General features: G+C 38.0%; 54 protein-coding genes, 3 tRNA genes and 1 pseudogene (1 of these 58 cut by a window edge). 8 read left to right on the forward strand and 50 right to left on the reverse strand.

Annotation, left to right across the window (positions count from 1 at the left end; all coding sequences use genetic code 11):
- The 10 genes from BBS29_RS02010 to BBS29_RS02055 all read right to left on the reverse strand — a co-directional run.
- Nucleotides 1-738 (reverse strand): IS256 family transposase (locus BBS29_RS02010; RefSeq protein ID WP_179853823.1); only part of this gene is annotated, 738 nt, incomplete at its 3' end.
- Nucleotides 739-1,296: 558 nt separating this feature from the next.
- Nucleotides 1,297-2,757: a glutamate--tRNA ligase gene (gltX, locus tag BBS29_RS02015; protein WP_068128580.1), complete on the reverse strand. Its 1,461-nt coding sequence runs from the start codon at nucleotides 2,755-2,757 to the stop codon at nucleotides 1,297-1,299.
- Nucleotides 2,750-3,238 (reverse strand): 2-C-methyl-D-erythritol 2,4-cyclodiphosphate synthase, encoded by a 489-nt coding sequence (gene ispF / locus BBS29_RS02020; RefSeq protein ID WP_068128583.1) that lies wholly within the window; start codon nucleotides 3,236-3,238, stop codon nucleotides 2,750-2,752. The genes gltX and ispF overlap by 8 nt, the downstream gene beginning before the upstream one ends.
- Entirely contained in the window at nucleotides 3,235-3,909 is a 675-nt protein-coding gene (gene ispD, locus BBS29_RS02025; RefSeq protein WP_068128586.1) for a 2-C-methyl-D-erythritol 4-phosphate cytidylyltransferase, read from the reverse strand. The genes ispF and ispD overlap by 4 nt, the downstream gene beginning before the upstream one ends.
- A complete protein-coding gene (locus tag BBS29_RS02030) occupies nucleotides 3,909-4,928 on the reverse strand; it encodes a PIN/TRAM domain-containing protein (RefSeq protein ID WP_068128589.1) in 1,020 nt (339 codons plus the stop codon). Before BBS29_RS02030 ends, ispD begins: the two co-directional genes overlap by 1 nt.
- Nucleotides 4,929-4,944: 16 nt before the next feature.
- Nucleotides 4,945-6,315, reverse strand: coding sequence for a DNA repair protein RadA (radA, locus tag BBS29_RS02035; protein WP_068128591.1), 1,371 nt, complete (start codon nucleotides 6,313-6,315; stop codon nucleotides 4,945-4,947).
- Nucleotides 6,316-6,445: 130 nt separating this feature from the next.
- A complete protein-coding gene (locus tag BBS29_RS02040) occupies nucleotides 6,446-8,890 on the reverse strand; it encodes an ATP-dependent Clp protease ATP-binding subunit (protein WP_068128592.1) in 2,445 nt (814 codons plus the stop codon).
- Nucleotides 8,891-8,893: 3 nt separating this feature from the next.
- On the reverse strand, nucleotides 8,894-9,910 hold the full coding sequence (locus tag BBS29_RS02045) for a hypothetical protein (RefSeq protein ID WP_068128595.1): 1,017 nt from the start codon (nucleotides 9,908-9,910) through the stop codon (nucleotides 8,894-8,896).
- Nucleotides 9,882-10,382 carry a UvrB/UvrC motif-containing protein gene (locus BBS29_RS02050; RefSeq protein ID WP_068128597.1) on the reverse strand — a complete coding sequence of 167 codons (501 nt, stop codon included), beginning with the start codon at nucleotides 10,380-10,382 and terminating at the stop codon, nucleotides 9,882-9,884. The genes BBS29_RS02045 and BBS29_RS02050 overlap by 29 nt, the downstream gene beginning before the upstream one ends.
- 4 nt (nucleotides 10,383-10,386) lie before the next feature.
- Nucleotides 10,387-10,851, reverse strand: coding sequence for a CtsR family transcriptional regulator (locus tag BBS29_RS02055; protein ID WP_068128600.1), 465 nt, complete (start codon nucleotides 10,849-10,851; stop codon nucleotides 10,387-10,389).
- 180 nt (nucleotides 10,852-11,031) lie between these two features.
- Between BBS29_RS02055 and BBS29_RS02060 the strand changes: the two genes are divergently transcribed.
- Together BBS29_RS02060 and BBS29_RS02065 are read left to right on the forward strand one after the other, a co-directional pair.
- Nucleotides 11,032-12,246 carry a NupC/NupG family nucleoside CNT transporter gene (locus BBS29_RS02060; RefSeq protein WP_068128602.1) on the forward strand — a complete coding sequence of 405 codons (1,215 nt, stop codon included), beginning with the start codon at nucleotides 11,032-11,034 and terminating at the stop codon, nucleotides 12,244-12,246.
- A 64-nt stretch (nucleotides 12,247-12,310) separates the two neighbouring features.
- Nucleotides 12,311-12,766 carry a hypothetical protein gene (locus BBS29_RS02065; RefSeq protein ID WP_084778783.1) on the forward strand — a complete coding sequence of 152 codons (456 nt, stop codon included), beginning with the start codon at nucleotides 12,311-12,313 and terminating at the stop codon, nucleotides 12,764-12,766.
- A 39-nt stretch (nucleotides 12,767-12,805) separates the two neighbouring features.
- Here BBS29_RS02065 and rpsN read toward each other — a convergent pair whose 3' ends face one another.
- Complete coding sequence (rpsN, locus tag BBS29_RS02070; protein ID WP_068128604.1) at nucleotides 12,806-13,075, reverse strand: 30S ribosomal protein S14; 270 nt, start codon at nucleotides 13,073-13,075, stop codon at nucleotides 12,806-12,808.
- 128 nt (nucleotides 13,076-13,203) lie between these two features.
- Here rpsN and BBS29_RS02075 point away from each other — a divergent pair, with 128 nt between their 5' ends.
- A complete protein-coding gene (locus tag BBS29_RS02075; RefSeq protein ID WP_068128606.1) occupies nucleotides 13,204-14,517 on the forward strand; it encodes a MurT ligase domain-containing protein in 1,314 nt (437 codons plus the stop codon).
- A gap of 67 nt (nucleotides 14,518-14,584) precedes the next feature.
- On the opposite strand, the gene BBS29_RS02080 is transcribed toward BBS29_RS02075, so the two are convergent.
- The 8 genes from BBS29_RS02080 to folP form a co-directional block, all read right to left on the reverse strand.
- Nucleotides 14,585-14,658, reverse strand: a tRNA-Ile gene (locus BBS29_RS02080).
- A gap of 12 nt (nucleotides 14,659-14,670) precedes the next feature.
- Nucleotides 14,671-14,742: transfer RNA gene (locus tag BBS29_RS02085), tRNA-Gly, on the reverse strand.
- 29 nt (nucleotides 14,743-14,771) lie between these two features.
- Nucleotides 14,772-14,844 (reverse strand) — tRNA-Val (locus BBS29_RS02090).
- Between the two features lie 109 nt (nucleotides 14,845-14,953).
- Nucleotides 14,954-16,447 carry a lysine--tRNA ligase gene (gene lysS, locus BBS29_RS08220; RefSeq protein ID WP_068128607.1) on the reverse strand — a complete coding sequence of 498 codons (1,494 nt, stop codon included), beginning with the start codon at nucleotides 16,445-16,447 and terminating at the stop codon, nucleotides 14,954-14,956.
- Nucleotides 16,448-16,459: 12 nt separating this feature from the next.
- Nucleotides 16,460-17,464 (reverse strand): tRNA dihydrouridine synthase DusB, encoded by a 1,005-nt coding sequence (dusB, locus tag BBS29_RS08225; protein ID WP_068128609.1) that lies wholly within the window; start codon nucleotides 17,462-17,464, stop codon nucleotides 16,460-16,462.
- Complete coding sequence (gene folK / locus BBS29_RS02105; RefSeq protein ID WP_068128611.1) at nucleotides 17,457-17,933, reverse strand: 2-amino-4-hydroxy-6-hydroxymethyldihydropteridine diphosphokinase; 477 nt, start codon at nucleotides 17,931-17,933, stop codon at nucleotides 17,457-17,459. Before folK ends, dusB begins: the two co-directional genes overlap by 8 nt.
- Nucleotides 17,933-18,295 (reverse strand): dihydroneopterin aldolase, encoded by a 363-nt coding sequence (gene folB / locus BBS29_RS02110; RefSeq protein ID WP_068128612.1) that lies wholly within the window; start codon nucleotides 18,293-18,295, stop codon nucleotides 17,933-17,935. Before folB ends, folK begins: the two co-directional genes overlap by 1 nt.
- Nucleotides 18,296-19,093, reverse strand: coding sequence for a dihydropteroate synthase (gene folP, locus BBS29_RS02115; protein WP_306452472.1), 798 nt, complete (start codon nucleotides 19,091-19,093; stop codon nucleotides 18,296-18,298).
- Between the two features lie 129 nt (nucleotides 19,094-19,222).
- On the opposite strand from folP, the gene BBS29_RS02120 reads away from it, so the two are divergent.
- Entirely contained in the window at nucleotides 19,223-20,236 is a 1,014-nt protein-coding gene (locus tag BBS29_RS02120; RefSeq protein ID WP_068128616.1) for a zinc-binding alcohol dehydrogenase family protein, read from the forward strand.
- Nucleotides 20,237-20,280: 44 nt separating this feature from the next.
- Nucleotides 20,281-20,973 carry a YsnF/AvaK domain-containing protein gene (locus BBS29_RS02125; RefSeq protein WP_068128618.1) on the forward strand — a complete coding sequence of 231 codons (693 nt, stop codon included), beginning with the start codon at nucleotides 20,281-20,283 and terminating at the stop codon, nucleotides 20,971-20,973.
- A gap of 61 nt (nucleotides 20,974-21,034) precedes the next feature.
- On the opposite strand, the gene BBS29_RS08325 is transcribed toward BBS29_RS02125, so the two are convergent.
- The 23 genes from BBS29_RS08325 to BBS29_RS02240 form a co-directional block, all read right to left on the reverse strand.
- Complete coding sequence (locus BBS29_RS08325; RefSeq protein ID WP_068128620.1) at nucleotides 21,035-24,799, reverse strand: SdrD B-like domain-containing protein; 3,765 nt, start codon at nucleotides 24,797-24,799, stop codon at nucleotides 21,035-21,037.
- A gap of 261 nt (nucleotides 24,800-25,060) precedes the next feature.
- Entirely contained in the window at nucleotides 25,061-25,996 is a 936-nt protein-coding gene (gene cysK, locus BBS29_RS02135; RefSeq protein ID WP_068128622.1) for a cysteine synthase A, read from the reverse strand.
- Nucleotides 25,997-26,725: 729 nt separating this feature from the next.
- Nucleotides 26,726-27,595 carry an Hsp33 family molecular chaperone HslO gene (gene hslO / locus BBS29_RS02140; RefSeq protein WP_068128624.1) on the reverse strand — a complete coding sequence of 290 codons (870 nt, stop codon included), beginning with the start codon at nucleotides 27,593-27,595 and terminating at the stop codon, nucleotides 26,726-26,728.
- Between the two features lie 48 nt (nucleotides 27,596-27,643).
- Nucleotides 27,644-29,713, reverse strand: coding sequence for an ATP-dependent zinc metalloprotease FtsH (ftsH, locus tag BBS29_RS02145; RefSeq protein ID WP_068128625.1), 2,070 nt, complete (start codon nucleotides 29,711-29,713; stop codon nucleotides 27,644-27,646).
- Nucleotides 29,714-29,785: 72 nt separating this feature from the next.
- Nucleotides 29,786-30,328, reverse strand: a complete 543-nt coding sequence (gene hpt, locus BBS29_RS02150; RefSeq protein WP_068128627.1) for a hypoxanthine phosphoribosyltransferase — start codon at nucleotides 30,326-30,328, stop codon at nucleotides 29,786-29,788.
- Nucleotides 30,318-31,514 (reverse strand): tRNA lysidine(34) synthetase TilS, encoded by a 1,197-nt coding sequence (tilS, locus tag BBS29_RS02155; RefSeq protein ID WP_084778784.1) that lies wholly within the window; start codon nucleotides 31,512-31,514, stop codon nucleotides 30,318-30,320. The genes hpt and tilS overlap by 11 nt, the downstream gene beginning before the upstream one ends.
- 60 nt (nucleotides 31,515-31,574) lie before the next feature.
- The gene (locus BBS29_RS02160; protein WP_040928192.1) at nucleotides 31,575-31,937 is read right to left on the reverse strand and encodes a S1 RNA-binding domain-containing protein; all 363 of its coding nucleotides are present in this window, start codon (nucleotides 31,935-31,937) and stop codon (nucleotides 31,575-31,577) included.
- A gap of 75 nt (nucleotides 31,938-32,012) precedes the next feature.
- The gene (locus tag BBS29_RS02165; protein ID WP_068128629.1) at nucleotides 32,013-32,435 is read right to left on the reverse strand and encodes an FtsB family cell division protein; all 423 of its coding nucleotides are present in this window, start codon (nucleotides 32,433-32,435) and stop codon (nucleotides 32,013-32,015) included.
- 46 nt (nucleotides 32,436-32,481) lie between these two features.
- Nucleotides 32,482-32,763 (reverse strand): RNA-binding S4 domain-containing protein, encoded by a 282-nt coding sequence (locus BBS29_RS02170; protein WP_068128631.1) that lies wholly within the window; start codon nucleotides 32,761-32,763, stop codon nucleotides 32,482-32,484.
- A complete protein-coding gene (locus BBS29_RS02175) occupies nucleotides 32,750-33,910 on the reverse strand; it encodes a MazG nucleotide pyrophosphohydrolase domain-containing protein (RefSeq protein WP_068128633.1) in 1,161 nt (386 codons plus the stop codon). The genes BBS29_RS02170 and BBS29_RS02175 overlap by 14 nt, the downstream gene beginning before the upstream one ends.
- Complete coding sequence (mfd, locus tag BBS29_RS02180) at nucleotides 33,907-37,383, reverse strand: transcription-repair coupling factor (RefSeq protein WP_068128635.1); 3,477 nt, start codon at nucleotides 37,381-37,383, stop codon at nucleotides 33,907-33,909. The genes BBS29_RS02175 and mfd overlap by 4 nt, the downstream gene beginning before the upstream one ends.
- The gene (pth, locus tag BBS29_RS02185) at nucleotides 37,376-37,948 is read right to left on the reverse strand and encodes an aminoacyl-tRNA hydrolase (protein WP_068128637.1); all 573 of its coding nucleotides are present in this window, start codon (nucleotides 37,946-37,948) and stop codon (nucleotides 37,376-37,378) included. Before pth ends, mfd begins: the two co-directional genes overlap by 8 nt.
- Nucleotides 37,949-38,006: 58 nt before the next feature.
- Nucleotides 38,007-38,633 carry a 50S ribosomal protein L25/general stress protein Ctc gene (locus BBS29_RS02190; RefSeq protein ID WP_068128639.1) on the reverse strand — a complete coding sequence of 209 codons (627 nt, stop codon included), beginning with the start codon at nucleotides 38,631-38,633 and terminating at the stop codon, nucleotides 38,007-38,009.
- Nucleotides 38,634-38,747: 114 nt separating this feature from the next.
- Nucleotides 38,748-39,719, reverse strand: a complete 972-nt coding sequence (locus BBS29_RS02195) for a ribose-phosphate diphosphokinase (protein WP_068128640.1) — start codon at nucleotides 39,717-39,719, stop codon at nucleotides 38,748-38,750.
- A 15-nt stretch (nucleotides 39,720-39,734) separates the two neighbouring features.
- Nucleotides 39,735-40,847: a DapH/DapD/GlmU-related protein gene (locus BBS29_RS08585; RefSeq protein WP_068128642.1), complete on the reverse strand. Its 1,113-nt coding sequence runs from the start codon at nucleotides 40,845-40,847 to the stop codon at nucleotides 39,735-39,737.
- A 111-nt stretch (nucleotides 40,848-40,958) separates the two neighbouring features.
- A complete protein-coding gene (gene spoVG, locus BBS29_RS02205) occupies nucleotides 40,959-41,279 on the reverse strand; it encodes a septation regulator SpoVG (protein ID WP_040928183.1) in 321 nt (106 codons plus the stop codon).
- A gap of 46 nt (nucleotides 41,280-41,325) precedes the next feature.
- A complete protein-coding gene (locus tag BBS29_RS02210; RefSeq protein ID WP_238316000.1) occupies nucleotides 41,326-41,694 on the reverse strand; it encodes a RidA family protein in 369 nt (122 codons plus the stop codon).
- Between the two features lie 43 nt (nucleotides 41,695-41,737).
- The gene (gene purR / locus BBS29_RS02215) at nucleotides 41,738-42,571 is read right to left on the reverse strand and encodes a pur operon repressor (RefSeq protein ID WP_068128644.1); all 834 of its coding nucleotides are present in this window, start codon (nucleotides 42,569-42,571) and stop codon (nucleotides 41,738-41,740) included.
- Between the two features lie 24 nt (nucleotides 42,572-42,595).
- On the reverse strand, nucleotides 42,596-43,435 hold the full coding sequence (gene ispE, locus BBS29_RS02220; RefSeq protein WP_068128646.1) for a 4-(cytidine 5'-diphospho)-2-C-methyl-D-erythritol kinase: 840 nt from the start codon (nucleotides 43,433-43,435) through the stop codon (nucleotides 42,596-42,598).
- A gap of 160 nt (nucleotides 43,436-43,595) precedes the next feature.
- Nucleotides 43,596-44,525, reverse strand: a complete 930-nt coding sequence (locus tag BBS29_RS02225) for a metal ABC transporter substrate-binding protein (protein ID WP_068128774.1) — start codon at nucleotides 44,523-44,525, stop codon at nucleotides 43,596-43,598.
- Nucleotides 44,516-45,352, reverse strand: a complete 837-nt coding sequence (locus BBS29_RS02230; RefSeq protein ID WP_040928179.1) for a metal ABC transporter permease — start codon at nucleotides 45,350-45,352, stop codon at nucleotides 44,516-44,518. Before BBS29_RS02230 ends, BBS29_RS02225 begins: the two co-directional genes overlap by 10 nt.
- Entirely contained in the window at nucleotides 45,349-46,074 is a 726-nt protein-coding gene (locus tag BBS29_RS02235) for a metal ABC transporter ATP-binding protein (RefSeq protein ID WP_040928178.1), read from the reverse strand. Before BBS29_RS02235 ends, BBS29_RS02230 begins: the two co-directional genes overlap by 4 nt.
- Before the next feature lie 470 nt (nucleotides 46,075-46,544).
- Nucleotides 46,545-47,621, reverse strand: coding sequence for an IS30 family transposase (locus tag BBS29_RS02240; RefSeq protein WP_068128648.1), 1,077 nt, complete (start codon nucleotides 47,619-47,621; stop codon nucleotides 46,545-46,547).
- 166 nt (nucleotides 47,622-47,787) lie between these two features.
- Between BBS29_RS02240 and BBS29_RS02245 the strand changes: the two genes are divergently transcribed.
- Entirely contained in the window at nucleotides 47,788-48,204 is a 417-nt protein-coding gene (locus tag BBS29_RS02245) for a hypothetical protein (RefSeq protein ID WP_143861244.1), read from the forward strand.
- Between the two features lie 277 nt (nucleotides 48,205-48,481).
- Entirely contained in the window at nucleotides 48,482-48,931 is a 450-nt protein-coding gene (locus BBS29_RS02250; RefSeq protein ID WP_068128652.1) for a FixH family protein, read from the forward strand.
- 69 nt (nucleotides 48,932-49,000) lie between these two features.
- On the opposite strand, the pseudogene BBS29_RS02255 reads toward BBS29_RS02250, so the two are convergent.
- From BBS29_RS02255 to erm, 4 genes and pseudogenes are all read right to left on the reverse strand, one after another.
- Nucleotides 49,001-49,885, reverse strand: a pseudogene (locus BBS29_RS02255) (IS3 family transposase); the annotation flags it as partial.
- 149 nt (nucleotides 49,886-50,034) lie between these two features.
- The gene (locus BBS29_RS02260) at nucleotides 50,035-50,364 is read right to left on the reverse strand and encodes a hypothetical protein (RefSeq protein ID WP_068128654.1); all 330 of its coding nucleotides are present in this window, start codon (nucleotides 50,362-50,364) and stop codon (nucleotides 50,035-50,037) included.
- A gap of 223 nt (nucleotides 50,365-50,587) precedes the next feature.
- On the reverse strand, nucleotides 50,588-51,235 hold the full coding sequence (locus BBS29_RS02265) for a DNA cytosine methyltransferase (protein ID WP_179853824.1): 648 nt from the start codon (nucleotides 51,233-51,235) through the stop codon (nucleotides 50,588-50,590).
- Nucleotides 51,236-51,448: 213 nt separating this feature from the next.
- A complete protein-coding gene (gene erm, locus BBS29_RS02270; protein WP_068128656.1) occupies nucleotides 51,449-52,192 on the reverse strand; it encodes a 23S ribosomal RNA methyltransferase Erm in 744 nt (247 codons plus the stop codon).
- Between the two features lie 1,641 nt (nucleotides 52,193-53,833).
- Between erm and BBS29_RS02280 the strand changes: the two genes are divergently transcribed.
- The gene (locus tag BBS29_RS02280) at nucleotides 53,834-54,604 is read left to right on the forward strand and encodes a putative hydro-lyase (RefSeq protein WP_068128660.1); all 771 of its coding nucleotides are present in this window, start codon (nucleotides 53,834-53,836) and stop codon (nucleotides 54,602-54,604) included.
- 92 nt (nucleotides 54,605-54,696) lie between these two features.
- Here BBS29_RS02280 and rbsK read toward each other — a convergent pair whose 3' ends face one another.
- The 4 genes from rbsK to rnmV form a co-directional block, all read right to left on the reverse strand.
- Nucleotides 54,697-55,593 (reverse strand): ribokinase, encoded by an 897-nt coding sequence (gene rbsK / locus BBS29_RS02285; RefSeq protein ID WP_306452473.1) that lies wholly within the window; start codon nucleotides 55,591-55,593, stop codon nucleotides 54,697-54,699.
- A gap of 429 nt (nucleotides 55,594-56,022) precedes the next feature.
- Nucleotides 56,023-56,310 carry a Veg family protein gene (locus BBS29_RS02290; protein ID WP_040928170.1) on the reverse strand — a complete coding sequence of 96 codons (288 nt, stop codon included), beginning with the start codon at nucleotides 56,308-56,310 and terminating at the stop codon, nucleotides 56,023-56,025.
- A 109-nt stretch (nucleotides 56,311-56,419) separates the two neighbouring features.
- The gene (gene rsmA, locus BBS29_RS02295; protein WP_068128778.1) at nucleotides 56,420-57,307 is read right to left on the reverse strand and encodes a 16S rRNA (adenine(1518)-N(6)/adenine(1519)-N(6))-dimethyltransferase RsmA; all 888 of its coding nucleotides are present in this window, start codon (nucleotides 57,305-57,307) and stop codon (nucleotides 56,420-56,422) included.
- Nucleotides 57,307-57,671, reverse strand: partial view of a ribonuclease M5 gene (rnmV, locus tag BBS29_RS02300; RefSeq protein WP_246828771.1) — the 3' portion only. It continues 184 nt past the right edge of the window; only the last 365 of its 549 coding nucleotides appear in the window; its start codon lies beyond the right edge, outside the window; it ends in the stop codon at nucleotides 57,307-57,309. The genes rsmA and rnmV overlap by 1 nt, the downstream gene beginning before the upstream one ends.

Below are 57,671 nucleotides of genomic sequence, written 5' to 3' on the forward strand. Positions count from 1 at the left end.
AACTCTTCTTGAATCGCCTGCTTTAAACCTTGATGTGAATCTGAAGTAATGAGTTCTGGTTGTGTTAATCCACGATTTTTTTAAGTCACGTAAAAAGTGTCCCCAGTGATTCTTACTCTCAGCATCATCCACTTTAAACCCAAGTACTTCACGATGACCATCTACACCAATACCGAGCGCAATATACACAGCTTTAGAGACGATTCTATGATTCTCACGTACTTTAATATACATCGCATCTACTGATACATATTTAAATATATTGTGTGTTAATGAACGCTCCGCGAAGTCTTGGATTTCTGGATCTAATCGTTTCATCACGTTAGATACGAATGATTTCGAGACACTTTCTCCGACTAGTTCTTCCACAATTTTAGTGACTTTACGCGTAGACACACCGCTGACTACCATTTCAATCAAAGAAAGCACGAGCGCCTGGTCCTTTCTTTGCCACTTCTCAAATACCTGTGGTGAAAACTCTCCGGAACGTGTTCGTGGGACTTCGAGTTCAATTTTTCCAACTAACGTTGTGAACCCTCGGCGATAACTGCCATTACGATAGTCTTTTCGACTACCGTTTCTTTCATATGAGCCAATACCCATGTATTCATCTCGTTCTTCTTGCATCACTTGATTTAACACTAAAGTTAGAAGACCCTTAGTCATTTCATTAAGGTTACTTCCAGAGATATCCTCTAGAATTTTTTTCATATCTACTGTAAAATTAAGTTGAGTCATTTGTATTCTCTCCCTGTTAATTTTTGTTGGTAACTGAATTATAACAGAGAATACGATGGCTCTTTTTTTCTATTTTACACAATTATATGGACGTAACTTAGATATCTGGATTTATTTAACAAATTTCATTCGCGTGACCCGATTTTTGTTAATTATAATTTTTTATCTAACATATTTCGGGTATCTCATCTTGTTTTTGTTAATTATCCGGAGATATCTAACAGATTCAGCAAAAATCTGTTAAATAAACGGCATTGCTACGCACCAGCGCCCCGCCAACAATCCAATTGCTGAACAAAAACCTGCGCTTTACCTCGCGATTGACAATCCCATTAAACTTTACCGCCTGTCGCAATTAAAAACACCTCTGCCCTAATACGGACAGAGGTGCGTTGCACGGTTCCACTCTGATTTTTATCTTTTATTCACTTTAAAATTTATGCATTTCTTTAAATAATAGTGTTGCCTTCGCACCGACCAGGCAATCTCTGTTTTCACGTTATTTAAATACTGATAACAACAAGTGAATTATATAACGATTTTTAGTTGTTTTCAATCTTAAAGACTTTGAATGACGTTTTCAATGCGTGCGAGTACTGTCTCTTTACCGAGGAGTTCTAATGCGTTTGGTAATTCTGGTCCTCTCGTTTCGCCTGTTGTCGCTACGCGAATTGGCATGAATAAGTTTTTACCTTTGATGCCTGTTTCTTTTTGCACTGATTTGATCGCTTTTTTAATGTTGTCTGCTGTGAAATCTTCTAAGTTTGCGAATGTTGCTTTTAACGCATCCATTAATTCAGGGACTTGTTCACCAGCTAACACTTCTTTTGCCGATTCATCATACGAAACGTCTTCTTTAAAGAATTGCTCAGATAATTCGACGATTTCAGCTGCGTAACTCATTTGCGGTTGGTATAACTGAACGAGTGATTTTGCCCAATCTAATTCTTCTTCTGAAGCGTCTTCTTTTACGCGACCTGCTTCAACTAAGAATGGTAATGCAAGCTCAAATACTTTGTCGATATCTTTTTGTTTCATGTACTGGTTGTTTACCCATTCTAATTTTACTTTGTCAAAGAATGCTGGTGATTTTGATAAACGTTCTTCTGTAAATAATTCAATGAACTCTTCTTTTGTGAATAGTTCTTCTTCTCCACCTGGTGTCCATCCGAGTAAAGCGATGAAGTTAAATAATGCTTCTGGTAAATAGCCAAGTGCTTCATAGTCTTCGATGAATTGTAAAATACCGCTGTCGCGTTTTGATAACTTTTTACGTTCTTCGTTTACGATTAACGTCATATGACCAAATTGTGGTGGCTCTAATCCAAGCGCTTCGTAAACCATTAATTGGCGTGGTGTGTTTGAAATGTGATCATCTCCACGTAATACGTGTGTGATTGCCATTTCATGGTCATCAATTGCGACGGCAAAGTTGTATGTTGGTGTACCGTCTTTTTTAACGATAACCCAGTCACCAATACCGTTTGAGTCAAATGATAGTTCACCTTTCACCATGTCGTTGAACGTGTATGTTTTATCTTTTGGCACACGAATACGAATCGACGGCTCTCTACCTTCAGCGATAAATGCTTCTTCTTCTTCTTTTGTTAAGTTCGCGTGTTTACCACTATACATCGGCTGCTTACCGTTTTTAAGTTGTATTTCGCGTTCTTCTTCTAACTCTTCTGCTGTCATATAGCAGCGGTATGCTTTGTCTTCAGCGAGTAGCTTTTCGATATATGGTTTATAAATATGATTACGTTCTGATTGACGGTATGGTCCAAACTCACCACCGACGTCGACTGACTCATCCCAGTCGAGCCCGAGCCATTTTAAATAATTTAACTGTGAAGATTCACCTTCGTCGACGTGACGTGCTTTATCTGTATCTTCAATACGGATGATGAACTCCCCACCGTAGTGACGTGCGAATAGATAGTTAAATAGTGCACTTCTTGCGTTACCGATATGTAGATAACCTGTTGGACTTGGGGCATATCTTACTCTTACTTTACTCATTGTTTGCCTTCTTTCTTTTTAATAAAATCACCGCTTCACTCGCGATACCTTCTTTTCGACCTAATGCGCCGAGTTTTTCATGTGTTGTTGCTTTTACGTTTACGTTGTCGATCGTTGTGTCGAGTAGTCGCGCGACGTTTTGTCGAATGTCATCGATATACGGACGAAACTTCGGTGCCTCAGCGATAATCACTGCGTCAACATTACCGACCTCGTAACCTTTTTCTGTCATTTTTGACACGACTTCACTTAATAATACTTGTGAATCCATGTCTTTATATTTTGGATCATTGTCCGGGAAAAATTTTCCAATATCACCAAGTGCGAGTGCACCTAAAATCGAGTCTGCAATCGTATGAAGAAGTACGTCTGCGTCACTATGACCGTCTAATCCTTCTTCATGCTCGATTTCAAGACCACCGATAATTAACGGTCGTCCCTTTTTTAACTGATGAACATCATAACCGTGACCGATTCTCATCTTTCTCGACTCCTTAATATCGATTCTCCGAGTACTAAATCTTCTACCGTCGTAATTTTAATGTTATTATACGACGAATCTACCATAAAAACATCATGTCCGTACGCCTCGACCATCATCGCGTCATCCGTAACTGCTAAGTCGTTTTCAATCGCGTACTCATGTGCATCCATTAATAAATTATAACAAAAAGCTTGTGGCGTGTGCACCTCGAACGTCGTCTCTCGGTTAATTGTTGCCTTAACCTTTCCGTCGATGACTGTCTTCATCGTGTTTTTTGCTTTGACACCACAAATGACTGCGTTCTTTCCCACGACCGCCGTCTTTAAGCGTGATAAAGTACCCATGTCTAAAAATGGGCGTGCAGCGTCATGTACAAATACGTAATCCGCATCGACGTGTAAAAGCGCGTTATATATCGAGTGTTGACGCTCTTTACCCCCGAGTACGATGCGTTTTACTTTTTTGACGTCTTTTAACTCTTCGTTCAATTCTTCGATGTCTTCTTTTCCAATTGCGATAATAATTTCTTTACAGTCTGGATCTTGATTGAATATGTCGACAGTTCTACGAATTATCGACTCTCCGTCAATTTCGTATTTTATCTTATTAAAGCCAAGTCCCATACGTTTTCCGATCCCTGCTGCTGGAATCACTGCTGAATACTGCATTATTTCTCTCCAAGTTTTGTAAATATTATTCTCCCAGAATGGGTTTGAAGTATCGATGTTACTTCAACGAGTACCGTTTCGTTAATAAAAGATTCTCCTGAATCTAAAACGACCATCGTGCCGTCGGTTAAGTATCCAACACCTTGGTTGTCTTCTTTACCTGATTTTGTAATTAAAATCTCGAACGTGTCACCTTGATGGATGTTTAACTGCACCGCCTCAGTTAATTCGTTCACGTTTAATACTGTCACTTTATGGACTTGTGCTACACGATTTAAATTATAGTCTGTCGTAATAATTGTGGCATTTTCTTCTTTAGCGAGTTCAATGAGCTGCTGGTCCACATCTAACTTATCGTATTTGACCGTTTTTACTTTAACGGCGTCCGATTGTTTTTGAAGCGCGTTTAAAATGTCGAGACCGTGTTGTCCTTTATCTCGCTTTAAATGATCGGTAGAATCTGCAATTAATTGTAGTTCGTCTAGCACGAATTGCGGAATAATAATTTCGCCTTCTAAAAATCCGCTTTTTAAAACGTCTAACACACGTCCATCGATAATTGCACTCGTATCGAGTAGTTTTTTTGTTAAATTTTTAGGTGCTCGGTTAAATAACTCGAGAATCTCTGTCGTCTTTTTTAAGCCGAGTTGATAGCCTAGATAACCGAGGACGACTGCTGAAATTAGTGGAATGACTTCACGGACAACAGGTATGTCTAACATGTTCGTTAATAACGTAATAAAAACAGTAAACAATAATCCAAGTAGCATACCAATTGTCGCAAAGAATATTTCCGTAATGTTTCTAGATAATAATTTTCGCTCTACTTTCTTTAACCCGCGCACAAAATATGGCATCGTCCAAAATGTTAAAGCTAAAAATAGTACCCCGCCAATCGCACCATAGAAAAATACGTTGTGGATTGCACTTGGTACTGGAAAGTCTGTCGAATGGAAACACCATATTCCGAGTGTGACTCCGGTAAGAAAGTAGACGAGTGTTAATAATCCTCTTAACATTCGTCTTCCTTCCTTTCTATTTGTAAATTTCTTTCATTGCATCTTTTAATGTTCTTGCTCCGACTACCTCAATATCTACAGGAGCTAGTCCTGCTAAATTTGACGCTGGGATAATCGCTCGGTTAAACCCTAGCTTCGCCGCTTCTTGTAAGCGTTGTTCGATTTTAGTAACGCGTCTAATTTCACCTGTTAAACCGACTTCTCCGATGAAACACGTATCGCCTCGTACACTTATATTTTTAAAGCTCGAAGCGATTGCCATAATCACAGCAAGGTCAACCGCTGGCTCATCGAGTTTAACGCCACCCGCGACTTTTATATACGCGTCGTGTTGCTGCATGAGTAGCCCTTCAGATTTTTCTAATACTGCCATGAGTAGTGATAATCTATTGTGGTCGATTCCTGTAGCCATACGTCTTGGATTATGGAAATGCGTTGGCGTGACGAGTGCTTGTATTTCAACGAGCATCGCGCGTGTCCCTTCCATCGTCGCAACAATCGCAGATCCTGGCGTATTTTTAGAGCGTTCTTCTAAGAAGATTTCAGATGGATTTAAGACTTCTTTTAGACCATCGTACTTCATCTCAAAAATACCCATTTCGTTTGTCGATCCAAATCTGTTTTTTACTGCGCGTAAAATTCTAAACGTGTGATGTTGGTCACCTTCAAAGTATAAGACGGTATCTACCATATGTTCGAGTAAACGCGGTCCTGCAATCTGCCCGTCTTTAGTAACGTGTCCGACGATAAACGTCGCGATGTTTTGCCCTTTTGCGATATTCATAATTGACTGTGTACATTCACGTACTTGAGACACACTTCCTGGTGCACTTGTAATATCTGGATGAAATACTGTTTGAATGGAGTCAATAATTAAAAAGTCTGGATTTAATTTATTGATCTCGTCGTGGATATAAAATAAATTCGTTTCTGCGTATACGTTTAAATTCGACGCATCTGTCGTAATTCGGTCTGCACGCATTTTAATTTGTTCCAGAGATTCCTCACCTGAGACGTATAGAACGTCGTAATCTTCCGCAAGAGTGAGTGCCGTTTGAAGTAAAATCGTCGACTTTCCAATCCCTGGATCTCCCCCGATTAAAATAAGAGAACCATCGACAATCCCACCACCAAGTACTCTGTCAAACTCGCCACTTTTCGTTTTTGTACGCGATGACTCTTTTTTCGTCACACGTGATAACTGGGTCGCACGTGTTTTTTCATCGGTCACTTTACCGAGTGTGCCGCGTCCAGATGCTTTCGTTTCTTTATGTACAAGCGACTCTTCCATTTGGTTCCATGCCCCACAGTTTGGACATCGACCGTACCATTTTGGAGATTCGAATCCGCATGCTAAACATTCAAATACTGTTTTTGTTTTTGCCATTTGTAAACGTTAACCTCCTCGGTTTAATTACTCACTATTATATAATTTTCTAAACAATTATGAAAGTACCGTACATATGATATAAAAGGGTTTAGAGCATTATAACAAGCTCTAAACCCTCGACATCTATTTATGCATTTTCAGTTGTCTTTTCAAGCGATCCTGTGTCGACTTTAAATGCGTCGTCTTTATAATCGACAGACACCGTTTTACCTACTAAGTCTTGTCCACTTAATATCGCTTCACTTAACGTGTCTTCAATATTCTTTTGAATACTTCTATTTAATGGTCGCGCACCAAATTCTTTGTCGTACCCGTCATCGACGAGTGCTTTTACTGCGCTGTCTGTTAATTCAACTTGAATGTCACGGTCTTTTAGACGCGCATTTAAGTCTTTAATCATAAGAGAAACGATTTCTTCTAGATGTTCTTTTTCTAAGCTGTGGAATACGATGATATCGTCGACACGGTTTATGAATTCTGGTCTAAACGTGTTTTTAAGTTCTTTCATCATCGTATTGCGAATTGTTTCGTAGTCTTCTGAAGCTTCTTGAGAGCCGAATCCTACGAATTTGTTGTCTCGTAACTCAGTCGCTCCGACGTTAGATGTCATGACGATGACTGTATTTCTAAAGTCGACTGTACGACCTGTTGAATCTGTAAGACGTCCGTCATCTAACACTTGAAGTAACATATTAAATACGTCTGGGTGTGCTTTTTCAATTTCATCGAATAAGATGAGTGAATATGGTTTTCTACGCACGCGTTCTGTTAATTGACCACCGTCGTCATATCCAACATATCCTGGAGGTGAACCGACGAGTCTAGAAACGCTATGTTTTTCCATATATTCAGACATATCGATACGAATCATCGCGTCATCTTCACCGAAAAGTGCTTCAGACAGTGCTTTTGCAAGCTCAGTTTTACCGACACCTGTCGGTCCTAAAAAGATGAAACTACCGATTGGGCGTTCAGGATTTTTAAGCCCTGCACGTGCACGGCGTACTGCTTTAGAAATTGATTCTACCGCTTCATTTTGACCGATGACTCTGTCGTGTAGAATTTTCTCTAAGTTTAACAGTCGCTCTGACTCTTCTTCTGCAATTTTTTGCAGTGGAATGCCCGTCATTTTTGAAATGACAAGTTCAATGTCTTCGCGCGTTACTTTTTGTTTGTCTGACGATTGCGCGTTCTTCCAGTCGTTTTCTAACTGTTGAAGCTTCTCTTCGATTTTCGTTTGATCATCGCGGTATTTCGCTGCTACTTCAAATTCTTGAGATTGTACAGCTGCGTTTTTCTCTTGTTTTACTTTTTCTAACTGATCTTCTAAATCTTTTAAATCTGGTGGTGACATATGTGATTTTAAACGCACTTTTGAAGATGCTTCATCGATTAAGTCAATTGCTTTATCTGGTAAGAAACGATCTTGAACGTAGCGGTTTGACATAACCGCTGCTGCTTCGAGTGCTTCATCAGTAATTGTCACACTGTGATGCGCTTCGTAACGGTCACGTAGTCCTTTTAAAATTAAAATAGTGTCCTCAACTGACGGTTCGTCGACCATTACAGGTTGGAAACGACGTTCGAGTGCTGCGTCTTTTTCGATATATTTACGATATTCTTCTAACGTTGTCGCACCGATGACTTGAACTTCTCCTCTAGATAGAGACGGTTTTAAAATGTTAGATGCATCTACTGAACCTTCCGCACCACCTGCTCCGATTAACGTATGCATTTCATCGATAAATAAAATTACGTTTCCTGATTTTTTAATTTCATCGACGACTTTTTTCATGCGTTCTTCGAATTCACCGCGGTACTTAGTACCTGCAACGACTGTACCCATATCGAGCATCATGACGCGTTTATCTTTTAACGTTGACGGTACTTCGTTTTTAACGATTTTTTGCGCAAGTCCTTCCGCGACAGCCGTTTTACCGACTCCAGGCTCACCGATTAGTACCGGATTGTTTTTTGTACGGCGTGATAACACTTCGATGACTCGTGTAATTTCATCTGATCGACCGATGACTGGATCTAAACGCCCATCTTCTGCTTTTTTAGTTAAGTTTGTCGCAAGGCCGTCAAGTGTTGGCGTATCTGTTTCAGGTTTTGCTTCTTGTGACTTATACATCTGCGGGTTCCCGAGCATTCGAATGACCATCGCTCGTGCGCGCGTGATGTTTAAACCGAGAGAAGATAAAACGCGTGCTGCGATACCTTCACTTTCACGTATTAACCCGAGTAATAAATGCTCTGTTCCAACGAAATTATGGTGTAATTTTCGTGCTTCATCCATAGATAATTCGATGACGCGTTTTGCACGCGGTGTGTATTGAAGGCTGACTGGCGTTTCTGTACCCTCTGTCACGAATTTACTAATTTCTTTTTCTATTAATGGTTCTGTAATATCAAAAGCTTGTAAAACTTTTGCTGCGATACCTTCTTGTTCTCGCACGAGACCAAGTAGTAAGTGCTCTGTTCCTATATTTGAATGTTTTAAGCGAATCGCTTCTTCTTGTGCATACGCTAATACGCGTTGTGCACGTTCAGTTAATTTACCAAATAACATAGATTAAATACCTCCTAAGCGCCGTTTTAAAATTGTGGCACGCGCTTTATTTTCTGCTGCATCGATATATGCGGGTTCTACCGACTCTATACTTTGACGCACAAATGCACGTTGTATTTGATTTAATATCGTTTGAAATTCAAAGTTTTCGATTTCTAAAATTCCCATATCGACGCCATATTTTAAATGACTTAAATGCATTGCTGCTTCTTCTAATGACATTTGCTCTGCATACTTTAATAATCCATATGATCGAAATACAGTATCTCTCACTGTCAACGCACGATTTTGATAAAACCAATCTCTCATTCGAGTTTCTTCAAATATAATTTGTTCTTTAATTTCCTCGAGATGATGGATAATCTCTAACTCACTTAAACCTAACGTCACTTGGTTCGAAAGTTGATAAACATCTCCAACTGGATGTGTCCCTTCTCCGTATATACCACGAAGCGTGTATCCCATACGCGTGAGGACGTCACGTAGACGTTTAATTCGTTTATTTCTCGTTAAGGCTGGTAAGTGAAGCATCACAGACGCACGAAGTCCCGTTCCAACATTCGTCGGACACGCCGTCTTATATCCGTACTGACGATCGAATTGATACGTTAAATCTTTTTCTAGCGCATCGTCAATGTCAGACGCCACCTCATACAGTTCTTCAAGCGAACGTCCGACATTTACAACTTGAATACGAATATGATCCTCTTCTCCGATCATAATCGACGTCGTTTCATCTTCACTGACAATCAGTGTCACACCACGATTTTTAAACAGTTTACTGATTAAAAACTTTTCGTTCATTAGTTCTTTTTCGATATCCGTTAACTCATTCATGTGTATGACGTTAAACTCCGGATAGTCTGTTGTAATCGTCTCTATAATCGGTGCGTACTCTTTGTCATCCTTAATAAGATGCGGATAATTTAAGCCTTCGACATTACGCGCAAGGCGAATGCGAGACGACATTTCAATCGGTGGATGTGTGCTGTTATTCAGCCAGGGGCTCGTCTTCACCATTACCACCCTCCTTTAACGCTTTGATTTCATCTCTCACAACTGCAGCTTCTTCAAACGCTTGCGTTTTAATCAATACGTTTAACTTTTCTTCGAGTCTTTCGATTTTTTCTTCTTGTTTTAAATATAATTCGTACGATTTCGGCACTTTACCGACGTGACGATCTTTTAAATGTTGTACACGGTTAATCATCTGGTGAATATCACTTCCAAATGTTTCATAACAGTGTTCACATCCGAATCGACCCATGTCGACGATTGTTTTTAATGTAGATCCACAATGATGACACGTTCTCATTTCAGATTGTGCGTGTAACATAAAATTATTTAAGTGATTGTGGTCTTGGTCTTCAACGCTTTGATTAAATAATTCATGCGCGCACTCTTGGCATAAAAATAGTTCGTTTTTATGTTCGTTTTGACTGACCGCCACATGAATCATCGCCTCACGTTTATGACATCTTTCACACCGCATTCAATCACTCCTCGTATAATATTGCTTCAATAATGTTGCGCATAATATGTGCGCGTAATATATCTCGTTCAGGTAAATCGATTAATAGCGTCTCTCTTAAAATAATGCGATCCATAATACGTGCTTCGTTATATGTAATCACTTCTCGGTCATACATAGACTGTATTAAATGTTGCGCATTGATTTGAGAGAGTCTATCCCCAATTAACCCAAGTATATGTTCTAAATAGTCTGCTTTAGCGTGAGTTTCAATTTTAGTAATTCTAATGTACCCACCGCCACCACGTTTACTTTCAACGATATAACCAAGTTCGTTTGTAAAACGCGTTTTAATAACATAGTTTAGCTGCGACGGAACACAATCGAATTTCTCAGCAATTTGTGCACGTTTAATTTCAACGCGCTCGTTATGAGACTCCTCGATTTTTTGTTTCAAATAAGCCTCGATAATATCCGACATATTTCGCATAGAATCACCTCTTTTGACCTTCTTTGACTATAGTATAACCTATTTGACCTATTTTAATCAATTTGGATGCTTGTTATGTATGCATAAGCGCATCTTTTAAATTTCTTAACTTTCTTTACATATAATATATTGAGCAGTTATAATAATGGAATAACTTTAAAATTTTATTGAGGTGTGTTTATGAATATTATATGGGGTATTATCGGTATCGCAGTCACATTCTTCTTAGCATGGATTGCAAGTTCTGATAAAAAACTCGCATTTAGAAAGTGGAAACAAATTCTGTTACTACTTGGTCTACAGCTCGCATTCGCCTTTTTAATTCTATCTACAGGTGGCGGACGTAAAGTTGTTGATGGTCTCGCGTATGGTTTCGGTAAATTACTTGAATATGCAGGTATCGGTACGAGCTTCGTCTTCGGACCGTTACTCGTTGACGCAAATGGTGATGGGCAATTCGTGTTCTTCTTTAACGTATTAATTCCAATCATCGTAGTTTCTGCATTAATCGGTATTTTACAATACTTTAAAATTTTACCAGCGATCATCCACGGATTAGGATGGATTTTATCAAAAATTACTGGTATGCCATTTATTGAATCTTATAACGGTGCAGCTTCGATGTTCCTTGGACAGTCAGAAGTATTCGTTTCACTAAAAAACCAAGTACCTTTACTTGGTGAACAACGTCTATATACGCTCGCAGCACAAGCAATGAGTTCTATTTCTCTATCAATGGTTGCAGCATACATGACGTTATTACAACCAGAGTACGTCATCACGGCAATTGTGCTGAACTTATTCAGCGTTTACATCATCATACATATCATTAACCCGTATGATGTACCTGAGGAAGAAAACTATACTGCATCAGAGTCTAACCCTGACCAAGGGAAGTCATTCTTCCAAATTTTAAGTGACTACATTTTACAAGGTGCTTTAATCGCGGTTATCGTAGCAGCGATGCTGATCGCATTTAACGCGCTTATCGCAATCTTAAACAACTTATTCTTAGCGATTCCTGGATCGGTATTTACGTTCCAAGATATACTCGGTTACATCTTAATGCCACTTGCTGTATTAATTGGTGTGCCAGTTGCTGAAGCGCATGAAGTTGGTATTTTAATGGCAACAAAACTCGTTACAAACGAATTCGTTGCGATGGAAAACTTACAAGCAATTAAAGATACTTTTGGACCTCGTACTCAAGCAATGGTTTCAGTATTCTTAGTTTCGTTCGCTAACTTCGGTTCGATCGGAATTATCGTAGGTACTGTTAAAGGTATCCACGCAAAATCTGGTGACCTTATTGCGAAATTCGGTTTAAAACTTGTATACGGTGCGTCTCTCGTATCTGTATTAAGTGCAGTTATCGTTGGATTCTTTGTAAGATAAATAGATAAGGTATGTCTTTAGACATACCTTTTTCTTATATATAAATTTAATCGAGGTGAAAAGAATGATTTCAGTAACAGAAAACCCATCAGGAAAAACATATGAGGCTTTACTCGACTTTTTATTTGAGACGTGCGATACGTTTCAACTCGTCGTGCGTACAGATATTTTAAAGTACGAACATGCATTTCAAGATTTAAACGAATGGTTTGGGGACTCATTTATAGAAGTGCTGGAACAACATGAATGGCCATCGACAAACCTTTTCGATGACACCGCAAAAGTGTATTACTTTAAGACGACATCTGAAGCAAAAGATAAGCTACTCGAACGCTCGAATAGTTTATATGACTGGAGTTTACCGGACTCTCCTGAAGACTTATGTTTCTTTAAAGACGATGAGGCATATTTAAGTGTCTCTTCTGAACTAGAAGAAATTTACTTATATCCAACTTCTGATGAAGAAGTTGCTAAAATTAAAAACATCGGTGGATTAAAAACGGTTGAGATCTCATTTTAAATCAAAAAAGTCCTCTTCTTTAAGAAGAGGACATTTTGATTACCAGCTTGATTTTTTAACGCCAGGGATTTGGCCTTTATGTGCAAGTTCACGGAATTTAATACGTGATACTCCAAATTTTCTAAGTACACCGTGCGGACGCCCTGTCACTTCACAACGATTAACGAGTCGTGTTGGTGATGCGTCTCTCGGTAATTTTTTAAGACCTTCGTAGTCTTTATTTTTCTTCATTTCTTCTCGAATTGCGCGATACTTTTCTACAGTTGCTTCGCGCTGTTTGTTTCTAGCTATTTTAGATTTTTTAGCCATACAATCCTCCTATATCGTAATTGTTACGTTTTATAATTATAGCACGTCTTTTAAAAAATTCAAATTTATTTATTTATTTTATTTGAAAATGATATAATAATACATACTAATTTTAAGGGGAAATCTCAATGTCTATTAGAACAACATTCGCTTTATTAACAGGTCGCATAACGAAGCGACTCCTTACAACATTTACTGGTGGTGGTTCTAGCCTCCCAGGTAAAATAGCACTTAAAATCTCTCCAAATATAATTAAAGATATCTCACAACATTATGACGTTATCATCATTACTGGAACGAATGGAAAGACATTGACGACACGTTTAATCACAAACATTTTTAAGAAAAAATATAATACGATCGTGTCTAACATACAAGGCAGTAATATGGTTCAAGGGATAGCTGGTGCTTTCATCGAACATAAAAATCGTACAGATGAAAAGAAATTTGCTATTTTAGAAGTCGATGAAGGAACTCTAAATAAAGTCGTTGAAGACTTAAACCCAAAGTACATAATCCATACAAATCTATTTTTAGACCAAGCAGATCGCTATGGTGACGTTACGAAAACATATGAGTTACTCGTAAACGCTGCTAAAAAAGTACCGGATGCGATACTGTTACAAAACGGAGATTTACCGTTATTTAATACGGTAGAGTTACCGAACGAACGAAAATTTTTCGGTGTAGATACACCTGTTCACCCACCAAAATCTCAGCATCATTGCCCGAAATGTGGTGGCACACTATCTTATAAAACATATACGTACTCTAGACAAGGAAACTATTACTGTAAATCAGGTAATTTTAAGCGACCAATACTCGACTACAAAGTCACAGATATTATAAAGCTTTCAGAAGAGTCATCTACGTTTCGTATGGACGATGCGACGTTTAAAATCCCAGTCGCTGGTTTATACAACATCTATAACGCACTTGCTGCGTATAGTGTCGCTAAAGAATATGATATTAATAACGAGGATATTAAATCTGCGCTACTTGAGACAGAACGTGTATTTGGCCGACAAGAACGCATTAATATATACGGTCACACAGCAACATTAAACGTTGTTAAAAACCCTGTCGGTTTAAACCAAGTCCTAACTCTAATCGAAGCAGTTGAAGAGCCAATGACACTCGTTGCGCTCTTAAACAACCGTCCTGCGGACGGGGTAGATGTGAGTTGGTTACGTGATGGTAACTTCGAATCATTACTTAGTCAAAACATTACGACAATTAAAACTGGTGGGATAAGTAAAGAAGTTATGACTGAACGTTTAGTTGAAGCAGGTTTTAACCCTCACATAATTAAAGAGTATGACAATCTAGAAAAAATCGTCGAAGATTTAAAGCACGCGAGTACAGATAACATTCAAATTATCGCGAGTTATACTGCAATGCTTGAGTTTAGAAAAGTATTAAAAGATAAAAAAATCATCTAGCACAAAACCGTTCATTACGAACGGTTTTTTTGCATAAAAAAGACAGCCGTTACCGACTGTCGAACGATGGGCCTAGGTAGATTCGAACTACCGACCTCACGCTTATCAGGCGTGCGCTCTAACCAACTGAGCTATAGGCCCTAGAAAGTAAAAAGCGGAAGACGGGATTCGAACCCGCGACCCCCACCTTGGCAAGGTGGTGTTCTACCACTGAACTACTTCCGCAGATGATTTACTTTTAAAATTAAAAAAAATGGAGAATGGCGGGCTCGAACCACCGACCCCTTGCTTGTCGAGCAAGTGCTCTCCCAACTGAGCTAATCCTCCATGACACAACACTATACATATTACAATGAATTTTAATAATCGTCAAGTGTTTTTTATAAATAGCTATAAAGAGAACATCCACCGATAATTATCGGCGGATGTTTCCTAATTACTTACTCTGTCTCATATAAGGGAATAATAGAACGTCGCGAATCGATGATGCGTTCGTTAACAGCATTACGAGACGATCGATTCCTATTCCTAAACCACCTGTTGGTGGGAGTCCATATTCTAATGCTTCGATGAAGTCTTCATCCATTTCATGTGCTTCATCGTTCCCGCTTTTCGCTTCGTCGACTTGCATTTGGAATCTTTCTCTTTGATCGATTGGATCGTTTAACTCTGTGAACGCGTTCGCGTGTTCACGTCCGACGATAAATAACTCGAAGCGGTCAGTGAATCTTTCATCTTCTGGGTTTTTCTTAGATAACGGTGACACTTCTACTGGGTGACCGTAAACAAATGTTGGTTGATGTAGGTGTTCTTCTACTTTTTGTTCAAAGAATTCGTTTAATACGTGACCAAACGTACTATGGAATTTATCGACTTCAACACCGTGCTCTTTTGCAAGCGCGAGTGCTTCTTCGTCTGACATTTGTTCAAAGAAGTCTACACCTGTATACTCTTTAACAATTTCAGCCATGTGGACTCTGCGCCAACCTGGTGAAAGATCGATTTCTTCTCCTTCGTATTCTACGACTGAAGAACCGAGTACTTCTTTCGCTACGTGTGCGACTAAGTTTTCAGTTAAGTCCATAATATCTTCGTAGTCTGCGTATGCTTCGTATAATTCAAGCATCGTAAACTCAGGGTTATGACGCGTTGATACCCCTTCGTTACGGAATACACGACCGATTTCGTACACTTTGTCGAGCCCTCCAACGACGAGACGTTTTAAGTGAAGTTCTAACGCAATACGCATATATAAATCAACGTCTAATGCATTATGGTGCGTAATAAACGGACGTGCCTGCGCACCACCAGCGATCGCATGCATCATCGGTGTTTCAACTTCTAAGAAGCCTTCACCGTCTAAATATTTTCTGATCTCGGTAATGATTTTACTACGTAAAATGAAACGCACTTTAGACTCTTCGTTTGTCAGTAAATCTAAGTAACGTTTTCTATAACGCTCTTCAACGTCTTTCAGTCCGTGGTGTTTGTCTGGTAATGGACGTAATGCTTTAGATAAATGTACATACTCCGTCGCTTTTACAGATAATTCACCCGTGTTTGTCTTAAACATAACACCTTCAACACCGACGATATCACCTAAGTCTGTTTGATTCCAAACGTCGAACGCGTCTTCACCAATTTGGTCTTTACGCACGTAAATTTGAATTTGTCCATCGATATCTTGAATGTGCGCAAATCCTGCTTTACCTTTACCACGTTTTGTCATCACGCGCCCTGCGATACGCACTTTAGACTCTGTTTCTTTTTCTGCTAATTCTTCTTTAGAAAACTCGTCCCAATTTTCAACTAATTCTTTAGACGTAGCATCTACAATAAATTTTTGTCCAAATGGGTCGAGTCCTTTTTCACGAAGTTCGTTCATTTTATTTAGACGAACTTCAATTTGGTCGTTAATTTCTTCACTCATTGATATGTCTCCTTATACAAGTATTTCTGATTGTTTATTGTCACGTAATTCCATGTCTCGTTTAAATTGTGTTAAAAGTTGAATGAGATCTCTTCGTGTTTCCACAGTATTAATTTGCCTGCGAACTTGTCCGCCACCTTTAACGTTTCGCAAATACCACGACGCATGTTTCCTCATTTCCATAATAGCAGTTTTCTCACCTTTTAAGTCGATTAAACGATCCATATGTAGTGTGAGTACGTCGATTTTCTCATCTAAACTCGGTTCATCGAGTAATTCACCAGTTTCTAAATAATGAACGGTTCTGTATATAATCCAAGGATTCCCTTGTGCGGCACGGCCAATCATCACAGCATCAACACCTGTTTCGTCGAGCATCTTTTTAGCGAGTTCTGGAGTTGTAACGTCTCCATTACCAATTACTGGTATGTTCACCGCTTCTTTTACTTGTCGAATGACGTCCCAGTTCGCTTTTCCTTCGTACATTTGTACGCGTGTACGTCCGTGAATTGCGATTGCAGCAGCGCCCGCTCGTTCAGCGGCTTTCGCATTTTCAACTGCGTAGATGTGTTCTTCATCCCAACCGATACGCATTTTACAAGTGACAGGCTTTTCAACCGCTTCTACAACAGCACTTACCATTTCGTATATCTTATCTGGATCGAGTAACCACCTCGCACCTGCTTCACAGCGGATGACCTTATTCACTGGGCATCCCATATTAATATCTATAATATCAGCGTTCGTATGTTTGTCGACATATTTTGCCGCTTCAACTAAAGTCTCTTTTTCACCACCGAATATTTGAAGTGACATTGGGTGCTCGGTCTCGTCCACCTCGAGCATTTTTAACGTGCGTTTATTGTTAGTGATCAGTGCTTTGTCGCTGATCATTTCAGCACATACCATTCCAGCACCAAACTCTTTGACTGTCTTTCTAAACGCGACGTTGGAAATCCCTGCCATTGGCGCAAGTACAACGCGGTTTGGGATTTCTACATTCCCAATTTTAAACATCCGTATCACCGTTTAGTTCTTCTAACAGCTCTTTGACAGTTTTATTAAATGTCGGATGTACTGCATTCGGTGCGATTTCGTTGAACGGTTCTAACACGAACTTGCGTAGATGCATTTCTTCGTGTGGGACGATTAAATTATCGATGTCGATTTCTAAATCTTCATACATGAGTACATCGATATCAATCACTCGAGGTCCCCATACTTCTTCACGTACGCGACCGAGTTGACTCTCTACATATAAACAAAACTCTAGTAGCTCGATCGGTTCAAGGTCTGTTTCAACTTCAACAACCATATTTAAAAAATCTGGTTGATCAGTTTTACCATACGGTGCAGTCTCATATATAGATGATTGTTTCGTGACATCACAATCTTTTCCACTATCTAGTAATTGAATCGCTCGATTTAAGTTTTCAAGGCGCTCTCCAATGTTTGCGCCTAGTCCGAGATACGCTTTAGCTTTCATTATTTAACCTCTCTATTTAACGTCACACTCACATCTTTGTAGTTGCCATCGATTGGTGGACTCGGTTTTGTGATTGTAACCTCGATTTTCTTCACAACTGGATAGTCATTTGTTAGTTTCTCTATTATTTTATGTCCTAGATGCTCGAGTAAGTTCACTGGTGGGCCCTGAATGATTGCTTCAACAGTTTCGTACACTTCTGCGTAGTTAATCGTGTCGTTCACGTCATCAGAAACGCAAGCTTCTGTTAAGTCTATATATAGCGACACATCGACGATAAAGTACTGCCCGATATCTCTTTCAGCTTGTAACACTCCGTGATAAGCATAAAGTCGAATGCCATTTACTCTTATAATATCCATTTAATTCCCTCTTAACTTCATATAAACGTCACTAATATCGCGATTCATTTTTACATTGTGAACGCGTACCGCGTCTACACCGTGATTTATACCGATAACAGTTGTTGCTGCAGTACCCGCATCGCGGTCTTTTGGTCCTCTATCGTCTTCGATAAGTTCTTTAATCATTCGTTTACGACTCGTTCCGAGTAGAACTTTATAGCCTAAATCGACGAGTTTGTGTAAGTTTTTCATCACTTTAATTTCTTCGTCTCGTGATTTTACAAATCCAACGCCTGGATCTAACCAGATGTTTTCATCTTTGATGTTATACTTCTTACAAAGTTCGACACTTTCTTTTAGCTCGGCAATCATAGCTTCGACGACGTCGTCGTATTTACCATGTTCGTTATTGTGCATTAAAATAATCGGCACGTTATATTCGCTGACGACTTCTAAGATCTTTTCATCGTACGTTCCACGCCACTGGTCGTTAATAATTGTAGCCCCTGCTTCAATACTCGCTTTTGCGACTTCACTACGAAACGTGTCGACTGAAATATCGACACCTAAATTTAATTCGTGAATCGCTTCAACGACTGGGACGACGCGACGTATTTCTTCTTCTATAGAAATCGGCGTATATCCTCCAGGACGTGTTGAATAGCCACCGACGTCGATAATATCAGCACCATCTTTTACCATTTGTTTTGCATGCTCGACCGCATTGTCAAGCTGATGAAATTCTCCACCATCACTGAAAGAGTCCGGTGTCACATTTAATATCCCCATAATTTGTAGTCGCTTCACTGTTATCATCCTCGATACATAGAATACAAGTATTATACCATTTTTCCATCGTCTTTTTAACTTATAAATTCCCGAGCTGTTTTCTATAATATAAGTAAGGGTATTCATATATTAACTATTAAATTGGAGGCGTTAAACATGTATGGGATTGCTGCAGATGAACCATTTAAACTAAGTGAAGGAAATAAGTTTTACAAAAATAATTTCGAAAAACCAAAACTAAACGATAAAGACGTATTTGTTAAAGTAAAATCGATTGGTATGAATCCGGTCGACACAAAAACACGTCAAACTGAAATTAAACACCCACCGAGAATACTCGGGTACGATGCGGTAGGTGTTGTTGAAGATATTGGAAGTGAAGTAACGAGCTATAAAAAAGGAGACGTCGTTTTTTACTCCGGTCGTGCAGATGTCGACGGCTCGAACGCAACACACCAAGTGATACATGAAGCGTATATCTCGCATGCACCTAAAAACGTATCGCTTAATGAAGCGGCAGGCTTTCCACTCACTAGTCTTACTGCGTCAGAAACACTCTTTGAAGTGTTTAATATTAGTAAAAATAAGGAAGACAATAAAGGTAAATCCATTCTTATTATTAACGGTGCAGGTGGCGTTGGAAGTATGGCGACACACATTGCGAAACACTATGGCCTCAAAGTGATTACGACCGCATCAAAAAGTGAAACAAAAGAATGGTCAAAATCACTCGGTGCTGACATCGTGTTAAATCATAAGAACGATTTACGTGATGAATTTAAATCTCATAATATCGAAAACGTCGACTACGTATTTTGTACATTTGACACAGATTTATATTACGAAGTGATGATTGACCTCGTAAAACCACGCGGTCACATCGCAACAATTGTCGCATTTAATGAAAAACAAGACTTAAACCTCTTAAAAGCAAAAAGCATTACATTTACACATGAATTTATGTTTACAAGAGCACTACAAGATCTTGATGATCAGTATCAGTACCATAGATACTTAAGTGAAATTAGTCATCTTATTAGCGAAGGCGTTTATAAACCGACTGTCACAGAAGTCATGAAAGGACTGACTGCCGACAATATCTATAAAGCACACGAAAAATTAGAAAACCACGAAGTTCATGGAAAACTCGTTATAGAAGTTGAAGAGTAAGAGTATAAGCATGTTTAAAAAATTATAAATTTGGAGTGATTACTATGTCACAATTTACTCAAGCACAAAATATAACTGAATTAGATAAAAAAATTAACGCTTATGTCACGCGTGGATATGAACCGAATGAATTAACTGTATTTACCGCTCACCCAGTTCCCGAACTTTTACACAAATATAGTGGACTAAACGAAGCGATTATCACCGATGAAACAACAGATGCTTCTGTTTTTAAAGATTTTACCGATGAAGAACTCATCGAGGTTTCAAATTCACTCGATCAAGGCGAGTATTTGTTATTCATCTTTAATGAAGATGATAAAAATAAACAAGAAGCACCTGGAAAATTTGAACTACATGAAGAACAACTCGTCGCGAATAAACATACTGTTGACGCAGGCGAAGTAAATGTTAGAAAACGTGTAAAAACACGTGAAGAAGAAGTCGATGTACCGATTCAAAAAGATTCCGTCACTATCGAACGTCATAAGTTTGAAGAAGAGCCGTTATTATCAGAATACAATAACGCTGAAGACACTGACGACATCAACGTTACGCGTATACCAGTGACTCGAGAGCGTATTCGTATTATTAAAGAGCAAGTCGTTTCCGAAGAAATTGTTATTCGAAAAGAAGTTACAGAAGAAGTAAAACATATTAAAGACACCGTCCAATACGATGACATTGAAGTCGATAAGACTGGTGATAATTTAAATGTAACAGAGAGAGAAAAATAAGCACAAAAAACCCAGTAGCAATTTGAGCTACTGGGTTATTTTTATATCTAAAGATTAACCTTTAGTCCTCTTTACGTCTTCTAGTTCCTGCAAGCATTGAAGTACCAATTAACAGAACTGCAGTAGCACTTAATGCATTACTATCATTAGCCTCACCAGTGTTAGGTAAAACACTATTCTTCTGTACTTTAGGTAAATATTTAGCTGATTTTAATTTAGCAACGTCAGACTGGTTGTCGTCACTTAAATCAGTGTCTTCAGATTCAACAGAAGCCTCTTCTTCATCTTCAACTTGATCAGATTCCTCTGAATCTTCAACCACTTTGTCGTCTTCTGACACGTTATCATTTGACCCCTCTGAATCTTCAACAACTGTGTTGCCTTCTGACTCATTAGCATCTGATACTTCCGACGTTTCAACGACTAGGCCGCCCTTACCGTCTTTGCCATCTTTACCATCTTTTCCGTCTTTGCCGTCTTTACCGTCTTGGCCGTCTTTGCCGTCCTTACCGTCCTTGCCATCTTTACCGTCTTGACCGTCCTTGCCATCTTTACCGTCTTGGCCATCTTTTCCGTCTTGACCGTCCTTACCATCTTTACCATCTAGGCCATCTTTACCGTCTTGACCATCTAGGCCGTCTTGCCCGTCCTTGCCATCTTTACCGTCTTGGCCATCCTTACCGTCCTTGCCGTCTTTACCGTCTTGGCCGTCCTTACCGTCCTGGCCGTCATTACCGTCCTTACCGTCCTTGCCATCTTTACCGTCTTTACCATCTTTACCGTCTTGGCCATCTTTACCGTCTTGGCCGTCCTTGCCATCTTTACCGTCTTTTCCGTCTTTTCCGTCTTTACCGTCTTGGCCGTCTTTGCCGTCTTTTCCGTCTTTTCCGTCTTTACCGTCTTTACCGTCCGGTATAAATAACTCTTCGACACTACCTTCAACGACATTACCTAAATGATCTTCGAGCCACACTGTTACTAATGTGCCCGTTCTTCCATCACGTTCTACTGGCTCATGCTTAACACGGAGTGAGTCACCTTTTGGTCCTGGCTTTCTGTTATCAACCGTTAATGATAATGGTTCTCCATCAGCATATTCAGCAACAAGTTGGTAAGTACCATCTTCATTTTCATTTACTTCAACTTTCTCTACACCTGGTAAATTGTATTCAATTAACGCATCAACAGCTTCTTTAAGAACTTGTCGAGAAACTTCTTTAAAGTAATTATTTAGGAACTCTTCATGGTTATCCCCTGTAAAGTCTGGAGATACATTTGGATCTACTTCATAAAGTACTCTAACGCGTCCTTCTTTACCTTCTGTTACTAATACGACTGTTCCTTCTTTAAGTTCCTTGTTTTCACGAGCAACCACATTGAAGTCTAAGATTTCTTCAGAGAAGCTATATACAGGCTTAACTTCCTCAACAACTTGGACTAACCCTAAATCGACACTTAAGTTATCCTCACCTTTTAATGTCACTACTTTTTTAGAAGATTCATTTTCTAATAAAGTGAATTTTTCAGGGACAATAAACTCAACAGTATACTCTCCTTCGTATAGATCATAAAATCCATACTGACCATCTGAATCTGTTACAGTCGTTTGAACTGTGCGACCACTCGCATCTTTTAGAAGTACTTGGATACCTGCAAGTCCTTCTTCATCTGCATCTTTTTGGCCATTGTTATTTGCATCTAACCATACATTACTACCAATTGTGAATCTTTCTTCTTCAGCATATAATGGTAAACCTAGATTTAGAACATCTTTTCCATCAACAACTACAGTATTCACAAAGTCCACTACACCTGGACGGGATAATTCGTATTTGTCACCATCTGGGTTTTCAAATGTTAACGTATACGTACCATTCGCAACGTTTTCAAAGACATAATTACCGTTAGAATCTGTTACAGTTTCCATCACACCATTTTCTGATGATAATGTAACTTTCACACCCTCAAGGCCTGGTTCACCTGGATTTTTACGACCATTTCTGTTTCTATCTAACCAAACAGAAGATTTCACTGTAAATACCTCGAGTACTTGAGGCTCTTCACCTTCACCGACTGCTTCAGGCGTTAAATTATCAAGAGAAACGTCAAATTTAAATCCATCTGGATTCGGTTCAATAACGACTCCATCGTTTTCTTTCACTTCTAGAGTTGTGAAAACCTTTAAGTCTTTTAATTCTTTGCCATCAGATGCTGATACTACTGCGTTAACAACATAACGTTCATATTTTTGAACTGGAATTTTATCTGATAATAAAACGACTTCACCATCTTTAACGATGTAGTCTACACCCTTCACAAGTTCGATTTTTGTAAATTTATCTGTATCATCTAGCGGTGGCGTATAGTTATGATAAATTGCATCTAATCTTGTACTTTTATTTAATTTTTTAGGATCATTAAATTTATACAGCTCGAGCACAACATTGTCTAAGTCGATGTTTTCTCCATAAACTTTAAAATCTGGACCTTCGTTCCCAAACAATCTATTTTGTCTGTCATACTTGGCAAGTGGATTAAGATATGTTGTCAATGTTACTTGTTTTTTATCAGTTTCAACATAACGAACACCTGTCTCGATATACTTATAGACTACTTTGCCATTTTCCATATTACCATCTTTAGCTAGAGCTTCTTTTACACCGTAGTTTACTACGACTTCTTGTTGAAGTTTCTCACCTGCAAAGTCTAAGTCTAATAGATATGATTGGCCATCCTCAGTTTTATGTGCAGTATTCACTGTAGCGACAAACTTTAATAAACCTCTCACATTACTGTATCTTTCAACGTAATCTGTAAACGTGTACACAACTTTGTTTTCTAATTCATTATATTCTCCAAATGCTATAACTTCTCCATTTGAAGATGAAAGATGTTGTGGACGCACGACTTTATTAAGTCCTCCTGGCCTAAAGTATTGACCCCAGTCAAATGTAAATTGTCCACCTTTTTTCACTGAATTATCGACATAAAAGTTACCACTAATTTCTAGATAGTCAAATTTATTAGGTGATAATTCATCTGCATTTTCAGATTCTGAACCTTTTACAATTTTAGCTTCTAAATTATTAATTGTTACTTTATCGTCTACTTGTTCTGTTTCAACTTCACCATTATTTTTAGTGACATCATTCACTGTGTTAGTTGCAGTATTTGGACGTTGAAGCGAAGTTTGGATATTAACGTTGACGAGAACTTCTTGTTCAGTTCCGTTTGGAAGTTTAACTTTAACAGTAACTTTTGAACCATTCGCAACTGGTAGTTCAGTGACATCTTCATTCACTGTCGTTCCTTCTGGTAAATCCAATGCGTTAAGAATATCTTCAGACTTTAAATCTTGACCTTCTTCAAGACTTACTTCTACTTGTAGTGTTTCCTCTGGAAGATTTTTCTCTACAAAACCGCTTTCAATAATTTTGTTTTCTAGTTGTACTTCAGGTTGTTCTAATTGCTCAACATCTTCTTTAACTTCTAAAACATCTCGTTTATAATTTTCTTCTTGATCTATGTATTCTGTTTCATTGACATCTGCTTCTTCTACTTCATTTAAGTTGCTGTCATCAAGTAGTGGATCTAGATTTTCTTCGGGTAATGATACATCCTGAGACTCTTCATTATGTAACTCTAAATCGTTAGATACCTTTTCATCGTTAAAATTGTTTGCGTTTTCATTATCGAGTTCACTTGCTTCGGCATTATGACCAAACATCAACATTGAACCAATTAAAATCGATCCTGCACCTACTGTAAATTTCCTGATTGAATACTTGTTTAAACGATTGGGTAAAAAATCATGTCTTTTTTTCATTGGCTATCTCCTTAATATGTTGTTGTACGTTTGTGCTTTTGTAATTGCCACGACATGCCCTGAAATAGAGCTTTTATTTTACAATAACTTAATTTCTCTTGATGTCTATCATTCCCCCCTAAATGTCAAATTACATTTAGTATACAATAAGTCACAATAAAATACTGTCTGAAAATTATGTTTTTTTATATGTATGAGATATTTAGTAAATTTAAAATGAAAAAACACACTTAAACTTTTGTTTAAGTGTGCTAATCTACATTATTCAAAATCAAATAGTGGAGTTGAAAGATATCTTTCACCGTTTGATGGTAATACAGTTACAACCGTTTTCCCTTTACCTAATTTTTTCGCTTCTTCAAGTGCTGCATATATTGCTGCTCCAGATGAAATACCTCCGAGTATTCCTTCTTCTTTTGCTAATTTTCTAGCATATTCGAATGCTGTTTCATTCTCTACTGTAACGACACCGTCATAAATTTCTGTGTCTAATGTGTCTGGTACAAATCCTGCACCGAGTCCTTGTAATTTGTGTGGACTTGCTTCTCCACCTGATAATACCGGTGAATCTGCAGGTTCTAACGCGTAAACTTTTGTGTCTCTGTTATGCTCTTTTAATACGTGTCCAACACCAGTTACTGTTCCACCTGTTCCAACACCCGCAATAAATGCATCGATCGTAAACCCTGCACTTTTCGCTTGTTCTACAAGTTCTGGTCCTGTTGTGTTTTCATGGATTTTAGGGTTTGCTGGGTTTTCGAATTGTTGTGGCATGAAGTAACCATCTTTTTCAGCAAGTTCATTCGCTTTAGCAATTGCGCCTTTCATCCCTTCGGCACCTGGAGTAAGCACTAATTCTGCTCCGTATGCTTTTAGTAAATTACGACGTTCTTTACTCATCGTGTCAGGCATCACTAAAACTGCTTTGTACCCTTTACTCGCAGCAACCATCGCAAGACCAATTCCAGTGTTTCCACTTGTTGGCTCTACAATTGTTGTATCCTTCGTTAATTTTCCTGCTTCTTCAGCAGCTTCAATCATCGCAAAAGCGATACGATCTTTTACCGATGAACCAGGGTTCATGAATTCTAGTTTGACGTAAACATCCGCCATATTATCATCTGTTAATCTGTTTAACTTTACGAGTGGCGTATTACCAATCGTTTCAGTAATATTATTAAATACTTTGTTAGACATAAAATGTCCTCCTATTTTTATTTCATAGTAAGTAACTATGAATATAACACGGTAGGGATAGAATTGCAAATGTGATGCTTAGTTATGGTAGGATTTACTGGAAATTACTGGTGGATTGGATTTTTCATCTTATAAAGTTTAATAATACACTTTTGCGTGGTTGTATTTAACAAAAATTTTCGGGTTTTGTTAGATATCCGGATTTATTTAACATATTTCGCCCGTGGCGATCACTTTTTGTTAAATATATTTTTTTATCTAACAAAAACGGTGCTGAATCCCGGGAATTTGTTAATTATCTCGATATATCTAACAGATTCAGTAATTATCTGTTAAATAACCACATCGCTAGCGAGACGGAAGGCCCGTTCAGTTCTTAAAAGTGTAATAACGCTCTTTATCAAAATTTTATTTAACAAAAATATCCGTATATTGTTAGATATCTGATTTTATTTAACATATTTCGCCCGTGGCGATCACTTTTTGTTAAATATATTGTTTTATCTAACAAAAACGGCGCTGAATCCCGAGTATTTGTTAATTATCTCGATATATCTAACAGATTCGAAGAATTTTTGTAAATTAAAACACAGCACAGCACAAAAAATCGCCCGGAAACACGAATCTGTTCGTATTTTCGGGCGTCACACAAATTACACACCGCGGTAGATGAACTACCTCATCCCGCACTATTCGAGGCAAAACCGGATATTCTCCGGCACGGCAATTTTATTCTTCTAAAAGTGCTTCGAGCTCTTCTTTTTCGATCCAAACATCGTTGCGGCAGAAGTTACATACTGCTTCAGCCCCACCGTCTTCTTCGATCATTTGTTTGATTTCGTCTTTTTCTAGTGATGCAATCGCGTTGATGAATCGTTCTTTACTACATGTACATTCGAATTCTACTGGCATTTCATCGAGTTTACGCCAAGAGTCACCGAGTACTTCATCGACGATTTGTTCTGGTGTTAAATTGTCGTCGATCATTTGTGAAATTGGACGCATCTCGCTCGCGATTTTTTCTAGACATGTAATCGTCTCTTCGCTTGCTGCTGGTAGTACTTGAATGACGAGTCCACCTGCTGCTTTGACAGTGTTATCTGGATTAACGAGTACACCGAGTGCAACGATTGATGGGACTTGTTCTGAGTGATAGAAGTAATAAGAGAAGTCTTCACCGAGTTCTCCTGAAATAAGTTCAACTGAACCGACAAAGTTGTCTTTAAGTCCGATATCTTTTGCGACTCTTAAATACCCGTTCGTACCAACTGCACGACTCACGTCGAGTTTCCCTTGAGCGTTTAAGTCAAAGTGTACGTCTGGGTGTTGCACGTATCCACGTACGTGACCGTTCGCATCTGCGTCTGTCACGATTGCACCGATCGGTCCGCCACCTTCTACTGTGACTGTGACTTTATCTTTTCCTTTTAATATTGCACCTAATACTACAGTTGCTGTCATTGTACGACCTAACGCTGCAGCTGCTGTTGGGTATGCTTTATGACGATTTACAGCTTCATTTACTGTATCTGTTGTATCTAGTGAAAAAATTCTTACTTCATCGTTTAAACCTAATCCACGTATTAACTTATCTGCCATGTTTATTTCCTCCATAATAAAAGTCGCCTAACTCGAGGCGACTTTTCGTTATTTGTTATCTCTATCGTCTTGTACGTCACGTTGTTCGTTTGGACCTTTTGGATCCACGTCTTCTGTAACGTCTTCGTCTTCTGTCATTTCTGGACGAGAAACTTCTTCCTCGTTATCAGATACGTCTTCATGACGTTGTAACTTTTCTTTGATTTCTTCGTATGAATGACCAACTTTTTCATCATCTTCAGTATCTTCTTCTAGATGACTATCATCATACTTACGTTCAGGTAATTTTCCGTCGTGGAATAACCCTTCTATTTGTTCGCGGTCTAACGTCTCTTCGACGAGTAACGTTTCCGCAATTAATGTTAATTGTTCTTGATGCGTCGTTAAGATTTCGTGACATCTTTCGTACGCTTCTTTAACAATCTTTTGAACTTCTAAGTCAATTTCATAAGCAAATTTATCTGAGTAACTCTTCTCGTGACCCATTTCTTTACCTAAGAATACTTGACCGCCTGTTTCACCAAATTGGATTGGCCCAAGTTTTTCACTCATACCAAATTCCATTACCATTTTTCTAGCGAGACTTGTCGTTCTTTGGAAGTCGTTATGTGCACCTGTTGATGCTTCACCAAACGTAACTTCTTCTGCAACACGTCCACCGAGTAATCCAACGATTCGGTCTTGAAGCTCTGGTTTTGTCATAAAGTAGCGATCTTCTTTAGGAAGCATCACGGCATATCCGCCTGCTTGACCACGCGGAACAATCGTAACTTTGTGAACTGTTTCTGCTTCGTCTAACACCATACCGATTACTGTATGTCCAGCTTCGTGGAACGCAACGATACGACGTTCTTTTTCACTCATAACGCGAGATTTCTTAGCAGGACCTGCGATTACGCGGTCTGTCGCTTCGTCTACGTCTCGCATGTCAATCGTATTTTTACCCGCACGAGTCGCAACAAGTGCTGCTTCGTTTAGTAAGTTTTCTAAATCTGCACCTGAGAATCCAGGCGTACGTTGTGCGATTGCTTTTAAGTCGACTGTTTCGTCTAACGGCTTGTTACGTGAGTGTACTTTAAGTACAGCTTCACGGCCTTTTACGTCAGGTAATCCGACTTGAATTTGTCTATCAAAACGACCAGGACGTAATAATGCCGGGTCTAAAATATCTGCACGGTTTGTTGCAGCGATCATAATAATACCTTCGTTGCCTGCAAACCCGTCCATTTCTACGAGTAATTGGTTGAGTGTTTGTTCACGTTCATCGTGTCCACCACCGACACCTGCACCACGTTGACGACCGACAGCATCGATTTCGTCAATAAAGATAATACATGGTGAATTTTTCTTTGCTTGTTCGAATAAGTCACGTACACGTGACGCACCAACACCGACGAACATCTCCACGAAATCAGAACCTGAAATCGAGAAGAATGGAACGCCTGCTTCACCTGCTACTGCACGTGCAATTAATGTTTTACCTGTACCTGGAGGTCCGGTTAATAGTACCCCTTTCGGAATACGCGCACCCATTTTATCGAATTTGCGGTGATCTTTTAAGAAGTCCACAACCTCGATAAGTTCTGCTTTTTCTTCATCTGCTCCGGCAACATCTGTAAAGCGTGTTTTTGATTTCGTGTTATCAAATTGCTTCGCCTTACTTTTACCGAAGTTCATCATGCGGTTTCCACCGCCACCTTGTGCATTAGACATTAAGAATAAGAAGAAGAATAGAATCACAAGTAGCGGTATGAACGTAAATAACATTCCTGTCCACGGGCTTTGTTCTTTTGCTGGTTCAACGTTAAATTTAAGGTCGTTGTCTTTCTTAGCTGTTTCTAAAATTGAATCTAAATCTCCAGTTGCATTATAAGGAATCACTGTATGGAATGATTCATGATCTTCCTGATCTTTTAGTTTACCTTTAACAAGATACACATTATTTTCAGGCTGAATCGTCATTTTTTCTATATTTTGATTTTCTAAAGCTTCGATAAATGGTTTGTACTGCAGCTCTTTATCTGCTTGAGTGCCGCCATTTAAGCTTTGGAATATACCGAATAATATTACTGCTAGAATTGCTAAAAGCAATATATTACGGCCAGTATTTTTAGGCATCCGTAATCCTCCGTTTCTATTACACTAAAAGAAATATTAACAAAATTAACATATATTATCTACTGTTATGCATTAGTTATATAGTTCTGGTTTTAGTAAACCGATATATGGCAAGTTACGATAGTTTTCATTAAAATCTAGTCCGTAACCGACGACGAATCCTTCAGGAATTGTCGTACCGATATATTTAACGTCGACTTCTAGTTTACGTTCAGGTACTGGCTTATCTAAAAGCGTAACAACTTCAACACTCTCAGCTTTTCTAGAACGTAAAAAGTCGATGATATAGTTAAGAGTCGCACCTGTTTCGACGATATCTTCTACAATTACGACGTGACGCCCTTCAATTGACGTCGATAAGTCTTTCAGTATCTTTACTTCTCCTGTCGATTTTGTTCCGACGTAACTCGACACGTCCATAAAGTCCATTTCTAAGTGTGTATCGACGTACTTTACGAGGTCTCCCATAAACATGATCGAGCCTTTTAATAGCGCCACAAAAACCGGATTTTTACCATCGTAATCACGTGTTAACTCAGAAGCAAGTCGTTTCGTAATTTCTTTAATATCTTCTTCGCTAAAAAGTATTTCATCAATATCATTTCTAAGCGTCATAATATAACTCCTCAACATGTAAGTCTATTTTAAAATTGCTTAATAGTTCTATTATATTATAAATATTACCTACCGCAACAATTGTACCGGTGTCATCGACAATAATCGGCATCGTTTTTCGCTTTTCATGACTAATTTTTTTGTCGATAAAAAGCCGATTCACTTTTTTAGTACCGACGTTCGGTATCGCCACACGGTCACCTGGTTGAAACGTGCGAACGGTTAAGTTCGGCGAACCATCAACTGTAATTTTATAACCATTAAAATAGTACGTGCCAGCGTCATCAATCGTCATCTCTAGATCGAACATTCGGTCACTTATGACGTAGCAATCGTCATAACTACAGACGAAACTTTGTTCACCAACTGGCAATTCAAATTGACTCGTGTCACTCTGTAACAACCGAATCATTTCTTCACTATACGCTCTGCCGACGTTTAACCAGCGATTTAAGATATATACTTTTAATATGTGACTACACGCGTTAAACTTCTTTCGGCTAACAGTCTTATCTTTAAGAAAGCTTTCAGCCTCTTGTTTAAAATATTGCGTCATTTCGTTGTAATCTTCTTTAAATTGCGTCAAACTTTCTAAATGCAGCTCGTCATGCTGTTCGATATTTGGTAACACTTCGTGACGGATATAATTTCTCGTATAGTCGTTCGTGTCGTTTGTATGATCTTCAAAATATTCAAGACGATGTTCATGTGCATACTGTTCGATTTCTTGTAAACGAACACTCATCATCGGTCGAAGTACTTTACCGAACTGAGACGGAATACCAATGCCTTTTAAATGGCGACCAGTTAATAACTCAAACATAATCGTTTCAAAGTCATCATCTTTATGATGCGCCGTTAAACAGTAATCGATGTCGTATTCGTTTAACATGTCATAAAAGAACGCATATCGTAAGTCTCGCCCTTTTCGCTGTGAAAACTTGTCTAAATTTAATGTCGTCGATAAAAATACATATCCGTCACTATCCGCCATTTTTCGTAACGCTTGTTCTTCACCGATAGAGGCCTCTCGACTCCCGTGGTTAACGTGTAATATATATAACTCTCGATATGTATCTCTATAACGCGTTGTCAATAAATGATATAAAACCGTCGAGTCTATACCACCCGATAACGCTATGGCGATATTGTCTGACGGCGTCCAAGTGACGTTTAATTTGATCATTCACTTCACCCTATAAGGATAAAAAAGGCTAGAAAATTCCAGCCTTTTTACTTCTATTTATTAACGTCCGCCGCGACGTGCGTCCGCTTGTCTTTTAATTGAACTCATACGCTCTTCACTATCTTTTAAGAAGTTTGAGAGTTTCTTTTCAAAGTCTTCTGGAGACTGTGCTCTACGTTGCTTTTTTGGTTTCTCTGCTTGTTTAATAGATAAAGAAATCTTTCCATCGTCGCCAACAGATAATACTTTTACTTCGACTTCATCGTTTACTTTAAGGTGATCATTAATATCCTCAACGAATTTGTTTGCAACCTCACTAATGTGTACGAGACCACTCTTTCCATTCGGTAATTCAACAAATGCTCCGAACGGTTTAACTCCTGTGACTTTTCCGACGAGTTTTTCGCCAACTTCAACTGACATGAACTTAAATTTCCTCCTGAATAGTGTAGTAATGTTTATTTATCATAACATTAAATGCGACAATAATCACTTTTATTACTCTTTTGACTCTGAATCTTCGTTTTCATTTGTTTGTGTTTCTGTTTGAGTCGATTCTTTTTTAGATTCTGGTAACGAGAAAATCAGTTCTCCGCTACCAGACATAAAGAAATCTCCACGGGCAATACGACGAATATAATTTTCATCATTTAGTTGAATAATCTCTTGTTCAAGTTCTGCACGCTTCTCTTGTTTTTCTTCTAACACGAGTTCTGTTTCACGTACTTCGTCTTTTAACGCGCGATTCTCTACTTTTTGTTTGATGCCGCCAGATATGAATGCAAATATAAAGACAAACGCGAGCATCGACACAATAATCATACGACGGCGTCTCACTTTACGCTCACCTTTAAGCGACTCTTTTTTAGAGTCTAAATCGATTGTATATTTATTGAGCATTTTAATAATTTTGTTCGTCATTTGCATTCACATCCTTTTATACAAGTTTACACGATTTTTTATACAGTTACCATCCAGATTCGTCTTTATCGTCTTCTATTTTTTCATCGTGTAGCATTTTTGCCATTAATTCGGCTTCTTCTTTTTTAGCATGCTCTTTTAAATCGAGGATTTCGTACGTGACGATACGGTTCCCAAAACGAATTATAAGTTCGTCACCGACGTTAACTGTCGTGCCTGCTTTTGCGACTTTACCGTTTACTTCGATACGTCCGTCGTCACTCATCGTCTTCGCAAGTGGACGACGTTTAATAATACGTGACACTTTTAAAAACTTATCGAGTCTCATGTTGTTCCTCCAATATTTCGCCTAACGATTTCCCTGAGTGAATCGTTTCCTTCATCCATTCAAGTACTGTCGTTGCGTATTCTTTTTCGTATTTTATACGTTCTGTTTTACCTTCTTTTTTCTTTTGAGCGTTCCATACTTCTGTTAACTCACTTTGATTGTTTACTTCAACATCTCCAAAAACGTGCGGATGTCTATGAACAATTTTACGATTTAAGCTCTCTAATACATCGTGGAAATTAAAATAACCGTCTCGTTCAGCAATCGCTGCGTGTAAACCGACTTGAAGTAAAATATCTCCCAGTTCTTCGACGAGAAGATTATCGTCTTCTTTTTCAATAGCTTCAATCACTTCATACGACTCTTCGAGTAAAAATCGTTCGAGCGATTGATGTGTTTGAACTTTATCCCACGGACATCCATTTTCACCAACGAGCACTTGGTAAATTTCACGCATGTGGTAAATCGAACGGTTATCTAACGTTTTACTGTCCATTTTTTTGATAAACATCGTCATTAAATTCGAATTTGGTACGTCATAATCGATTTCTTCGAGTGGTTTTGTAATTAGTTTTTCTTCACGGCTACCAGCTGCGACAATTAAAGTGACTGGCGTCTCTGGTTCGTAATAGTCGAGAAGCGTCAGTTTCACATCCGACACTGAAAACTGATCGTACACTTGTGTAATTAGTGTATGTTGACGGTGATTTAAATCGCGTTCAGTTAATGTCGAACCATCTAAAATTTGAAACCCTTCGTTTACACGAATATTTACCGCTTCAATACACACGTCGATAAAACTCTGTCCACCAATAACATCTACTTCCACACCAGCATCGTTATTTAGCAGTAATTCTGTCGTCGTTTCGTATAACAACGGTGATCCAGGTACTGCATAAATGATGTCTGTATCTTTTCCTTTTGATAGTAATGTGTCTACGATTTTTTCGTACGTCTCTTCGAACGTTTCACTTTCAACGTAATAATTGTCAAATGATTTATACGAAATATTTTCAGTATGCAGCAGTTCGACAGCAGGATGATCGTTTGTACGTAAGTATACAAAGTCGCTTGTTTTTAATCTGTTATAAACACCAACTGTCATATGATCGACGTCACTACTTCCAAGACCGACAATCGTTATCATACCGCTTCCTCCTTTTTACTATTCAGCGAGCGTTTTAAAATATCGATAAATAGCTTAATGTCTTTCGATTTCACTTGAAACTGAATTTCGTTATTTTGTACTCGAATACGAAGTTCTCTTTTATAATCATTCGTGTCGATAAACAACCGTTCGCCGTCAATTTGTGCTGTTGCGTCTTTCGTTAAGTTTAAATAGAAGTATTGTTTATCTTCATATACTCTATACCCACCGAGTATTAGTGCATAAATCTTCACACGTACGAGGTCGATTAAATTCTCGACTTCTACTGGGTATTCTCCAAATCGGTCGATCATTTCATCTTCAATATCTCGTAACGCTTCAATACTACCCACTGCTCTTAAACGTTTATATAGGTCAATTTTCGATTGCTCATGTGAAATATAAGATGCTGGTAAATATGCATCGAGTTCGATTTCGACTGGTATGTTTGCAGGTTCCTTTTCTTCAATAGATAAACCACGCTTTTCTAGCACAGCAGTCTCTAACATATCTGAATATAACTCGTATCCAACTGAATCGATGAATCCAGATTGGTGTTTACCGAGTAAGTTCCCGGCACCACGTATATTTAAGTCGCGCATCGCAATTTTAAACCCGCTTCCGAGTTCAGTGTATTCTTTAATTGCCGCAAGTCGCTTTTCAGCAACTTCTGTTAACACTTTGTTTGGTTGATAGAAAAGATACGCGTAACTAATTCGGTTACTACGACCAACGCGACCTCTAATTTGATACAGTTGCGACAATCCGAAGCGATCTGAGTCTTCAATAATTAGAGTATTTGCGTTCGGCACGTCGACACCCGTTTCGATAATCGTCGTCGTCACGAGTATGTCGTACTCGTTATTGACGAACGCTTGCATCGTCTCTTCGATTTCTAACTCAGTCATTCTCGCGTGCATCACTCCAACACTCGCATCAGGCACGAGCGTTTCAATGTGAATTGCTTTTTCGTAAATCGTATCCGTACGATTATGAAGATAAAACACTTGTCCGCCTCTTGCGAGTTCACGGTTAATTGCTTCTTTGACGAAGTTCCCGTTATATTCTAAGACGTACGTTTGAACTGGGAAACGGTTTTGTGGAGGCGTCTCGATCACTGATAAGTCTCTAACACCCATTAAACTCATGTGTAGCGTTCTTGGAATCGGTGTAGCCGTTAAAGTTAATACGTCGACGTTTGTTTTTAGCTGCTTAATGCGCTCCTTATGTTTTACACCAAAGCGCTGCTCTTCGTCGACAATGAGAAGTCCAAGGTCTTTAAACTCTACCGTTTTACCGAGAATCGTATGTGTACCGATAACGATATCGACCGTTCCTTCTTTTAGACCTTTTTTAACTTCACGCATTTCTTTAGGCGTTCTAAAACGCGACATCATCTCCACGTTGACTGGGAAATCTTCAATACGTTCAATGAACGTTTCATAGTGCTGTGCGGCTAAAATCGTCGTCGGTACGAGTACCGCGACTTGTTTGCCGTCTTGAACTGCTTTAAATGCTGCACGAATTGCGACCTCTGTTTTACCATAACCAACGTCACCACATAGCAGTCGGTCCATTGGCTGCACTCTTTCCATATCTTGTTTAATTTCGTGAATAGATGCAAGTTGGTCTGGCGTCTCTTCATAAGGGAAACGTTCTTCAAATGACTGAACCATGTCATTATCTGGACTAAATTTAAACCCTTCAGTCGCTGCACGTTCTTGGTACAACTTAAGTAATTCGTCAGCAAGTTCATTTACGCTACTTTCAACTTTCGCTTTTGTTTTCTTCCACTCTGTACCTCCGAGCTTATGCATTTTTGGTGCACCGTCGTCACTAGAGACGTATTTTTGTACGAGGTCCATTTGATCGACAGGGATAAATAATTGGTCCGTCCCTTTATATTGAAGTTTCATATAGTCATTGTGTAGACCGCCAACTTCTAACGTTTCTATACCGAGATAACGCCCAACACCGTGATGTACGTGTACGATATAATCTCCGACGTTTAATTCTTGATAAGATTTAATTTTTTCAGCATTAGATAGCTTTTTCGTACGACGCTTCTTTTTTGACGTACGGTTATAGAGCTCTTTACTCGTTAAAACTGCAGCATGCATAAATGGCAGTATAAAACCTGCATCGAATTCTCCAATGGATAGTACAACACCATTTTCTACATCTTCAGGAAGTTCTTTTATGAAACTATCGATATTTAAATCTTCGAGTAACTGGCGCGTCTTTTTTAGTTCTTCTTCGTCACGTAAAACGATGTTTACTAAAAAGCCATCACGTACCATCTGATTAATGTTGGATGCGAGTATATCGTATTGTCCGTAATAAATTTCAGTCGGTTTCACAGAGATTTTAACGATGTCTTGTACGTTCACAGGTAGCGCACTTAAAAATAGTGTAAAATAAATCGCATCTCTTTTATACAGACGCTCGAGTTGATGCTCTAAATAATTTCCACCTTCACTGAGCATCTTACCTGCTTCTTGAAGGCTTTCGTAATAATTATGCATCGCACGGACTTCACGTTCAAAACTTGCTTCTATCGTTTTGACTTCATCGATTAATATAATCGCATCTTCACTAATATAGTCTAAAATCGATACTTCATCGTCATAAAGTAAATGACTAAATTGGCTTAAATGACTCATCGTATAGTCTTTATTAGTCAACTTCTCGAAGTACGTATCGAGTGATTCATGTGCACCTTTGTCGATTGTTTCTTTCGTTTTATCGTACAGCTTTGTAATATGCTCAATCAGCGCGTCGCGTTCATCTTCTTCTAACACATATTCTGAAAATGGTTCGAGCGTGACAGATTCTAGATTATGTGTAGAACGCTTTGTTTCTTCGTCAATGGCGCGTATTGAGTCGACCTCTGTGTCGAATAATTCGATACGTACGAGCCCACTCGACATATACACGTCAAAAATATCTCCACGTACTGCGAATTCACCGAAGTTTTGGACCTCTTCACGTCTCACGTATCCAACGTCAGATAAGTAACGAATAAACGCATCATAATCGATATCACTACCGAGCTCTAATTTCTTTTTGTATGTCGATAGTTTTTCCGGCACCATTAACGGCTTCATAAGTCCTTCTGTCGGCACGATAAATAACCCTTTCTCTCTTTCAAGAAGGGCATATAACGTTCGCATGCGCTCTTTTTTAAATTCTGGGCTTTGGTCTGCCATCGTTTCAATCATAATGTCGCCAACAGGAAATGTATACACGTCTTCTGTATACGCCATTAGTTGGCTTTGTAGTTTTTCCATTTTATGATTGTTTTCAACAAATAACACGACGGGTGAATCGTTCGCTTCGACGACCTCGTGAAATAACGGTCCTTTAAACTCATCTGTTATACCCGTAACGAGTAGTGACTGATCGGGCGTATAGTCTAAAACCTCTCTCACGCGAGAGTCTTGTCTGATTCTCTCTTTAACTCTGTTATGCATTGATATCACCGTTATAACGGTTCATAACATCTATAAAGTCGTGATTGATTGCCATTTCACACGCATCTGTCGTGACGTCTAACACTTTTTCGAGTGTGACCATGTCTTCTTTTGTGAATTTTGATAACACCCAGTTCACGATTGGCATTGGACCATCTGGACGACCAATTCCAATACGAATACGCTTATATTTTTCAGTTTTGAAGTGTTGGTTTAACGAACGAATCCCGTTATGCCCGCCCGCACTACCTTTTTGACGCAGTCTCAGCTTCCCGAGTCCAAGATCCATATCGTCATATAATATATAAACGTCGTCGAGTTCAATATTGAAATAATCGATTAACGGACGCACGCCTTCCCCAGATAAGTTCATAAATGTTTGAGGTTTAACGAGCATTACCTTTTCGCCGTTCACTAAACCTGTACCAAATTCACATTTAAACTTATTTTCATCTAAATCGATATTTAAACTATCACTTAATTTATCAATCGCCATAAATCCAACGTTATGACGTGTATTGTCATATTTAGGTCCTGGGTTCCCAAGTCCAACAAAGCACTTCATAATCTTTCCTCCATATTAAAAAAGGCGATGGTTCCCCACCGCCCTAGCAATAATTATATTACTCTTCGTCTTCAGATGATTCTTCTGCAGGTGCTTCTTCAGCAGCTTCTTCTGAATCTTCTGCGTCTTCTTCAACTTCTTCTTGTGGTACAGATACCATTGCAAGAGTAGTGTCATCTTCGTTTTCAATCGTGAATGAGAACTTATCACGGATATCTCCGACAGTAATTGAATCACCAATTTCAAGTGCTTCAACATTTACTTCAAGCTCTTCAGGGATGTCCGCTGGACGAGCTGTAACTTCAACAACGAAGTTTGGTTGTTCAACAACTCCGCCTTCTTTTTCACCAGCAGCTTCACCAACAGTAACAACACTTACTTCTACTGTTCTTTCTTCATCCATGTTGATTGCGATGAAGTCGATGTGGTCCACTCTATTTTTTAATGATTCGAATTGATATTCGTTCACCATTGCTTGAACTGTTTTACCGTCAAGTTCAAGATCGATTACACCGTTACGTCCGATTTCACGAATTAATTTAATAAATTCTACTTCGTCGACAGTAACTGATGTGTTTTCTACATTATAACCGTAAAGTACCGCAGGTACTTTGCCAGCTGCACGTAATTCATTGAGTTCACCTTTTGTTAAACTCTCTCTTGAATTCGCAACTAGTTTTGCCATTATATTTTCCACCTTTCATAAACTAGCAGTCATTTTACCACTTTAACAAATAGCCATACGTAATAATACCATATAATAGGATATATTGTAAAAGTATTTTAACAATATTTAACTTTAGTCAAATAAGCGACTGACTGAACGCTCTTCGTGAATACGAGTAATTGCTTCAGCAAGTAACTCTCCAACTGAAAGTTGCTTAATTTTATCGATTTGTTTTTCTTCAGGTAATTTAATTGAGTTTGTTACGATTACCTCTTTAATTTGTGACTCTTGTAAGTTTTCGATTGCTTTACCAGATAATACTGGGTGTGAACAACATACGTACACTTCAGTCGCACCCTCTTCGATTAACTTATCTGCTGCAAGTTTAATCGTACCACCTGTGTCGATAATGTCATCGATAACGATTGCTGTTTTACCTTTAATGTCACCGACGATACTCATTACTTCTGCAACGTTCGCACGTGGACGACGTTTATCGATGATCGCAATTGGTGAACCGAGTCTTTCAGCCATACGGCGTGCACGTGTCACCCCACCGTGGTCCGGTGATACGATAACCACTTCTTCTTCATAGTTTAAGTCGTGTTTTTCATCTTCAAAGTATTTCGTGATTAATGGAACACTCGTTAAGTGGTCGATTGGAATATCGAAGAACCCTTGAATTTGTGCAGCGTGTAAGTCGATAGACACAACGCGGTCTGCACCTGCTGTTTCAAGTAAGTTCGCAACGAGTTTCGCTGTAATTGGTTCACGTGGACGAGATTTTCTATCTTGACGCGCGTAACCATAGTACGGAATAACTAAGTTGATGCGGCGTGCTGATGCACGTCTTAACGCATCTATCATAATTAATAACTCCATTAAGTGTGCGTTTACTGGCTCTGACGTTGGTTGTACGACAAAGATATCTTTACCACGTACACTTTCTAACACGTCTACTTGCACTTCTTGGTCTGAGAAGCGATTCACTTTACACTTCCCTAACTCTACACCTAGATGGTCTGCGATTTCTTGAGCAAGTGGTTCGTTTGCAGATAAAGTAAATACTTTCATGTCATCTTTAATGTTTTGCTGATTTCCCATAATATCCTCCAGCGGTTATTTTTTATAATAATTTTCTTTAGTCGTTTGACGTTCACGTGCGATTGCTAAACTATCTGATGGTACATCGTCTACTACAGTACTTCCCGCAGCGATAACCGAGCGGTCTCCAATCATAATTGGTGCCATCATATTCGAGTTACACCCGACAAATGCATCGTCTCCAATGATCGTTTTGTGCTTATTTACACCATCGTAATTCACTGTAATTGTTCCACAACCAATGTTCGTTCGTTTTCCGACCTCTGCATCTCCAATATAACTTAAATGCGACACTTTTGCACCATCATCAAGGAAAGATTTTTTAGTTTCTACAAAGTTTCCAATTTTTACAGACTTTCCGATTTTTGTTCCTGGTCGAACTTGTGCAAATGGTCCAACTGACGTACCGTCACCAATTTCTGAATCTGTAATGACAGAGTGTCTAATTACAACGTCGTTACCGATTCTTGCGTTCGTGATTTCACTATCGCCTCGAATGACACAATTTTCACCGATGACCGTTTCACCTTCGATAACTGCTCCAGGATAAATGACAGTATCTCTACCGATTTCTACCGTACTATCGATGTACGTATTTTCAGGATTAATAATCGTAACTCCATGATCCATTAATCGGTCTAATATCACCGTCTGGTATAAATAACGAGCATTCGCGAGCTCTTTTCTCGTTTCTACTGTAAATATACCAAAGTCTGCTTCAACAGCTCCGATTGATTTCGCCATGTTTTCAATCGTATCTAATTTTAAAGTGTTTAACTTGCCTTTTTCGACGAGCAACAACTGGCCATCGACGACGTAAATATTATCGATATCTTCTTCGTATAAGCTTTTATACATTTCGTCAAAAATGAGTGGCGAACGGCTATCTACAAATACTGTGTCCTTGTCCTCTAGCTGACTTGTATCCGTCAGAACTTTGTATGAGTCAAATGACTCATTTAATCCTTCTTTTGACGTTAAATAAATATCATTTACACCCGAAAGTTTTAACTGGTTAATGATATGCTGTAATAGCGTTGTCCCACATAACGTATGTAATGCGGTATGTGTATTTGATTTCATCTGAGATGTATCGACATCTGTTAAAATCACTGCTTGCTTATGCATAATACAATATGCCTCCAAATCGTTTCTTCTACAACTATTTTACAGTATTTCCTAGGAAATTTAAAAAGATAAAAAGCTAGGACAGCGTATATGCCCTAGCTTTCCATACGATTATTCTTCGTCTGATTCAACCGCTTCAGTTTCTTCTTCATCTTCCGTTGACTCTTCAGGTACGTCTTCAGTTTCATCGTAGACGCGCATCACTTCTTCTTGTACGTGCTGTCTCATTTCTGAGTTGATTGGGTGAGCGATATCTCTGAACTCTCCATCTGCTGTACGTTTACTTGGCATTGCAACAAATAATCCATTGTTACCTTCAATAACTCTTAAATCATGCACAACAAACGCGTCATCAAACGTAATTGACGCTAATGCTTTCATTCTCGTATCTTGATTATTCACTTTACGTAATCTTACATCAGTAATTTTCATATTGTGTGAATCCTCCTGTAGTCAATAATACGGACATGTGTTTATATTATTTAAAAGAAGCCACAAGTTCGATTTCTACTTTTACATCTTTTGGTAAACGGCTCACTTCAACACATGATCTCGCTGGTAGTTTACCCGTAAAGTATTGTCCGTAAACTTCGTTTACGACATCGAAGTCATTCATATCTGAAATAAAGATTAAAGTTTTCACGACGTTCTCGTATCCAAGTCCAACTTCTTTAAGTATCGCGCCGAGATTTTCTAATACTTGTGTCGTTTGTTCTCTCACGTCGTCAGATACAATTTCACCGTTTAAATTTAATGGAATTTGACCAGAAGTGAAAAGTAAATCTCCAGCTTTCATTGCGTGACAATAAGGTCCGATTGCTTTTGGTACGTTTTTCGTATTAATCATTTCAGTATTCATAAATAAACACATTCCTTCCTATAGTTTATTATTATCTTTTTCTAAAATATTCTAAACAATTTCCTTCTTCGACGACAAATGTTTCATTATATTCATCGATTTTTGATACTTTAACAATTGACGTATAGTCTTTATATCTACGGTTCCCAGGTGTATCTTTTGACTCGACGAGTACACTGACACCGACGACTGTCGCTTTAAATTCTTCCATCAACGTAATGACACCATTAATCGAACCGCCTGCACGTAAAAAGTCATCGATAACGAGTACACGGCTACCTTCTTCTAGCGTACGCTTTGCTAAAATCATCGTTTCTATTTTACGCGTTGACCCTGAAACGTAATTGACAGATACCGTCGACCCTTCCGTAATTTTATTGTCTTTACGAATGACTGCGACGGGCACATTTAATTTACTCGCAACTGCATGCGCCATCGGAATCCCTTTTGTTGCGATTGTAACAATCGCATCGATTTTTTTATCGTCATACATCGTAGCAATAAGGTCTCCGAATTGCGCCATGAGAGATGAATTGCCGACAATATCAGATAAGTATAAATATCCACCAGGTAAGATACGTTTTGTTTCAGAAATCTCTTGTTTAAATTGGTCGACGATTTTCGTGGCTTTCTCATAACTAATATGTGGGATAAAAGTCACCCCACCTTGTGCGCCGTGCGTCGTCTCGATTCTACCGATAGATTCCTCTTCGAACACTGCTTTTATAATTCGAAGGTCTTCACTGATCGATGATTTTGCTTGTGAAAATTTGTTAACAAATACAGATAACGGGATACGTTCGTTTGGTCGTCTCGATAAATACTCCGTGATAAAAACGATGCGCTCACTCCGTTTAAACTTCATTTGCTTCTCCTCACTTATGTTGAATTAGCCGATAAGTCGTACTTTATATACTTCGTCACAAATACCTTTAATTGCGTTATATAACTGTGTCGCTTGATGTTCTTTTTTACAAATACCATAAACCGTTGGTCCGCTTCCGCTCATGAGTACCCCGTCTGCTTTACTTCTTCTGAAGCACTCGAGTAAATTATCGACTTTTTTATAACGCGTTCGAGTAATTGGTTCAAGGTCATTAGACAACGCGTCAATCACGTCATAATAACTTCCGTTATTTAACGCTTCGACCATGCGTTTTGTCCCTCGGTTTGATTTTTTGCCTTTTAACGCGCCATATATACGTTTTGTTGACACGCTAATATTCGGTTTGGCAAGCACGATCCACGCATGTCCTGCGCGTTTTAATGGTGTCGTAATTTCTCCACGCCCTGTTGCGAGTCTCGTGCCTCCATATACACAAAACGGAATGTCTGACCCGATTTCTGCACTGCGTCTAGCAAGTTCGTCAATATCGATATTTAAATCGTATAGTGTATTTATTCCTCTAAAGGTTGCAGCGGCATCTGCACTACCTCCACCAAGTCCCGCAGCTACTGGAATCGATTTGTCGATATGAATATCCACGCCTTTAGCACCGTACTCTTGCATAATAAGTGCAGCTTGGTAGACGAGATTTTTCTTATCGAGTGGTAAAAACCCGTGATTTGAGGACAGCACGATACGGTTATCTTCGCGTTTTTTGAACGTTAAATAGTCGTTTAAATCAATTGTCGTCATCACCATTTCAACTTCATGATAGCCATCATCTCTTTTATGAAGTACATCAAGCGTTAAATTAATCTTTGCTGGTGCTGTTTCAATATGCATATCATCCGCCCTCTACCTATTAGTAAATTACTTATTATGATACTAATTTTTTCATATTATCTAAAGAGAAAACTATCCTCTCATCATAAAAAAAAAAAACGGATTAGAGAGTTCTAATCCGTATATATATAATATTTTAGTTATGGCACACTAAAAGATATTATCTGTTCATACCGTCAGAAAGTACTTTTAAGTTATATCTTAAATATTCGATATACGTACTTGCTTCACTGTCTCGGTTACCAATTTCGTCACTGTACAGTGGCTTTTCGTAAATTGGTACTCCTGACTCTTTAGACACAGCTTCCATCGGACGTCTATCGACGTTTGATTCTACAAATAAGACCGGCGGATTATGTTGTTTTACAAACTCTGTCGCGTCTTTAATTTGTTGTGGTGACCCGTTATCTTCTGTGTCAATTGCCCAAATATAACCTTCTTGAATATCATATTGTTCTGTTAAATATTGAAATGCAAACTCACTTGCGACTAAAATGCGTTTTTCATCTGGAATATTTTCAAACGTTTCGCGATATTCCGCTTCAATGTCTTTTAACTCAGAGATATATTCTTCTGCACGCTTTTTGTAGTAGTCGCTATTATCTGCATCAATTTCAATTAATGCTTGTCCGACCGCTTCAGCCATTTTAATGCCGACATTTGGATCGATAAACGAGTGTGGGTTGATTTCTTCATCTTTTGTGCCTGATGCGAGATACATTGGTTCGACTTCTTCAGTCGCACGGAACACTTTATTTTCGTCATAATTAATTGACGAAATGAGCTTATCTAGCCATCCACCGTTTTCTCCTTCTAAGTTTAAGCCGTTATAGAATAATGCATCACTTTTTGTTAAAAACTGAATGTCTTCTGGCTTTGGATCGTATTCATGTGGGTCTGTTCCTAGTGGCACTAAGTTATGAACTTCCACATGATCTCCACCAATCGCTTCAACGATATCCGTCATAATAGAAAACGTCGATGTGATTTTTAGTTTGTCATTTTGCTCTTCATCTGCACTGTCAGATGAACAACCCGTTAAAATAAGTAGCGCAATTAAAACGCCAGAAATCCTTTTAATTAAATCCATTTCCATAGAACTCCCTTCTTAGGTGCAAAAATAAATGCAATTAAAAAAAATGCTGTAGCTACAAGTACAATCGTCGGACCACTCGATAGATTTAGCTTAAAGCTAAACATCAGTCCGATGATGGCAGAAATTCCGCCGAGACTTGCTGCAATTACGATCATTAGAGACATACGTTTTGTGAGTAGATATGCTGTCGCCGCTGGCGTAATGAGTAAACTCACGACTAAAATAACTCCTACTGTCTGTAACGATACAACAGTTACAAGTGTGAGTAGTACCATTAATCCGTAGTGAATAGTTTTCACTGGCATCCCGCTTGCTACTGCCATCGTCGGGTCAAACGTCGTAATTAAAAATTCTTTATAGAATAGGATAACAACGAGGATAACGACAGCTGCAACAATCATCGTTAACGTACGATCTATGTCGCGTACCGTTAGAACGTTACCAAATAGTATTTCGGTTAAATCCATCGCTGTATTTGCTTTTGCAATTAACAACACACCTATCGCAAAGAACGTCGAGAACACGATCCCGATGGCCGAATCATTTTTAATATTACTGTTCTGATTAATAAACCCGATACCAATCGCTGCGAGTAATCCAACAATTACCGCACCAACGAAAAAGTTAATACCAAGCATAAATGAAATCGCAACTCCTGGTAATACTGCGTGTGAAATCGCGTCACCCATTAAAGCGAGTCCGCGCATGACGATAAAACTCCCTATTACTCCACACACAATCCCTACAACCGCACCAGTTAAGAGCGCTTTTTGAAAAAATTCGTATGCGAGGATATCGTGAAAAATATTCATAACCATCATGCTTCACCTGCTTTCACGATAATATTGTCACCATATGCTTCTTTTAAATTCTTCTCAGTGAATACTTTTTCTACTGAACCGTAATCTTTAACACCGAAGTGGACTAAAATAAGTTCATCAAAATAATCGTGCACTTTACTTAAATCATGGTGCACAATTAATATCGTAATTCCTTCTTCAGCCATTTCTTTTAAGACTTTGATGATCACTTTTTCACTCTGTACATCAATCCCAACGAACGGCTCATCTAAAAAGACGAGATCGCTATGCTGTGCAAGTGTACGTGCAATTAAGACTCGTTGGAACTGTCCGCCAGACAGTTCACCAATTTGTCGGTCTTTAAAATCTTCCATACCAACTTTTTTCAAACTTTCTAACGTGCGCTCTTTTTCTTTTTTACCAGGTCTTTTAAGTACGCCTAGGTTCGGATACGTTCCCATAAGCACGCAGTCAAAAACCGTCACTGGAAACGTCATATCAATATCGACACGCTGCGGCACGTACGATATACGTTTCGCGTGATTTTTCATCGATTCGCCATTAAAAGTCACCGTACCAGTGTTCGGCACAAGATTTAACATCCCTTTAATAAGCGAAGACTTACCCGCACCATTCGAGCCGATAATCCCATATATATTACCTGTCTCCAATTCAAATGATGCATCTTTAATCGCATGAATATGCTTGTCGTATACGACATTTAAATTCTCTACCTTTAACATGTAAACCTCCTTATAATAACCTATTTTTAGGATACCTTATGTTTATTTTTTAGTCAAGCCTAAACTTTGGTGGAGAGGTGTGTGGTTTGGGTATTTATTTGTACTTATTCGACTCTTTTTGAAGATAAAGCACTGGCTGGGGGCGTTTTTCATCGCTCTTATTTACAAATTTCTGCCTTGGATGCTGGAATTTGTTAGATATATCCGGATAATTAACAAAAAATCGGAATTATGCGCTCTTTTTGTTAGATAAAAAATATACTTAAATTTCAAGTTTAAGTTAGCCACTTGAAAATAGTTATTTCAGTAAATTTCACAAAGTTATATTGTACGCTTTCTTACAGTCTTTTGCTTGACGTGGGTATGGGCAAGATATCCGCAAAGCGGGATGTGTGGTGGATGTTTGCGTTCAACTTCAAACAACACACAGGGCAAGTCATGCCCATAAGGGCCCCAGGTCAAGCAAAAGATTAAGCAGCCAGTTCTAAATCCAATTGCTTCAACTCTTGCACAAAAGCCTGGTGGGGTGTTTTATAGTCCAGAATTCTTCTTGGATAATCGTTCATCCATTGTTGAATCCGCTGGACCTGGCGGTCGCTTACTTCTTTAAGAGACTGATGTTTCGGCAAGAAACGCCGGATAATCTTATGTTGATTCTCACTCGTTCCACGTTCAAAAGAAGCAAAAGGATGGCAAAAATACACATCGGTTTCTTCAGACAGATGGGATAGGTTGGCGAACTCACTTCCGTTATCCGAAGTGACTGTTTTAAAAATCTGACTGTCCAATCCTTTTAAGGACTGTATAAAGCTCTGCAGAGTTTGGTCTACCGCATCAGCTCTCTGACCCGCAATTTTGAAAATTTTCTCAAAGCGTGTCTTTCGCTCTACGAGCGTCAATAGAACAGGTTCATCGGCATCAATTTTTCCAATGACGGTATCAATTTCCCAATGACCAAATTCTTGGCGATTCTCTACGGATTTTGGCCGTTCTTCGATTGAGGTACCCAAAACTTTTACATTTCGTCGCACTCGACCTTTGGTAGACCGCGGTTTCCGTCCAACCTTTTCGAGTAAGTCGATATTCTTGGTGCGCATGATGCCACTGTCGATCCAATTGTAGAGGGTTGAAGTACTTGGAATGATCGCCGGATCAAACAGGTCCATGGCTTTATTAACCACTGTATCTGGAGACCATTTGTCTTCAAGCATTTTTCGATCCGCCCATTCAGTGAATCGCTCCGTTTCCACCCATTTGGGACGGCGGCCACAGTTCGCACGATTTCGCAGATAAATGTCATGATGCAGCTCTGCGGAGTAGACCTTTTTATAGTAGGTATACGTCTTGCCATTCTGTTTCTGTTGGCTTTTCTGCGTGACAGACGCTGTATTGATGGCATTATTGATGGTTTGTGGACTACGTCCAAGCAAAGACGCAATCTTTCGATTGGATAAATCAAGTGCTTTATACGCTTCAATTTTCTTCATTTCACCGTATGTAAGGTGTTTAGATTTGCGTGATTCTGTGTTATTATCTACATGGGTCATGTGAATTCTCCTTATATTGGTTGGTGGTACATTCAATATAACATGAAATTCACATGGCTTTTTTTATTTTAAGTGGCTAGGTTGATTATAAAATCTTCCCAATAATAATACTTTTGAATTTGAAGATAAGTTTATAAATGAAGAATCAATTACTATAGAATCTGTTATGGGCTTTAAAGGGAATTCGCAAGATAAAGTTAGTAAGCTTACAGCTGATGGTAATACAGTTATGAACTTAATTAGCTCTTTGACCTTTTTACTAGAGTCGGATAGTATGGAATTTATTAAAATTAAAATAAGTACTGATAACCATAGATCTATCGTTTTTAAATTAAACACAAATGGATCAGTAAATATAGTTATTGATGATTATAGAGGCCAATATAAGAAAGAAGATATTAAAAGAGAAATTTTAATTAGTAAAGTGACGCTTTTAATTTATTTAGAAATAATACCGGCTTTAAATAAATGGTATAGTGAAGATAAAGAAAATAAATTATGGAACAAACAAGAATATAATAAATTCCTTGATGAGTTAAGTAAAGATATTAAAGAAAAGATAGATAATTTAAAATCTAAATAATGGGCAAAAAATAATTGTTCATAAATCATCAAAATAAAATGAGTGTTTCAAAACACTGTTATATCAACGTTTTGAAAAGTCATGAAATAACGTTTACCATTCATTTTGATTGAGTGGGAATAATAAATATCACCCCCTTCATGTCTAGTTTTATGGATATGAAGGGGGATTGTTTATGTAACATTTCAAAAAAATTAACTAAAAGTATAAATGAAAATGACTTTAATATGAGATTCAAAATAACTTAAACTATAGTGTAATATTCCGGAGGAAAACAATGAAGAAATTTAGCTATTTACTTATGATTTTAGGAGCTTTTACATTTGTTCTAGCTGCTTGCGGTAAAGAGGATAATGAAGAAGAACATGCTCATGCAGAACATGAAGAGAGTGGACATAAGCATGGTGATCACGAACATGGATTTCATACAGAGGATTTTGATATGGAGTTCACGGAACTTGATGATGTAAAAGCAGGAGAAGAAAGTAAATTAGAAGTTAAAATCACATTTGATGAATCTGATTTAGAAGATGCTAGAGTTCGATATGAAATTTGGAAAGAAGATGACAAAGATAACACGGACTGGGTAAACACAGATGAAGAGAATGCTGGAAACTACATAGCAGATTATGTTTTTGAAGAAGCAGCAACATATACTGTTCAAGTTCATGTAGAAGGTGAAGATGAGCTACACGAGCACAAAGAATATAAAGTCGAAGTGAAATAATATAATATCAGTATAAGGATATGAAGACCGCAACTAAGTTGCATGAACTGTACCCCATGTCAAGGACATTCATTCGGACGGTTCTTCGATAATTTCTAATTTTCTAACCTCTGGAAATGCAGGTGGAGTAATCAAATCACCATATGGATAGACACCTGTTTGGTAATACTGGTAATATTGAGTTGGTGGAAGCTTTGCGAGATTCCATTGTGGGCGGTCATTGTTGTAGTACTCCATATACGCATCAATGGCCGTTTTTACTTGTTCAAAAGTATCCATCAACGCAAAATTAATTGCGTCTTTCATGTGCACAAAAAATGACTCCTGTGGCGCATTATCCCAACAGTTCCCACGTCTAGACATAGACTGGATGATTGAATGTTTCTTTAATAAATTTTGAAACGATATACTTGTGAAGTGACTGCCTTGGTCTGAATGGATGAGTGTCTTATCGTGTAGATCTATCCCGTGATTCTCTACAAGATTTTCAACACACTCTAGCACAAATCTCATTTCTAGTGATTCACTCACTGTATAACTAAGGATTTCATTCGTATAAGCGTCCTTAATCGTACATAGATACGCTGTTTTATTTCTACCATAAATACAGTACGTGATATCTGTAAGTAAAACACACCTTGGTCCATATGCTTTAAACTGACGTCGAACGAAGTTTGGTTGTACACGTTTTGACAGCTCTGACTTCTGTTTGATTCTGTACGCTTTTCTTTTACGAATCCCACATTCTAAACCATACTTTTTCATTAAGCGTCGTACCTTTTTAAGGTTCATCAAATAACCCCATTGAAGAAGGAGCATATGAATCATACGTGCACCTTTGTCTTCTCCCATCATGTCAAAAGCAGCTTTGATAAGTGCATAGTCTTCAGTGTCTTGTGCGTGCTTTTGTGCTCTGTTAATACGTGTATTGCTTATCCAGTTATAATAACCACTTCTAGATACCTCTGCCTATTCACACATTTGTTTGATAGAGAGCACATTATCCCTTTTAATGTGTGTTGTATAAATGTGTTCAAACAGCCCATATTTTAGTGTTTCTTCTTTGTGACAGAGTTCATTATATCTCGTTTTTTTTTAAGGAATTAAGCTTCTTGTATTAAAAAAGTATTTTCAGCTCTAAGCTCTGCCATTTCTCGGCTAATTGTTTTATTTGGATTTTCTTCAACTAACTCTTCCATAAGTTTTTTACATGCAGCCTTTACTTTTCTGACTCGATTACTCGTTAAAAGAGACTCAGGTATCCCAAGTATTTTCATGGATTCCTTAGCAGTATATCCTTGTTTACATAGTCGATCTAACTCTTTATAGAAAACTCTGCCATAGGTTAATTGTTTATCAGAAACTCTTTCTAGGTATGGAGATTCTTTTAGTATCCTAATCTCTTCATCTGAATATGTGTTTTCATTTTTCATAATTGCACCCCTTACGTTTTATTTTTATACTCTCACACTGTCCACTCAACTTTCACCTTAAAACCCTAATGTCCATTCAAAAATTACTTTCTAACTTAGATGTCCAGTGTTTTTTCAAGCGTCCAGTGTATAGGGTACAGTATAGACGGACGAAGGGTATTTTCCTCCTTGCTTTTTCAGAAGATACTCGACTGGCTGCGGTGGAAGGTGGCCGGCTTTCTTCTCAAGTCGTAGAAAATGATTGCAATTCTCGGCTTTTAAATAATATTTCTCTGGCACGTGTTCCTCCAAAATCTGCCACGAGGAAGATACGTCTTCTTCTTTGAGGAAGTGTGTTCTTTCCCCAATATCGGGTATCCAACACGCGCCAGTACACATCAATTTCATTCCCTCGGACAATTCCTCCTTTTGCCCAGACTCCAGAAGTAGGCATTGGAATTTCGGTATTTGTGAACGACTCCAGGCCGGCTTTAAAATCCAACCTGTTATTTGATGAAAAAGCTCCCATGACGTTTTCCCAAACAGCGATAACTGGATATGCTCCATTCGTTGCACACCTCATTTCTTCGATAATTCGTATCGGATGATAAAATAAACTAGATTGACTTCCTGTAAGACCTTCTCGTTTACCGATATTGGATAAGCTTTGACAGGGTGAACCAAAGGTAATGATATGGACAGGTGTTATTTTCCCACCATCTATTTTTGTAATATCTCCGAGATGGAGCATGTTAGAGAAATGGCGTGTTGTAATAGATGCAGGTGCTTTCTCTATTTCACTTGCCCATGTCGGACTAATTCCATAACGAGAAGCGGAGAGGGGGAAGACGCCGATTCCATCAAAAAGACTTCCTAATGTTAGAACAGTCATATTTCACCTCTACTCTTTATTTTTAAGCATAAAAAAAGACGCTCATTTTAATTGAACGTCTAAAAATTATAGGATCTATTAAGTTAAAATATAGTTTCTAATCTCAAAAAGCAACGGGATAGCAGCTAAATGGTATGCTATCCTGCTAATGATTAAAGGTTAATTTTTTCTAATAATAATCATGTTATTTCATGCTCTTAATTTTTATCAAGTTTATCGCTTTAAACCGTTAAACAATTTGTAACTATTGAAAACAGATTGAAGTTGATCAAAATCAACATTTCTTAAATCATTTATCCCTGCGTGTTTTAAAGCCCTATTAAATTGGTTTTTTGTGAACAATTTTTTATATTCTTTGTTAACCCATTTCATCACAAAGTATTTATATACTTTTTTCTCTTCGGCTGACATTTTTGTTGATTTTCTTTTTAACACGATTAACGCACTGTCTACTTTAGGTTTCGGATGAAAATAGTCTCTAGGGATTTTTGCTAGAATAGAAATGTCAACCTCTGCCATTAAAAGTAATGATAGTGATCTGTTTGTATTTAATAATCTTTTAGCAAACCCATATTCTACAATTAAATAACTTATTGTAGCCGTACTTTCGAACACAATTTTTCTAACTATACTTGTACTTATATTATAAGGTATATTACCGTATATTTTATATGGATTTTTCCTAGGAAACTTAAACTGCAATATATCAACATTGACCATTTGATAATTAGAATAGTTTAAGAGCTTATTCTTTGTTATATCACATAATTTAGGATCGATTTCAATGGCAGTTACATAATTACATCTTTTTACCAGCTCCAAAGTGAAATGACCCTTACCTGCTCCTATCTCAAATACATTATCTTTAACGTTTAAATTCATATGACTCATTATTTTTTCTATATAATATTTTGAAGTAATAAAATTTTGACTGACTTTTATATTTTTTTTGTTCATTATAACCTCTCCAATAAGGTTACAATGAATTTATTTCAACAATTCATTATAACCTTAAATTTCAAGTTTAAGTTAGCCACTTGAAAATAGTTATTTCAGTAAATTTCACAAAGTTATATTGTACGCTTTCTTACAGTCTTTTGCTTGACGTGGGTATGGGCAAGATATCCGCAAAGCGGGATGTGTGGTGGATGTTTGCAGATACCTTTTCCAAACAGCAGTCGAAAAATTCGGTGGCAAACAAGCTGCTTGTAAAGTCTTTAGTTAAGGTGAGCATTACTTTATGAACAAAAGAAAAAATCATTTAAAAGTAGTTTCATGGATAATATTAGTAATATTTATTGATGTAATACTATTCTCGTTTTTACCTGATTCTAATTGGTTAGAAATATTATTTAGTTTCTCTACTATCATGATCGTAGGTGCACTAGGAGTAACTATAATTTTAAAAATATTTGATTAATTTTTATTCCTGTTTACACCTGGTGTGACCAACAGCGAAGCAAGATAAAAAAGCTGTAGAATGACTTGAGAACAAACGACCTCAAGTCATTCGAATTTTTAGTATGTTTATGTTCGATATTCTAGAAAAACTTTCTCATAATGATAGCATCCTTAAATCTTTACAACATTTGCATGTTGCCTCTCCATATTTATTTCGATTTTATAGACATTCATGACAAAAGGCCCATATTAGGTCTTATACACTCAATTTTATGATTTTTAAGGAAATTTATCCTTTAGATGATTAAAAACCTTATTTCACTGATTAAGATCAGGACACCACGCTGTTCATCACTCTTATTTACAAAAATGATCCGGGAATACTGAAATTTGTTAAATATATCCGGATAATTAACAAAGAATCGGAATTTTGCCTCGTTTTTGTTAGATAAAAAATTATATTTAACAAAAATCGATCGCCTTAGACGAAATATGTTAAATATATCCGGATATCTAACAGAATCACGATTTTTTTGTTAATTATAATTTTACGACGTTATCTAATTACTCTTTATAAGATAAAACACTCTTATTTGCCCCGTTAACTGCAGGACACCATGCTTTTCATCCCCCTTATTTACAAAAATGATCCGGGAATACTGGAATTTGTTAGATATATCCGGATAATGAACAAAAAATCGGAATTTTGCCTCGTTTTTGTTAGATAAAAAATTATATTTAACAAAAAGTGATCGCCTTAGACGAAATATGTTAAATATATCCGGATATCTAACAGAATCACGATTTTTTTGTTAAATATAATTTTACGATGTTGTCTAATTACCCTTTACAAGATAAAACACTCTTATTTGCCCCGTTAACTGCAGGACACCATGCTTTTCATCACTCTTATTTACAAATTTGTACCTTGGATGCTGGAATTTGTTAAATATATCCGGATAATTAACAAAAAATCGGAATTATGCGCTCTTCTTGTTAGATAAAAAATTATATTTAACAAAAAGTGATTAATTCGGACGAAATATGTTAAATATATCCGGATATCTAACAAAATCACGATTTTTTGTTAAATATAATTTCGAAATGTTGTCTTATTACTCTTTCATCACTCAAAAACCCCTATCTCCACAAAACTCCTGTAAACTATAAGTAACATTTTGATCGAGGAGAGATATTATGGATGCCTATGAAATTCGTAAACAGATTCGTAATGGCCGACATAAGAATACGACGTCTGGCTTAGCAAATGATAACGTGCAGGCGAATCTTGTTGTGCTACCTAAATCGTATGCATTTGATTTTTTACTATATGCACTTCGCAATCCAACACCCATTCCGATTATTGAAGTGCTCGAAGATGGTAAGTGTAACAGCCGCTTCGCAAAGGATTCGGATATTCGTACTGATATTCCATTTTATAACATTTATAAAAACGGAACGCTCGTCGACACCGTCGAAGACGTAACAGACATTTGGCAAGATGATTTTGTTTCATTTTTAATCGGATGTAGCTTTACTTTCGAAGACGCGCTAATGAAAGGCGATATCTCGCTTAAGCATATTGAACAACATAAAAACGTCGCGATGTATAAAACGAACATCCCAACAGAGCGTGCAGGTATTTTTCATGGTAATATGGTCGTTTCAATGCGCCCGATTAAAAAGAATCTAGTTGATAAAGCAATCGAGATTACATCTCAGTTTAAAAATATGCATGGAGGTCCGGTTCATGTCGGAGATCCACGTGCAATTGGGATCGAAGATATTACAAAACCTGATTACGGTGATTCGATTGATATTGCAGACGATGAAGTACCAGTATTTTGGGGATGTGGAGTCACTCCACAAAACGCAATTTTACAAGCGAAACCTTCGATTATGATTAGCCATAAACCAGGGCATATGTTTATTACTGACATTAATAACGAGGCGTTTAAAGAAGAATAAAAAATGAGTCCTATTTTGAAACTTCTATCCGTTTGGCTATCAAAACCAACCATTCGAGAGTTCAAATAGGACTCGTACTTTTTATAATGCATTTAGTTTTTATGCTTTGCTTCTAATATTGCTAAAACTTCTTCGCGCGTCGGCATTCCACTTTGCGCGCCGAATTTCGTAACACTCAGTGCACCTGATGCGTTCGCAAATCGTAAACTTTCTTTCAAACCTTTTCCGCGTGCGAGTTCACTTACAAGTGCGCCGTTAAAAGTGTCTCCTGCTCCTGTCGTATCGACAACTTCTGCTTTAAAACTTCCGATACTTACTTCTTTTTTATCTTCATAATAAAAACAACCATTCGAACCGTTCGTCACGATAATTTTGTCGATATAATCATCCATTAAATTTGAGTGGTAGGACTTTAACTGATCCAGCTCGATTTTGTTCGGTGTGATGTATGTACATGCGTCTAAAATGTTGTCCGTGAGTGCCGATGCTGGCGCTGGATTCACTATTAACGGCACATCGTTTTCTTTACAAATTGTCGCGAGATAATCGACTGTTTCGATTGGAATTTCTAGCTGTGTTAACACGTAATCACTATCGATTACTTTATCTTTATGTACTTCTAAAAATTCAGGTGTTACGTGTGAGTTTGCACCAGGCACGATAATAATCGAGTTGTCTTTGTCAGCAAGTGTAATACACGCAAGCCCTGTCGATACGTTTTTAACAGGTGTTTCATCAACAAAGGTAATTCCGCGCGACTTAAAGTTTTCTAGAATCTCTTTACCGTAAACGTCGTATCCAATTCTACCGATAAACGTCACGTCACTTCCGAGTTCTCTCGCTGCTACTGCTTGGTTCGCTCCTTTACCACCACACGTCGTCACAAAATCATTACCAATAACCGTCTCTCCTGTTTTCGGAACGATATCTGTCGTAACGACGAGATCCATATTCAAACTCCCAACGACCGTAATCTTTGGAATTGTCATTGATTATCATCCTTAGCTTTTACAAATTTTATTCGTTTATATGATTCTAACAGTATAAAACAAACAATTAAAAGTCGATAGTTATACGAGACATAATAGAGATAATATCGATAACAGAAAGTCGTATTGATTTCATTTATTTATTTCGTATTATATAAAATAAAGTTATAATAATATAAATTAAATTAAAAAGAAATTATTTTAATGGAGTGGAAAACATTCCCTTTCTATAACTTATTTTTACTTGTTGGTCTTGGAATTTACTTATCAGTTTACGGCTTCTATCTTTCTGAGGGAAAGTTTGCTTATTCTGTTGCACTTTATGGTGCACTATTGATTTCACATGGTATCTGTAGCCGCATCCTCATGAGCAACAAGTTCAAATAAAAAACTACACATCATTGATGTGCAGTTCTATAATTTAAGTATTTAGTTTGCCACTTCTTCGTCTTCAATCAATACAAGCTTCTCTGTCTTGTCCTCATTGAAAACTGTGACTTCTACATGTTTAGTCAAGATGTCTGAGTATGAATATGATACGCATTCAAAATTATGTTTTTCTGGATCGAGCTCGACGATGAAGATTGCTGGATGTGTTTCTCTTAACACACCTTTTCGTCTTACGATTGTTCGTCTACCGCCTTGTGCTTCAAGTAATACTGGATTTCCTACTTCGTCTTCTAAGATTCCTCTTATATCTCTCAATGTCTTTGCCATAGTTCATCCACCCTTATCTTTACTTATCTTATTGTACCATTTTTTCACAATTTAGTCAATTTATTTTAAAAAGATACGGGTTTAGACTATACATTGAGATTCATATTTGTTAAAATTTAAGATTACTATTTTTGAAGCTTTCATAAATACGTGCGTATTCTTGTTTTGACAAGCTTTCACCGCGTCTTTTCGGATCGATTTCAGCGGCTTCTAACATCGCTAATATGTCTTCTTTTTTCTTTTTCCCGTCTTTAAATAAGCTTTGATAGTTATTGTATATCGTCTTTCTTCTCATGACGAACGCACCACGCGTCAGTTTAAAGAATGTTTCTTCATCGTCTACTTTGACAGGAGGATTTTCGTGTCTCACGAGTTCTACGACGATCGAGTCAACGTTTGGTGGTGGCATAAACACTGTTTTTGGTACGTTTTGAATGATTTTAGCTTCTGTATAGTACTGAATCGCAATCGATAAAGAACCATAACTCTTGCTACTCGGTGACGCACTTAGACGTTCACCGACTTCTTTTTGCATCATCGTGTAAAAGCGTGAAATCTCTTTATGATACATTAAAAAGTTCATAAGAATCGGTGTCGTAATATAATACGGTAAGTTTGCGACGACGATAACTTCTTTTACGTCAGAGAATTCCTCTTTAATGACCTTTCCAATATCAGCCTGTAAGACGTCTTCATGGATGATTTTAATGTTGTCATATGGACTTAACGTGTCGTTAAGCACTGGAATCAGGCGATCGTCGATTTCAAATGCGACGACTTTTTTAGCCACTTTTGCAAGCTGTTCAGTCAGTGACCCAATCCCTGGACCTACTTCAATAACACCGATGTCGTCGTTAATTCTCGCTTTTTTTAACACTTCTTGTATAATATTTCTGTCGATTAAAAAATTCTGTCCTAAACTTTTTTTCGTGCTAAAGTTATACTTTTCAACGATTTCTTTTGTACGACCAATTGTTGCGATGTCTTTCATCTCTATCATTCCTTATAATCTTTTAAAGCGTCTAAAATCAACTCTTTTTGAATGTTATATCGGTTAAATTTTTGACGCATACTATTTGCATTCGCGTATCCTATGTTTAGCTTCTCTGCCACGTGATGGCGTCTTTTTTTAGAATCTGGTTGCCCGGATAACTGTAAGTCGATCATGTCACTTTTTGTTATCGTTTCGACTTCAGTTTTAGCACTCGTCACGACTCTTTTTAGCGCATCTTTTAAATCTTCGGGCGATGCATTTTCAACGCCGATTTTCCCTCGTTTGTTTTTGGCTTTGTTACGACTGATGAACGCCTCTTTAATATTTGGAAATCGTTCAAGTATCGTATTTCGAATCTTTTGTCCGG

Source organism: Nosocomiicoccus ampullae (assembly GCF_001696685.1).
GTDB classification, from domain to species: domain Bacteria; phylum Bacillota; class Bacilli; order Staphylococcales; family Salinicoccaceae; genus Nosocomiicoccus; species Nosocomiicoccus ampullae_A.

Excerpts from the sequence above, each read along its gene's own strand:
- gltX (WP_068128580.1), bottom strand. The coding sequence starts at position 2,757 with ATGAGTAAAGTAAGAGTAAGATATGCCCCAAGTCCAACAGGTTATCTA.
- ispF (WP_068128583.1), bottom strand. The coding sequence starts at position 3,238 with ATGAGAATCGGTCACGGTTATGATGTTCATCAGTTAAAAAAGGGACGA.
- ispD (WP_068128586.1), bottom strand. The coding sequence starts at position 3,909 with ATGCAGTATTCAGCAGTGATTCCAGCAGCAGGGATCGGAAAACGTATG.
- BBS29_RS02030 (WP_068128589.1), bottom strand. The coding sequence starts at position 4,928 with ATGTTAAGAGGATTATTAACACTCGTCTACTTTCTTACCGGAGTCACA.
- radA (WP_068128591.1), bottom strand. The coding sequence starts at position 6,315 with ATGGCAAAAACAAAAACAGTATTTGAATGTTTAGCATGCGGATTCGAA.
- BBS29_RS02040 (WP_068128592.1), bottom strand. The coding sequence starts at position 8,890 with ATGTTATTTGGTAAATTAACTGAACGTGCACAACGCGTATTAGCGTAT.
- BBS29_RS02045 (WP_068128595.1), bottom strand. The coding sequence starts at position 9,910 with ATGGTGAAGACGAGCCCCTGGCTGAATAACAGCACACATCCACCGATT.
- BBS29_RS02050 (WP_068128597.1), bottom strand. The coding sequence starts at position 10,382 with ATGCGGTGTGAAAGATGTCATAAACGTGAGGCGATGATTCATGTGGCG.
- BBS29_RS02055 (WP_068128600.1), bottom strand. The coding sequence starts at position 10,851 with ATGCGAAATATGTCGGATATTATCGAGGCTTATTTGAAACAAAAAATC.
- BBS29_RS02060 (WP_068128602.1), top strand. The coding sequence starts at position 11,032 with ATGAATATTATATGGGGTATTATCGGTATCGCAGTCACATTCTTCTTA.
- BBS29_RS02065 (WP_084778783.1), top strand. The coding sequence starts at position 12,311 with ATGATTTCAGTAACAGAAAACCCATCAGGAAAAACATATGAGGCTTTA.
- rpsN (WP_068128604.1), bottom strand. The coding sequence starts at position 13,075 with ATGGCTAAAAAATCTAAAATAGCTAGAAACAAACAGCGCGAAGCAACT.
- BBS29_RS02075 (WP_068128606.1), top strand. The coding sequence starts at position 13,204 with ATGTCTATTAGAACAACATTCGCTTTATTAACAGGTCGCATAACGAAG.
- lysS (WP_068128607.1), bottom strand. The coding sequence starts at position 16,447 with ATGAGTGAAGAAATTAACGACCAAATTGAAGTTCGTCTAAATAAAATG.
- dusB (WP_068128609.1), bottom strand. The coding sequence starts at position 17,464 with ATGTTTAAAATTGGGAATGTAGAAATCCCAAACCGCGTTGTACTTGCG.
- folK (WP_068128611.1), bottom strand. The coding sequence starts at position 17,933 with ATGAAAGCTAAAGCGTATCTCGGACTAGGCGCAAACATTGGAGAGCGC.
- folB (WP_068128612.1), bottom strand. The coding sequence starts at position 18,295 with ATGGATATTATAAGAGTAAATGGCATTCGACTTTATGCTTATCACGGA.
- folP (WP_306452472.1), bottom strand. The coding sequence starts at position 19,093 with ATGATAACAGTGAAGCGACTACAAATTATGGGGATATTAAATGTGACA.
- BBS29_RS02120 (WP_068128616.1), top strand. The coding sequence starts at position 19,223 with ATGTATGGGATTGCTGCAGATGAACCATTTAAACTAAGTGAAGGAAAT.
- BBS29_RS02125 (WP_068128618.1), top strand. The coding sequence starts at position 20,281 with ATGTCACAATTTACTCAAGCACAAAATATAACTGAATTAGATAAAAAA.
- BBS29_RS08325 (WP_068128620.1), bottom strand. The coding sequence starts at position 24,799 with ATGAAAAAAAGACATGATTTTTTACCCAATCGTTTAAACAAGTATTCA.
- cysK (WP_068128622.1), bottom strand. The coding sequence starts at position 25,996 with ATGTCTAACAAAGTATTTAATAATATTACTGAAACGATTGGTAATACG.
- hslO (WP_068128624.1), bottom strand. The coding sequence starts at position 27,595 with ATGGCAGATAAGTTAATACGTGGATTAGGTTTAAACGATGAAGTAAGA.
- ftsH (WP_068128625.1), bottom strand. The coding sequence starts at position 29,713 with ATGCCTAAAAATACTGGCCGTAATATATTGCTTTTAGCAATTCTAGCA.
- hpt (WP_068128627.1), bottom strand. The coding sequence starts at position 30,328 with ATGACGCTTAGAAATGATATTGATGAAATACTTTTTAGCGAAGAAGAT.
- tilS (WP_084778784.1), bottom strand. The coding sequence starts at position 31,514 with ATGATCAAATTAAACGTCACTTGGACGCCGTCAGACAATATCGCCATA.
- BBS29_RS02160 (WP_040928192.1), bottom strand. The coding sequence starts at position 31,937 with ATGTCAGTTGAAGTTGGCGAAAAACTCGTCGGAAAAGTCACAGGAGTT.
- BBS29_RS02165 (WP_068128629.1), bottom strand. The coding sequence starts at position 32,435 with ATGACGAACAAAATTATTAAAATGCTCAATAAATATACAATCGATTTA.
- BBS29_RS02170 (WP_068128631.1), bottom strand. The coding sequence starts at position 32,763 with ATGAGACTCGATAAGTTTTTAAAAGTGTCACGTATTATTAAACGTCGT.
- BBS29_RS02175 (WP_068128633.1), bottom strand. The coding sequence starts at position 33,910 with ATGATAACGATTGTCGGTCTTGGAAGTAGTGACGTCGATCATATGACA.
- mfd (WP_068128635.1), bottom strand. The coding sequence starts at position 37,383 with ATGCATAACAGAGTTAAAGAGAGAATCAGACAAGACTCTCGCGTGAGA.
- pth (WP_068128637.1), bottom strand. The coding sequence starts at position 37,948 with ATGAAGTGCTTTGTTGGACTTGGGAACCCAGGACCTAAATATGACAAT.
- BBS29_RS02190 (WP_068128639.1), bottom strand. The coding sequence starts at position 38,633 with ATGGCAAAACTAGTTGCGAATTCAAGAGAGAGTTTAACAAAAGGTGAA.
- BBS29_RS02195 (WP_068128640.1), bottom strand. The coding sequence starts at position 39,719 with ATGGGAAATCAGCAAAACATTAAAGATGACATGAAAGTATTTACTTTA.
- BBS29_RS08585 (WP_068128642.1), bottom strand. The coding sequence starts at position 40,847 with ATGCATAAGCAAGCAGTGATTTTAACAGATGTCGATACATCTCAGATG.
- spoVG (WP_040928183.1), bottom strand. The coding sequence starts at position 41,279 with ATGAAAATTACTGATGTAAGATTACGTAAAGTGAATAATCAAGATACG.
- BBS29_RS02210 (WP_238316000.1), bottom strand. The coding sequence starts at position 41,694 with ATGATTAATACGAAAAACGTACCAAAAGCAATCGGACCTTATTGTCAC.
- purR (WP_068128644.1), bottom strand. The coding sequence starts at position 42,571 with ATGAAGTTTAAACGGAGTGAGCGCATCGTTTTTATCACGGAGTATTTA.
- ispE (WP_068128646.1), bottom strand. The coding sequence starts at position 43,435 with ATGCATATTGAAACAGCACCAGCAAAGATTAATTTAACGCTTGATGTA.
- BBS29_RS02225 (WP_068128774.1), bottom strand. The coding sequence starts at position 44,525 with ATGGATTTAATTAAAAGGATTTCTGGCGTTTTAATTGCGCTACTTATT.
- BBS29_RS02230 (WP_040928179.1), bottom strand. The coding sequence starts at position 45,352 with ATGATGGTTATGAATATTTTTCACGATATCCTCGCATACGAATTTTTT.
- BBS29_RS02235 (WP_040928178.1), bottom strand. The coding sequence starts at position 46,074 with ATGTTAAAGGTAGAGAATTTAAATGTCGTATACGACAAGCATATTCAT.
- BBS29_RS02240 (WP_068128648.1), bottom strand. The coding sequence starts at position 47,621 with ATGACCCATGTAGATAATAACACAGAATCACGCAAATCTAAACACCTT.
- BBS29_RS02245 (WP_143861244.1), top strand. The coding sequence starts at position 47,788 with ATGGGCTTTAAAGGGAATTCGCAAGATAAAGTTAGTAAGCTTACAGCT.
- BBS29_RS02250 (WP_068128652.1), top strand. The coding sequence starts at position 48,482 with ATGAAGAAATTTAGCTATTTACTTATGATTTTAGGAGCTTTTACATTT.
- BBS29_RS02260 (WP_068128654.1), bottom strand. The coding sequence starts at position 50,364 with ATGAAAAATGAAAACACATATTCAGATGAAGAGATTAGGATACTAAAA.
- BBS29_RS02265 (WP_179853824.1), bottom strand. The coding sequence starts at position 51,235 with ATGACTGTTCTAACATTAGGAAGTCTTTTTGATGGAATCGGCGTCTTC.
- erm (WP_068128656.1), bottom strand. The coding sequence starts at position 52,192 with ATGAACAAAAAAAATATAAAAGTCAGTCAAAATTTTATTACTTCAAAA.
- BBS29_RS02280 (WP_068128660.1), top strand. The coding sequence starts at position 53,834 with ATGGATGCCTATGAAATTCGTAAACAGATTCGTAATGGCCGACATAAG.
- rbsK (WP_306452473.1), bottom strand. The coding sequence starts at position 55,593 with ATGACAATTCCAAAGATTACGGTCGTTGGGAGTTTGAATATGGATCTC.
- BBS29_RS02290 (WP_040928170.1), bottom strand. The coding sequence starts at position 56,310 with ATGGCAAAGACATTGAGAGATATAAGAGGAATCTTAGAAGACGAAGTA.